This is a genomic window from Paenibacillus sp. LC231 (assembly GCF_001860525.1).
GTDB lineage: Bacteria > Bacillota > Bacilli > Paenibacillales > Paenibacillaceae > Paenibacillus_AQ.
Window position 1 is genome coordinate 115,343 of record NZ_JFOM01000005.1, and the last position, 57,671, is coordinate 173,013.

The 57,671-nt window shown below is 43.0% G+C and carries 58 protein-coding genes (2 of these 58 running past the window's edge); 33 read left to right on the top strand and 25 right to left on the bottom strand.

Annotated elements, in window-relative coordinates:
- From AK95_RS02100 to AK95_RS02120, 5 genes are all read left to right on the top strand, one after another.
- Nucleotides 1-291: the 3' portion of an iron-sulfur cluster biosynthesis family protein gene (locus tag AK95_RS02100; protein WP_071218254.1), read on the top strand. Its footprint begins 39 nt before the window's first position; 291 of the gene's 330 nt are visible here — the last part of the coding sequence; its start codon lies off the left edge, out of view; it ends in the stop codon at nucleotides 289-291.
- 44 nt (nucleotides 292-335) lie between these two features.
- Nucleotides 336-905 carry a beta-class carbonic anhydrase gene (locus AK95_RS02105; RefSeq protein WP_071218255.1) on the top strand — a complete coding sequence of 190 codons (570 nt, stop codon included), beginning with the start codon at nucleotides 336-338 and terminating at the stop codon, nucleotides 903-905.
- Nucleotides 906-1,109: 204 nt separating this feature from the next.
- Entirely contained in the window at nucleotides 1,110-1,688 is a 579-nt protein-coding gene (locus AK95_RS02110; RefSeq protein ID WP_071218256.1) for a PadR family transcriptional regulator, read from the top strand.
- Between the two features lie 56 nt (nucleotides 1,689-1,744).
- Complete coding sequence (locus AK95_RS02115) at nucleotides 1,745-2,185, top strand: hypothetical protein (RefSeq protein WP_071218257.1); 441 nt, start codon at nucleotides 1,745-1,747, stop codon at nucleotides 2,183-2,185.
- 3 nt (nucleotides 2,186-2,188) lie between these two features.
- Nucleotides 2,189-2,467: a YxcD family protein gene (locus tag AK95_RS02120; RefSeq protein ID WP_071218258.1), complete on the top strand. Its 279-nt coding sequence runs from the start codon at nucleotides 2,189-2,191 to the stop codon at nucleotides 2,465-2,467.
- A gap of 137 nt (nucleotides 2,468-2,604) precedes the next feature.
- Here the strand turns inward: AK95_RS02120 and AK95_RS02125 are convergent, their stop codons facing one another.
- Together AK95_RS02125 and AK95_RS02130 are read right to left on the bottom strand one after the other, a co-directional pair.
- The gene (locus tag AK95_RS02125) at nucleotides 2,605-2,907 is read right to left on the bottom strand and encodes a bacteriocin immunity protein (RefSeq protein ID WP_083397503.1); all 303 of its coding nucleotides are present in this window, start codon (nucleotides 2,905-2,907) and stop codon (nucleotides 2,605-2,607) included.
- On the bottom strand, nucleotides 2,894-3,496 hold the full coding sequence (locus tag AK95_RS02130) for a TetR/AcrR family transcriptional regulator (RefSeq protein WP_071218259.1): 603 nt from the start codon (nucleotides 3,494-3,496) through the stop codon (nucleotides 2,894-2,896). Before AK95_RS02130 ends, AK95_RS02125 begins: the two co-directional genes overlap by 14 nt.
- Before the next feature lie 168 nt (nucleotides 3,497-3,664).
- On the opposite strand from AK95_RS02130, the gene AK95_RS02135 reads away from it, so the two are divergent.
- The 3 genes from AK95_RS02135 to AK95_RS02145 all read left to right on the top strand — a co-directional run bounded on the left by AK95_RS02135 (nucleotide 3,665) and on the right by AK95_RS02145 (nucleotide 6,852).
- Entirely contained in the window at nucleotides 3,665-4,222 is a 558-nt protein-coding gene (locus AK95_RS02135; RefSeq protein WP_071218260.1) for a hypothetical protein, read from the top strand.
- Between the two features lie 130 nt (nucleotides 4,223-4,352).
- Nucleotides 4,353-6,191, top strand: coding sequence for a UbiD family decarboxylase (locus tag AK95_RS02140; protein ID WP_071218261.1), 1,839 nt, complete (start codon nucleotides 4,353-4,355; stop codon nucleotides 6,189-6,191).
- 118 nt (nucleotides 6,192-6,309) lie between these two features.
- Entirely contained in the window at nucleotides 6,310-6,852 is a 543-nt protein-coding gene (locus AK95_RS02145) for a GNAT family N-acetyltransferase (RefSeq protein ID WP_071218262.1), read from the top strand.
- Nucleotides 6,853-6,876: 24 nt separating this feature from the next.
- On the opposite strand, the gene AK95_RS02150 is transcribed toward AK95_RS02145, so the two are convergent.
- Nucleotides 6,877-7,674, bottom strand: a complete 798-nt coding sequence (locus AK95_RS02150; protein WP_071218263.1) for a formate/nitrite transporter family protein — start codon at nucleotides 7,672-7,674, stop codon at nucleotides 6,877-6,879.
- Between the two features lie 271 nt (nucleotides 7,675-7,945).
- On the opposite strand from AK95_RS02150, the gene AK95_RS02155 reads away from it, so the two are divergent.
- On the top strand, nucleotides 7,946-8,542 hold the full coding sequence (locus AK95_RS02155; protein ID WP_071218264.1) for a YjgB family protein: 597 nt from the start codon (nucleotides 7,946-7,948) through the stop codon (nucleotides 8,540-8,542).
- Nucleotides 8,543-8,642: 100 nt separating this feature from the next.
- Here AK95_RS02155 and AK95_RS02160 read toward each other — a convergent pair whose 3' ends face one another.
- The 4 genes from AK95_RS02160 to AK95_RS02175 all read right to left on the bottom strand — a co-directional run bounded on the left by AK95_RS02160 (nucleotide 8,643) and on the right by AK95_RS02175 (nucleotide 13,202).
- On the bottom strand, nucleotides 8,643-9,644 hold the full coding sequence (locus AK95_RS02160) for a phosphotransferase enzyme family protein (protein WP_071218265.1): 1,002 nt from the start codon (nucleotides 9,642-9,644) through the stop codon (nucleotides 8,643-8,645).
- A gap of 59 nt (nucleotides 9,645-9,703) precedes the next feature.
- On the bottom strand, nucleotides 9,704-10,486 hold the full coding sequence (locus AK95_RS02165; protein WP_071218420.1) for a DeoR/GlpR family DNA-binding transcription regulator: 783 nt from the start codon (nucleotides 10,484-10,486) through the stop codon (nucleotides 9,704-9,706).
- Nucleotides 10,487-10,675: 189 nt separating this feature from the next.
- Nucleotides 10,676-11,524, bottom strand: coding sequence for a formylglycine-generating enzyme family protein (locus AK95_RS02170; RefSeq protein ID WP_481855807.1), 849 nt, complete (start codon nucleotides 11,522-11,524; stop codon nucleotides 10,676-10,678).
- Nucleotides 11,525-11,741: 217 nt separating this feature from the next.
- Nucleotides 11,742-13,202 (bottom strand): sulfatase family protein, encoded by a 1,461-nt coding sequence (locus AK95_RS02175; RefSeq protein ID WP_071218421.1) that lies wholly within the window; start codon nucleotides 13,200-13,202, stop codon nucleotides 11,742-11,744.
- 256 nt (nucleotides 13,203-13,458) lie between these two features.
- On the opposite strand from AK95_RS02175, the gene AK95_RS02180 reads away from it, so the two are divergent.
- Nucleotides 13,459-14,262 (top strand): AraC family transcriptional regulator, encoded by an 804-nt coding sequence (locus AK95_RS02180; RefSeq protein WP_071218267.1) that lies wholly within the window; start codon nucleotides 13,459-13,461, stop codon nucleotides 14,260-14,262.
- A gap of 17 nt (nucleotides 14,263-14,279) precedes the next feature.
- Here AK95_RS02180 and AK95_RS02185 read toward each other — a convergent pair whose 3' ends face one another.
- The 9 genes from AK95_RS02185 to AK95_RS02225 form a co-directional block, all read right to left on the bottom strand.
- On the bottom strand, nucleotides 14,280-14,885 hold the full coding sequence (locus AK95_RS02185; RefSeq protein ID WP_071218268.1) for a class I SAM-dependent methyltransferase: 606 nt from the start codon (nucleotides 14,883-14,885) through the stop codon (nucleotides 14,280-14,282).
- A gap of 185 nt (nucleotides 14,886-15,070) precedes the next feature.
- On the bottom strand, nucleotides 15,071-15,853 hold the full coding sequence (locus tag AK95_RS02190) for a sulfite exporter TauE/SafE family protein (protein WP_071218269.1): 783 nt from the start codon (nucleotides 15,851-15,853) through the stop codon (nucleotides 15,071-15,073).
- Between the two features lie 153 nt (nucleotides 15,854-16,006).
- Entirely contained in the window at nucleotides 16,007-17,134 is a 1,128-nt protein-coding gene (locus tag AK95_RS02195; RefSeq protein ID WP_071218270.1) for an MBL fold metallo-hydrolase, read from the bottom strand.
- Nucleotides 17,135-17,230: 96 nt separating this feature from the next.
- Entirely contained in the window at nucleotides 17,231-17,815 is a 585-nt protein-coding gene (locus tag AK95_RS02200) for a sulfurtransferase TusA family protein (protein WP_071218271.1), read from the bottom strand.
- A 112-nt stretch (nucleotides 17,816-17,927) separates the two neighbouring features.
- On the bottom strand, nucleotides 17,928-18,224 hold the full coding sequence (locus tag AK95_RS02205) for a rhodanese-like domain-containing protein (protein WP_071218272.1): 297 nt from the start codon (nucleotides 18,222-18,224) through the stop codon (nucleotides 17,928-17,930).
- A gap of 31 nt (nucleotides 18,225-18,255) precedes the next feature.
- The gene (locus AK95_RS02210) at nucleotides 18,256-18,621 is read right to left on the bottom strand and encodes a rhodanese-like domain-containing protein (RefSeq protein ID WP_071218273.1); all 366 of its coding nucleotides are present in this window, start codon (nucleotides 18,619-18,621) and stop codon (nucleotides 18,256-18,258) included.
- A 45-nt stretch (nucleotides 18,622-18,666) separates the two neighbouring features.
- Entirely contained in the window at nucleotides 18,667-19,152 is a 486-nt protein-coding gene (locus AK95_RS02215) for a DsrE/DsrF/DrsH-like family protein (protein WP_071218274.1), read from the bottom strand.
- A gap of 85 nt (nucleotides 19,153-19,237) precedes the next feature.
- The gene (locus AK95_RS02220; protein WP_071218275.1) at nucleotides 19,238-19,465 is read right to left on the bottom strand and encodes a sulfurtransferase TusA family protein; all 228 of its coding nucleotides are present in this window, start codon (nucleotides 19,463-19,465) and stop codon (nucleotides 19,238-19,240) included.
- Nucleotides 19,466-19,491: 26 nt separating this feature from the next.
- Nucleotides 19,492-19,752 carry a metal-sensitive transcriptional regulator gene (locus AK95_RS02225; RefSeq protein ID WP_071218276.1) on the bottom strand — a complete coding sequence of 87 codons (261 nt, stop codon included), beginning with the start codon at nucleotides 19,750-19,752 and terminating at the stop codon, nucleotides 19,492-19,494.
- A gap of 240 nt (nucleotides 19,753-19,992) precedes the next feature.
- On the opposite strand from AK95_RS02225, the gene AK95_RS02230 reads away from it, so the two are divergent.
- Nucleotides 19,993-21,645, top strand: a complete 1,653-nt coding sequence (locus AK95_RS02230) for an FAD-dependent oxidoreductase (RefSeq protein WP_071218277.1) — start codon at nucleotides 19,993-19,995, stop codon at nucleotides 21,643-21,645.
- Between the two features lie 108 nt (nucleotides 21,646-21,753).
- On the opposite strand, the gene AK95_RS02235 is transcribed toward AK95_RS02230, so the two are convergent.
- The 9 genes from AK95_RS02235 to AK95_RS02270 all read right to left on the bottom strand — a co-directional run bounded on the left by AK95_RS02235 (nucleotide 21,754) and on the right by AK95_RS02270 (nucleotide 28,492).
- Entirely contained in the window at nucleotides 21,754-23,139 is a 1,386-nt protein-coding gene (locus AK95_RS02235) for an MATE family efflux transporter (RefSeq protein ID WP_071218278.1), read from the bottom strand.
- A gap of 428 nt (nucleotides 23,140-23,567) precedes the next feature.
- Nucleotides 23,568-23,960, bottom strand: coding sequence for a DUF302 domain-containing protein (locus AK95_RS02240; protein ID WP_071218279.1), 393 nt, complete (start codon nucleotides 23,958-23,960; stop codon nucleotides 23,568-23,570).
- Between the two features lie 70 nt (nucleotides 23,961-24,030).
- The gene (locus AK95_RS02245) at nucleotides 24,031-24,255 is read right to left on the bottom strand and encodes a hypothetical protein (protein WP_071218280.1); all 225 of its coding nucleotides are present in this window, start codon (nucleotides 24,253-24,255) and stop codon (nucleotides 24,031-24,033) included.
- A gap of 40 nt (nucleotides 24,256-24,295) precedes the next feature.
- On the bottom strand, nucleotides 24,296-24,430 hold the full coding sequence (locus AK95_RS35085; protein ID WP_268801952.1) for a hypothetical protein: 135 nt from the start codon (nucleotides 24,428-24,430) through the stop codon (nucleotides 24,296-24,298).
- A gap of 43 nt (nucleotides 24,431-24,473) precedes the next feature.
- The gene (locus AK95_RS35280) at nucleotides 24,474-24,596 is read right to left on the bottom strand and encodes a 3D domain-containing protein (RefSeq protein ID WP_074961793.1); all 123 of its coding nucleotides are present in this window, start codon (nucleotides 24,594-24,596) and stop codon (nucleotides 24,474-24,476) included.
- 1 nt (nucleotide 24,597) lies between these two features.
- On the bottom strand, nucleotides 24,598-24,963 hold the full coding sequence (locus AK95_RS02250; RefSeq protein WP_071218281.1) for a 3D domain-containing protein: 366 nt from the start codon (nucleotides 24,961-24,963) through the stop codon (nucleotides 24,598-24,600).
- A 98-nt stretch (nucleotides 24,964-25,061) separates the two neighbouring features.
- A complete protein-coding gene (locus tag AK95_RS02255) occupies nucleotides 25,062-25,436 on the bottom strand; it encodes a hypothetical protein (RefSeq protein WP_071218282.1) in 375 nt (124 codons plus the stop codon).
- Nucleotides 25,437-26,163: 727 nt separating this feature from the next.
- Nucleotides 26,164-27,168, bottom strand: coding sequence for a phage lytic cycle repressor MrpR family protein (locus AK95_RS02265; RefSeq protein ID WP_071218284.1), 1,005 nt, complete (start codon nucleotides 27,166-27,168; stop codon nucleotides 26,164-26,166).
- A gap of 31 nt (nucleotides 27,169-27,199) precedes the next feature.
- The gene (locus AK95_RS02270; protein ID WP_071218285.1) at nucleotides 27,200-28,492 is read right to left on the bottom strand and encodes a DNA sulfur modification protein DndB; all 1,293 of its coding nucleotides are present in this window, start codon (nucleotides 28,490-28,492) and stop codon (nucleotides 27,200-27,202) included.
- Between the two features lie 409 nt (nucleotides 28,493-28,901).
- Between AK95_RS02270 and AK95_RS02275 the strand changes: the two genes are divergently transcribed.
- The 22 genes from AK95_RS02275 to AK95_RS02375 form a co-directional block, all read left to right on the top strand.
- Complete coding sequence (locus AK95_RS02275) at nucleotides 28,902-31,511, top strand: RNA dependent RNA polymerase (protein WP_071218286.1); 2,610 nt, start codon at nucleotides 28,902-28,904, stop codon at nucleotides 31,509-31,511.
- Between the two features lie 241 nt (nucleotides 31,512-31,752).
- Nucleotides 31,753-32,025 carry an HU family DNA-binding protein gene (locus AK95_RS02280; protein ID WP_071218287.1) on the top strand — a complete coding sequence of 91 codons (273 nt, stop codon included), beginning with the start codon at nucleotides 31,753-31,755 and terminating at the stop codon, nucleotides 32,023-32,025.
- A 43-nt stretch (nucleotides 32,026-32,068) separates the two neighbouring features.
- Nucleotides 32,069-32,785 (top strand): hypothetical protein, encoded by a 717-nt coding sequence (locus tag AK95_RS02285; protein WP_083397505.1) that lies wholly within the window; start codon nucleotides 32,069-32,071, stop codon nucleotides 32,783-32,785.
- Between the two features lie 37 nt (nucleotides 32,786-32,822).
- Nucleotides 32,823-33,593, top strand: coding sequence for a hypothetical protein (locus tag AK95_RS02290; protein ID WP_071218288.1), 771 nt, complete (start codon nucleotides 32,823-32,825; stop codon nucleotides 33,591-33,593).
- 139 nt (nucleotides 33,594-33,732) lie between these two features.
- Complete coding sequence (locus AK95_RS02295) at nucleotides 33,733-34,200, top strand: hypothetical protein (protein ID WP_071218289.1); 468 nt, start codon at nucleotides 33,733-33,735, stop codon at nucleotides 34,198-34,200.
- A 48-nt stretch (nucleotides 34,201-34,248) separates the two neighbouring features.
- Nucleotides 34,249-40,701, top strand: coding sequence for a phage tail tape measure protein (locus tag AK95_RS02300; protein ID WP_071218290.1), 6,453 nt, complete (start codon nucleotides 34,249-34,251; stop codon nucleotides 40,699-40,701).
- 37 nt (nucleotides 40,702-40,738) lie between these two features.
- Nucleotides 40,739-44,266: a phage tail spike protein gene (locus tag AK95_RS02305; RefSeq protein ID WP_235612966.1), complete on the top strand. Its 3,528-nt coding sequence runs from the start codon at nucleotides 40,739-40,741 to the stop codon at nucleotides 44,264-44,266.
- A gap of 45 nt (nucleotides 44,267-44,311) precedes the next feature.
- Nucleotides 44,312-44,794, top strand: coding sequence for a PAAR domain-containing protein (locus AK95_RS34005; RefSeq protein ID WP_162487515.1), 483 nt, complete (start codon nucleotides 44,312-44,314; stop codon nucleotides 44,792-44,794).
- A gap of 29 nt (nucleotides 44,795-44,823) precedes the next feature.
- Nucleotides 44,824-45,435: a phage tail domain-containing protein gene (locus AK95_RS02310; RefSeq protein WP_071218292.1), complete on the top strand. Its 612-nt coding sequence runs from the start codon at nucleotides 44,824-44,826 to the stop codon at nucleotides 45,433-45,435.
- 15 nt (nucleotides 45,436-45,450) lie between these two features.
- Nucleotides 45,451-46,086: a hypothetical protein gene (locus AK95_RS02315; RefSeq protein ID WP_071218293.1), complete on the top strand. Its 636-nt coding sequence runs from the start codon at nucleotides 45,451-45,453 to the stop codon at nucleotides 46,084-46,086.
- Between the two features lie 11 nt (nucleotides 46,087-46,097).
- Entirely contained in the window at nucleotides 46,098-46,736 is a 639-nt protein-coding gene (locus tag AK95_RS02320) for a phage tail family protein (protein WP_071218294.1), read from the top strand.
- Between the two features lie 12 nt (nucleotides 46,737-46,748).
- Entirely contained in the window at nucleotides 46,749-47,903 is a 1,155-nt protein-coding gene (locus tag AK95_RS02325; RefSeq protein ID WP_071218295.1) for a hypothetical protein, read from the top strand.
- Nucleotides 47,904-47,923: 20 nt separating this feature from the next.
- Nucleotides 47,924-48,466 carry a hypothetical protein gene (locus tag AK95_RS02330; RefSeq protein ID WP_071218296.1) on the top strand — a complete coding sequence of 181 codons (543 nt, stop codon included), beginning with the start codon at nucleotides 47,924-47,926 and terminating at the stop codon, nucleotides 48,464-48,466.
- A gap of 82 nt (nucleotides 48,467-48,548) precedes the next feature.
- Entirely contained in the window at nucleotides 48,549-49,166 is a 618-nt protein-coding gene (locus AK95_RS02335) for a hypothetical protein (RefSeq protein WP_071218297.1), read from the top strand.
- Between the two features lie 13 nt (nucleotides 49,167-49,179).
- A complete protein-coding gene (locus AK95_RS02340) occupies nucleotides 49,180-49,527 on the top strand; it encodes a hypothetical protein (RefSeq protein WP_071218298.1) in 348 nt (115 codons plus the stop codon).
- Nucleotides 49,528-49,562: 35 nt separating this feature from the next.
- On the top strand, nucleotides 49,563-50,135 hold the full coding sequence (locus tag AK95_RS02345; RefSeq protein ID WP_071218299.1) for a hypothetical protein: 573 nt from the start codon (nucleotides 49,563-49,565) through the stop codon (nucleotides 50,133-50,135).
- Nucleotides 50,136-50,876, top strand: coding sequence for a hypothetical protein (locus AK95_RS02350; RefSeq protein ID WP_071218300.1), 741 nt, complete (start codon nucleotides 50,136-50,138; stop codon nucleotides 50,874-50,876).
- 3 nt (nucleotides 50,877-50,879) lie between these two features.
- The gene (locus AK95_RS02355; protein WP_071218301.1) at nucleotides 50,880-53,111 is read left to right on the top strand and encodes a discoidin domain-containing protein; all 2,232 of its coding nucleotides are present in this window, start codon (nucleotides 50,880-50,882) and stop codon (nucleotides 53,109-53,111) included.
- A 70-nt stretch (nucleotides 53,112-53,181) separates the two neighbouring features.
- Nucleotides 53,182-54,354 carry a discoidin domain-containing protein gene (locus tag AK95_RS02360; protein WP_071218302.1) on the top strand — a complete coding sequence of 391 codons (1,173 nt, stop codon included), beginning with the start codon at nucleotides 53,182-53,184 and terminating at the stop codon, nucleotides 54,352-54,354.
- Nucleotides 54,355-54,397: 43 nt separating this feature from the next.
- On the top strand, nucleotides 54,398-55,549 hold the full coding sequence (locus AK95_RS02365; protein ID WP_071218303.1) for a discoidin domain-containing protein: 1,152 nt from the start codon (nucleotides 54,398-54,400) through the stop codon (nucleotides 55,547-55,549).
- A 32-nt stretch (nucleotides 55,550-55,581) separates the two neighbouring features.
- Nucleotides 55,582-57,579, top strand: coding sequence for a hypothetical protein (locus AK95_RS02370; protein ID WP_071218304.1), 1,998 nt, complete (start codon nucleotides 55,582-55,584; stop codon nucleotides 57,577-57,579).
- A gap of 31 nt (nucleotides 57,580-57,610) precedes the next feature.
- A protein-coding gene (locus AK95_RS02375; RefSeq protein ID WP_071218305.1) for a DNRLRE domain-containing protein crosses the window boundary here: on the top strand, nucleotides 57,611-57,671 show its 5' end (the start). Its footprint extends 1,760 nt past the window's final position; only the first 61 of its 1,821 coding nucleotides appear in the window; it begins with the start codon at nucleotides 57,611-57,613; its stop codon lies off the right edge, out of view.

Below are 57,671 nucleotides of genomic sequence, written 5' to 3' on the forward strand. Positions count from 1 at the left end.
AAGGACAAGCTCGGGGACAAGCCGGGCGCAATCAGGCTGATCTATGACACGGAGGGATGCGGATGTGCCGTCAACGGCGTCCCAAGCCTGCGTATTGTAGATGAGCCGACGACGGAAGATATCGCTGTCGAGACAGGAAGCACGGTGCCGTTTATCGTAAACCGCAAGCAGGCCGTTTTTTTCGAAGAGAAGATGAGGCTGGGCGCCGATCCAGCCACTTACTCCTTCCGGCTGGACAGCAGCGGACAGAACTACGGCACCAATATCCAAGTATTAGATGCCAGAGCGTAACTACAACAATTAAATTATAGATAGATACAAAGGAGAGAAAATCGATGGAAAAACACCTTAACAGCATACTGGAACACAATCGCAGCTTTGTAGAGAATAAAGAGTACGAATCCTACCTGACAGGGCGTTTTCCTGAGAAGAAACTCGTCATTATTACTTGTATGGATACACGATTGGTTGAACTGCTCCCTAAAGCAATGAATTTCAAAAATGGCGATGTCAAAATCATTAAAAACGCCGGCGCCATCATTTCACAGCCCTTCGGAAGTGTTATGCGAAGCGTCATGGTAGCACTGTACGAACTGCACGCCGAAGAAGTCATCGTTGTGGGTCACTACGAATGCGGCATGGCTTCCTTGAACGCCGATGATATGATCCAGCATATGAGAGACCGCGGCATATCCGATGAAGTGTTATCCACACTGGAAAACTCCGGCATCCGGTTATCCAAATGGCTTCGCGGGTTCGATAACATTACGGACGGCGTAAAAAATACGGTGAGCCTGATCAAAAACCACCCGCTTCTTCCTCCAAACGTTCCCGTTCATGGCATGGTCATCGACCCTAACACCGGTGCGCTTGATCTGGTCGTAGAAGGATACGAGAACGAATAAATCAATCAAAGTCAAATGGAAGCACAAACGCGTACGCGTTTGTGCTTTTTTAGTCACAATTTTGCCAAAAGCAGAGAGAAAGCCCCCTCCCCCAGTTGTCAAACCATACAGTTTCAGTGTACACTTTTTATCAACCGGACCGATAGGCGGATGACCATCCACGCCTTAGCGTCCACGATATGCGTTTCAAAGGGAGTTATGTCCATGAATACGTTGTCATACGGCTTGTTAGGGTTACTAGCAAGAAGAGAATCATCAGGATACGATTTGATGCTTCGAATACAGCCCTTTTGGCAGGCCAAACACAGTCAAATCTATCCCCTGCTGTCCAGCATGGAGGAGAAACAGCTGTTGTCCTCGCATTGGGTTCAGCAAAGTGATAAACCGGACAAGAAAATTTATGCGATTACAGAAAAAGGCATGCAGAAGCTGCGTGAATGGATGTACCAACCGATCGCGCCTGCAGTCACCAAGGATGAACTTTCTCTTCGAACCTTTTGTCTGTGGCTGACGGAAATCGGCATCGCCGTCGATATTTTCGAGGACCGCAGAATCGGGTATCTGGAGAAAAAACGTTATTATGAGCAGATTTTAGAGGGAATTCCCGAGGACACCCGCGAGATCGGAAGCAAGGTATTCAGCAATTATGTGCTCGCTACCAAAGGGCTGATGATGGCTGAAACCGAGCTGAAATGGTGTGATTGGGTACTGGAATTACTGAGACAGCAGCAGCACACAGCAGCCTCAAAACATGGTCGCACAAATTTTGAAACCTTATCGTGACTCGTCCGTATTACTCTTTATTACTCTAAATTTACTGGGAGGTTCGACAGAACACGATGAAAAAAGTATTGACGATTCTTGTAGCGATTACACTGTTCTTTGTAGCGCTGACGCCTGATTCCGCAGATGCCAGAAGAGGTGGCGGAGGTTTCAAATCCGGGACCAAGTCATACAACAGCACTCCGAAAAAGGATACTAATAATGTTCAACAAACGAACAACCGTTCCAATACAGGGGCAGCCGCTAACACGAAAAAACCAGGATTTTTCAGCGGCGGCAGCTTGATGAAAGGACTTATGATCGGTGGTCTGGCTGGCTTGCTCTTCGGCAGCATGTTCGCCGGCATGGGCTTCATGGGCGAAATCATGGGATTGCTCATTAACCTGATCGCAATCTGGGCTTTGATTATGATCGTTATGGCTGTTGTACGCTCCGTAAAGAACCGTCGTAAACAAAACGATCCTCGCGACAACAACAATAACAACAATCGGTACTAATCCATGGTTCTAAGCATGGACGAAATCGTCAATGCGGTCTGCCTTCATCAGGCGGAACGCAGAGGCGTCAAACCAACGGATGTATCGCTTGAGCTTAGCTGGGACGAAGATACCGGATATACGGCTGAAGTATGGGTCGGCGGAAGAACGCAATATTTGATTGAGGCTAACCTCATCGAAGCTATTCTCCGCTACCTGTACTCCGAATACAATATCCGCGCTTACAGTGAGCAAGTACGACTTGAGCTGGAAGACGAGATTATCGCAATCGTTCAGCAATAATACCATCTATCGATAAAGGAGCCGCTTCGCTAACATGCGAAGCGGCTCCCTTTTTTTGATTGCCCAAGATAAGTTCGAACATATGATATTCCTACTCGCGTACAGCCGAGGCACCAAATGCACGATCATCAACGAGCTCATAGCACGATTGGTTTATAATTCAATGCCTTTTCAACGATTTCCTCAGGTGTCAGATCTTTTTCCGGCCAAAAAATCAAATTGCTAATGTCGGGGTGGGGAACATTCCGCTGCAGCAATTCGATCCATTCCCCCACCTCTTTCTCGCTGCCTTCCCCATTATACAGACTTGTCACCAGATCAACGATTTGCGCTTTCGTTAATCGTTCATGTACGGCTCCTTTCTTGTCATCGATCCAGCGCCGAATAAATTCCTTCTCAGACTTATTCAACCGCTCTCCCTCGCTCTCAATGGACTTCATGTTTTTGTCCGGCTAAACCGTAAAAGAAAAGCTCCATCAAGGTTTCCATGCTGCCGTTGACATGTTCCCGGTTCCCCGAATCCCAGCGTCGCCCCAGCTCATTCATGAACATCGAGAAGTACAGCATCGTAACCTCTTCGGTTTGATCCTTATGAATATAACCTTCTTGTTTCCCCAGAGCGACAAACTTCATAAAAAAATCTTTCACCTTCTCCTCGCTGTACTGCTGGATGGTCTGACTTATGCCGCGCTCCTCGGAGGTTTGGAAATTCCGAAACTCTTCCGATAAAAAGGTCAGATTTTTAGCCTCCAGCAGCATGATTTCTTGGGTCTTTTCCGCAAATGAACGCCCGGAATCCAGAATACGCTCATACACCGCCAACTGCTTGTCCGTCCAATCCATGATCATATCCATATAGAGCTGATCTTTGGTTCCAAAATAGTTATATATCGTTGCAGGTGACACGCCTGCCTGTTGGGCGATTTCGTTAACGCTAACCTTTTGGTAACCGTGCCTCGAAAAAAGCTGGAAAGCGACAGCGTAGATTTGTTCCATTTTTTTATGCTTTCTGCGTTCATACCCGTTCATGTGTTCTCCACCTCAAATGAAGTATAAACCAAGTTTTAGAGTGTTTCAACGTTTTCACTACAAAACAATTGACATTCACCTACTCTAAATTATACTCTTTTTATAGTACATCACTTTATTCACTACATAACTACAAATTAAATTACGAAGAAATGAGGACGGTATGAAATGAAAGCAATAAGGATTCCTTCGATTCTGCATGAGGTTTTCGGTGAACAGCAATCCATTGCCACGATTCTTGTCATCTTGGCGTTCGGCGGATGTCTGACCCTAGCGGTAAGCCTTGTTTTTCCGGATATCCTGCATTCTTTGCCTTTATGGCGAGGTATCCTTGCTTTATTGCTTATTTTTGATATTTTCTGCGGCTGTATCGCCAACTTCACCCGCTCGACCAGTAATTTCTATGCAGCCCGTAAAAAACAGCGGATTGTGTTCATCGCAATCCACGTTCATATTCTCCTGGTCGCCGTATTGCTGGATACCGACATGGTGTATGCGGTAGGGATATGGGCATATACCATCGCTGGAGCCGTGATCGTGAATACGCTGATCGGGAAATCATCGCAGCATTTTATAGGAGGCTTGCTCTTGTCGATTGGTATAGGAGGTACGTTCTTGCTGTCCAACATCCAGCCCTACATGTTATTGGCCGGCACCCTGTTTATGCTGAAAGTATTGTTCAGCTTTGCTGTCGATCATTATGGGGGAGCAGAACAACGGGCATGAATCCTGCCCCGCACTCAATCAAAATCCGTTTCCATTCTTCCAGTCTATATCGGGTGTCATTGACCTGTGCTCCGAGATTGTCGATAATAGTAGAATAAGTTCACTATCTTCAAGGGATTGGAGCTATGTAATGAAATATCATAATCTGGAAGAATGCATTATGGATCTGGAGAAACATGGGCATTTGGTTCGTATACATGAAAAGGTTGATCCTCATTTGGAAATGGCAGCCATACATATGAAGGTCTATGCTGCAGGCGGCCCGGCGCTGCTGTTTGAAAATGTAAAAGGTTCGAGGTTCCGCGCGGTCTCCAACCTGTTCGGGACGATCGAACGCAGTAAATTCATTTTTCGGGATACCTTTGCATCCACGCAAGACGTCATTGCGCTGCGCAACGATCCGATGAAGGCGCTCAAAAATCCGTTCAAATATATCGGGACAGGATTAGCAGCTAAAACCGCGTTACCTATCAAAAAAACGGGGGCTCTGCCACCGGGGTTTCAGGAAATCCAAATTTCTGATATGCCGCTAATTAAACACTGGAAAGATGATGGCGGTGCTTTTGTCACGCTGCCTCAAGTCTATTCGGAAGATCCGGAGAAGCCGGGCGTCATGAATTCCAATCTGGGCATGTACCGGGTGCAGCTGACAGGCAACGAATATGAAACGAACAAGGAAGTCGGCATCCATTATCAGATCCACCGGGGCATCGGGATCCATCAAGCGAAGGCTAATAAATTGGGGCAGCCGCTTAAAGTAAGCTGTTTCATCGGGGGTCCCCCGGCTCATACGATTTCAGCGGTTATGCCCCTGCCGGAAGGCATGAGCGAGCTAACCTTTGCCGGCTTGCTGTCCGGACGCCATTTCCGGTACAGCTATGTGGACGGATACTGCATTAGCCACGATGCGGATTTCGTCATTACAGGGGAAATCTATCCGGGTGAGACCAAGCCTGAGGGACCTTTTGGCGATCATCTGGGCTATTACAGCCTGGTCCATCCGTTTCCCGTCATGCGCGTGCACAAGGTTTACGCCAAACAGCAGGCAATCTATCCATTTACGGTAGTGGGAAGACCGCCGCAGGAAGATACGTCCTTCGGCGAACTGATTCATGAACTGACCGGCGGTGCCATCCGGCAAGAAATCCCGGGTGTCAAAGAGGTGCATGCGGTGGACGCTGCAGGGGTACACCCCTTGCTCTTTGCCATCGGCAGCGAACGTTATACCCCTTATCAACAAGTTAAACAACCAGCTGAGCTTCTCACGATTGCTAATCGGATACTGGGCACGGGCCAATTAAGCTTAGCCAAGTATTTATTCATCGCGGCTGAAGAGATGGAGCCTTTAAGCACACATCGCATCGAGGACTTCTTGACCTATATATTGGAGCGCATCGATCTGCAGCGGGACATCCATTTTCAGACCAATACCACGATCGATACACTCGATTATTCCGGGACCGGACTCAACACCGGCAGCAAGGTCGTATTCGCGGCGGTCGGGGATAAAAAAAGGGAATTGTGCAAAGAGGTGCCTGAAGCCCTAAAGGATCTCCCCGGATACTCGCCGGCAAAATGGATCATGCCCGGCATTGTTGCGATCCAGGGAGCCCCTTTTACGAGTTATGCCGAAGTGGAGCAGGAAATGGCGAGCCTAAGCGATGCAATCCGCGAGCGAGGTTCGCTCCCGTCTTGTCCGATGATCATTCTGTGCGATGACAGTGAATTCATGAGTGCGACAATGAATAATTTTCTGTGGGCAACCTTTACGCGCAGCAATCCTTCCCATGACATTCACGGTGTGAACAGCCGCTATGAGCACAAGCATTGGGGCTGTGATACGGTCATTATCGATGCCCGTACGAAGCCGCATCAGGCCCCGCCATTAATACCGGATGAAGAGGTCGAACGCAGCATCATGCGTTTATTTGCGGACGGAGGCAGTTTAAGTCGGATTCCGATACGATAAGTGCTGAGCAATCCTAAAGCGGACTACTAACATTTAAATGAATGCAATTTAAACGGGCTGGTCCTTTTAAGGCCAGCCCGTTGTTATAATATTTCATTTTCTACTTGGGAGGAAGAACATGTTTCCAATACTAGAGACCCAGCGATTAAGACTGCGGGAGATCCAGCATCAGGATGCCGGGGCTATCTACAACTGCTTCTCGAATGATGACGTGACTCGCTATTACGGACAAGACACACTGACCACCATCGATCAGGCTCTCCAATTCGTTGAGCTCTTCGCTAACAACTACAGGGAGAAACGCGGGATTCGATGGGGCATCGAAAGAAAAGATGCCCAGGGTCTCATCGGCACGATTGGGTATAACGTATGGTCCCCGAGGCATAAGAGGGCCGAGATCGGATATGAAATACATCCTGAATTCTGGGGGCAAGGTTATGCAAGCGAAGCCGCCTCTGCCGTTATCGCATATGGTTTTAAGGAGCTTGGTCTGACGCGCATCGGTGCCGTTGTTTTTATCGAGAACCAGGCTTCCCACGCCCTCCTGACCAAACTCGGTTTTGAAGCGGAAGGTATTCTTCGCCAATATATTTATCAAAATGGTCTGGCGCACGATACGCGGGTGTACTCATTATTAAAGAACCAGCTCCATTTGCGTTAGAGGCTGTGCATCAACCGCCGAGGTTTATTCACCCGGGGATTCCTTGGCATCCAGAAACGGTTTGTTCACAAAATAATACATAAAACCCATCAGCAGCACCCCGCCAATCAAATTGCCAATCGTTACCGGAATCAGGTTATGCAGTACGCCTTCCAATGAAATCGTGCCGGGATGATTCAGCACGAGCGCAATGGCAAAGGTGCACATATTGGCAACGCTGTGCTCGTATCCGGAAATGAAGAAGCAGAATACAAACAGCATCATGGCAAACATTTTGGCCCCGTCGCCCTTCAATGACATCGGGATAAAAAAGGCAAGGCACACGAGCCAGTTACAGAGAATAGCCCTGAAAAACAGCTGCACCGTCGGGGTGGTCATTTTGTGCTCAACCACATCAAGCAGAAAACCGTTCACGGATGAATCCATGAAAAGTCCGGTCAAAAATATCAGCAGCGCAAACGTGCACGCCCCCAAAATATTCCCCGCGTAGCTGAAGACCCACAGCTTGACGACCTCCAGCCACCTTAGTTTCTTGCGGAGAGCGGCGTACGTGTAGTAGAACGTATTCCCCGTAAACAAATCCCCTCCCCCATACGCGATTAGAATGATCGCCGCGCCAAACGTAATGGCTGCCATCGGGTAAGTCAGAGGGGAATGCTCCAGATAAAAGAAGTTGCCTGTCTTAAACGCAACAATGACGCCGAAGCCGATAAACATGCTGGCGAGCATGGAGCGGGCGATGTAACGAAGATGACTTTGTTTGAAAATTTTGTGTTTTTTGATAGCAAGCTGCTCCACCTTGAGTAATGATTCGGTTTCCATAATTCCTCCTGAAAAAGTCGGTTCTATATAGATTACACGATTTTTCCAATAATTCATATCACCTCATCCATCATTACCCCATTCTCCCCGATGAAACATACATGGTGGGCAGAACTCGATCCACTCCGTTGTATCAATTCTGATATTTCATCTTCATAGAATCGTAACCCAATGCCGCTTCGCTTCCACTATTATGGGAAGATAAGTTTGACACACTTGTTTGATGCACAGTGCATGTGGTAATTAGTTGTTACAAAGGAGAGGATGCAACATGAACTTGAAACATCCAGCAAAAAAAGCAATCGTCGCCTTGACCATGGCAGGCGTCTTCGGCGTAAGTGCAATCGGCGTAAATCATGCTGTTTTTCCGCTTCAGCAAGCAGAAGCCGCCCAGGCTGCAAATTCCGGCGATTATGCTGCAAAGCAAGCGCTCAAGACACTTAACAGCTTTTATAAACCCGCTTTAAAGGGGCAATTCCCTGGAGCCGTCAGCGGTTTAACGATTGGCAAAAGCACGAAGCAGGACGTGTACAAAGCCATTGGCGAGCCTTCCGTACCCGGCAAGCATGCCGATGCCTTCGAAATATACGGGGCAAACATGGGGAATCCAGGCTACGCCTTTTCCTATAAACTGAACAAAATCCGCGAGATGCGTTATTTTGGCACGAACGTGGAACGACAGACCAACATCGGCGGCATCACCATGAAAATGCTGAAGCAGAACTGGTTTGCACCGGATGCCACAACCACTTTCAAAACCGGAAAAATCAAACAAACCAAGCTCACTTACAACCGGGGAGAGTACAAATTGGAGTTCATCTTTAACAGCAGCACAGACCTGGACCATATTAATCTGCTGAATAAATAACCGTGATTGGAAACTCTTCACTTACCAATAGCATGTCCAGAATACATCGGAAAGGCCCGGTCTCTTAGAGAGCCGGGCTTTTCGGATTCACGAGAGATCTTCACAGCAAACACTGAAACAACATATCATCCAGCCATTCCTGGCAGTATTCCATCCGCTGAAATCCGGCAGCCAGCATATCCACTTGTTCCCTTAACACAGAAGACTCATCGGTCCCTTCCCGATAGCGGCTCAAAAAATGAAGAAACACATCCACCATACGCAAGCGCATGAGAACCGGAATCGCGCCAATCTCCTCGGCGCTCAGCCGTACGCGTTGGGCAAATCCTTCGCAAAACTGCCTTATGGCCTCCTTCTCGTCGGCCATTCCCATAAATCCCGATATGACGACCGCAGGCTCCATCGCTCTTACATCCTGTGTACAAAATTCAAAATCAAGCAGAGCGGTGACCGTATACGGACGGCCTACGTCTACCAGCAGGTTCGAAAAGTTCAGATCGCCATGAACCAGCTGCTGCGGCAGATTTTTAAGAGATTCTAGCCTGCTGCAAATATCAGCGTACGCTTCTTTTAGTATATGAAGTGCCTCTCCTTGATCCTTGAATGCCGGTGGCGGCTGATTGCAAAAATCAAGTATGAACGCCTCGTTGTACACAGGATAGGACTGAAGCAGCTCGTAATACGGCGGGTACACCGGCTTCATTCCGATTGAACATACCGCCAGAGCATTCACCAGCTCCCCTGTCTTCTCCCCGAAGGAATACGCTGCTTGAATGCTGCCTTCTTCCGGACGTACTCCCTCAATGTAGGCAAACAGGCAGGCGTAACGCTCACTCCCGTCTTGAACCCGAACCATCCTATCGCCAGACATGGATGAAATAGGAGCCGGTATCTTAAAGCTCAGCGGCACCCGCTGCAGCGAGTCCAGGACCGCAAACTCGAATTCGATTCTTGCCCTGTCTCGATGCGTATTGTAAATGCGCATGACCGAACGGCGTTGTTCATTATGAATAAAATGGGTCGTATTGTTCCAGCCCGTAGGACCTTTAGCCAGCCGACCGTTCCACTCCGGCCAGTTCGCTTGCAGAAGCTGCTGAATCATGATTTTACCTCGCTTACTTGTTAAATCTTATCTTATATAAAGTTATCTCGAATGGATCTTTATGTCTGTGCAACTTCTTCCGTTTTCGCCACAATGACCTTTACGCCCAGCTCCTGAATCCGGTCCATAACCCCCTGATCCGCCTTGTGATCGGTAATTAACACATCCAGATCTTCGACGGCGCCAGCTCTGGCAAAGCCATCCTGTCCAAGGATCCGATGCGTTGCCATGCCAATTCTGCGGCGGGATACGGCAGAGACCCCGCGTCCAAAAGCGGCAACTTCTGGAGTAGCCACGAATATTCCCTCATCAGATATACCGCCTCCGCTAACGAAACTGATATCAAATTTAAATTGACGAATAAATTCGTTAGCCAGCACGTCCGTGATATTTCCGGAAGGCTTCACCCGTCCGCCAATTAAATAAGTGTCAATCCATTCGCGCTCTCGCAGGGCATCCGCCACACGCATGCAGTTGGTCACGATTGTCAAGGGCATCTGCTCTGGAAGAAACTTCAGCAGTAAGTAGGTAAGCGAGCTGCTGCCAATGAATAACGTATCTCTTTCTCGGACGTATGAAACGGCTAATTGAGCAATGGCGTGCCCTTCCGGAGAGCCTTCACCATACCGCTGTTCCGGAGCCAAGGGCGGCTGCCTGACTTTCATGGAGGGGATGGCGCCTCCGTGCGTTTTCTGGAGTAAACCTTGCTCCTCCATGATTGTCAAATCCCGACGAATCGAATCAATCGATATTTCAAACCGCTCGGCCAAGTCCTTGGCAATCACCCGTTTATCTTGATGCAGCAAAGCAAGAATTTTCTGACGACGTTCCTCGGCAAACATTCCTGATTGATCTTGCACCATACACTTATCCTCCCGTTTATTCATTTTATTTCCACTTCACACCTCGATTATATTCATTTATATTCCGTTTTTCAAGTGATAATCTTCGGTTTTACTCATTTATATGCATCTTTGGGTGCGGATAATCCTGAATTTGCCTCATAATCATAATACAACATATCTCATGTTCTACTTTCTCTCCCTCACCACACGGAAACCACAATTGCCCGTCGAGCTGTCAGGCGTATTCCCGCTGCGTGCCGCGACTCGATAACGGTTGCAATAGGATCTGTGGCACAGGTACGAACCGCCGCGCATCGACCTTCTACCCGTAGACTCACCAAAGAACGGATTGATGGGCGAGGTCATTTGATGATAAGTCGGGCTGAACCAATCGCCGCACCATTCCCATACGTTGCCGGACATGTTATATAGTCCGTAACCATTCGGTTTATAGGCATCTACCGGCGCGGTACCGATATATCCATCGCTAGCGTTATTTTTAACTGGAAATTTCCCCTGCCATATGTTGCATTGATGCTCTCCGTCCAACTTCAGCAGATCTCCCCAAGGATAGGTCCTGCCCTCCAAACCACCGCGCGCCGCATACTCCCACTCCGCTTCTGTGGGAAGCCGCACACCGGCCCAATGGCAATAAACAACCGCATCGTTCCAGGATATATGTACCACCGGATGGTCCATTCGGTCTTCGATGCTCGAATCCGCTCCCTCGGGTGCAGCCCAGTATGCGCCTTCGACCACCAGCCACCAAGGCACTTCCTGCGGAACTTGTGCAACTCTTGCCTTGGTCTCCTCCGAAGCCAGCAGTTCGAATACAAACGACCATCCGAAGTGCTCCGCTTCCGTGACATAACCGGTAGCTTCCACGAACCGTTGAAACTGTTCATTCGTAACGGCATACGGTGAGATTTCAAATCCGGAAACGGTTACGCTGCGAGCCGGACCCTCGCCGTCACGCGGGAACCCTTCATGTGAATTCGTGCCCATCGTAAACGTCCCTCCAGGGATCGCGATCATGTTGGAATGGAGCTCAAGTTGAGACTGGTCATGATATTGGCCTTCACTTAGACTGTCTTGATGATCCTTCGGATCGGCTTCTCCCAACTGTACTTTCGCTCTCACGCCAGAGCAGCAAGAATGTTGTTCTCCCATGCTCGGTTCCTCCTATGCTAGATACAGAGAACAGGACAACCACTGCCGGAGCGGTTATCCTGCTTCACTTTAACTATATATTTTATACGAATTCCTGCGGATGGCGACGTATCAATTCCGGCACCGCTTCCCCTCGGCCTGTATTCTTCAAACGCTCGATATACCGGGGCAGATGACCTTTGGCATGGTAAGGTCCTCCCTCCTTCATGACCGTCCACAACGGGTCCACGTCATACGGCATCGTTGACATCATATGATCATGCCATTCATTCAGAAGGTATACAGCCTCCCTGCACAGATCCGGTCTTTCAGCTGCCCGATTGTACTGCTCGTGGACATCCTCGGCGATATGGAACAGCATTTCTTTGTCGAACAGATGATAGCCGTCATGATACGTTCGAATGTAGAGCCATTCTCCAAATCGCACGCTTCGCTGACAGACATGGGCGCATTGAGACACCACCAGATACTCCCTGCCGCCGCCTTTACCGGTCCGCAGGCTCTCCGCATAACTGATGCCATCCCAGCTGCGTACCGGTGCAACGTTCAAATATTCCGCCATCGTTGGCAAAAGATCCAGATGATAGTGGAGCTCGGGATCCGTTACCCCCTTCACGATGCCAGGCCCCCGAATGATCATCGGAATACGGCAAGTGCCCTGATCCGCTGTTCCGTGTTCTCCATAAATGCCAAGCTCCCCCATGTTCTCGCCATGATCCGCGGTAATGATGACAACCAAATCATCCATTACTCCCTTGTTCTCCAGCAATTCGAAGATCGCGCCGATATGCTCGTCCATATGGCGAATGCCGCAATCATAGCCATCCACCATCGTCCGCAGATCCTTCATCGTCCTGATCTCTCCGGGATGACGCGGATAATCGGGGGATACTTCACTATTATACATGTTAATTTCGTTCACCCCATGCGGTCCGACCTTCTTCTGGTGCTCATGAAGCACCTCTTCGGTAATCCAATCGGGAAGCGGCTCCTGCTCAAATGGATTTCCCAGCGACTGGGGTGCGCGATACGGTGTGTGCGGATCCCAGAAGTTCACATAGAGCATCCAGTTATCTTCATCGGCATTGCGATCCAGCCAATCCAGCACGACCGGAGATACTTCTTCCGCAGATTCCAACCCGCCCTTACCCGTATTATACATTTCATTGAAGCCCGCGTAGAAGGTCCATGCCGAATGACGTTCACCGAACGGACTGATCAAGGCGGTCTTCATGCCGGCCCTGCGGAATATAGCTGGAAAGCTCTCCGACCCCAGCTTGTCGCGGAAGTCACGGGTGATACCTTCATGGCGCACATCGGCAGCCGTGCCTCCATGACCGACAACACCGTTATGAATGCCGAACTTACCTGTCATTAATGCGGTTCTTGAAGGAAAACATGGAGCATCCGAGGTATAGTAATTGTCAAAACGCACGCCTTCCGCCGCAATTCGGTCAATATTCGGCGACGTATTCCGATGATAGCCATAACAGCCTAAATGATCCGGCCTGGTCGAATCCAAATCCAGCAATAATACTCTCATATCCTCATCGATTCCTTCCTTATCTGAATTCACTTGACATCTTTCAAGACTTCACCTGTCAGCGTTTACAATTTTTCTGCATTTGTTAGAAATTATAGGCCGCGATCCCTGCAGAGTCGATGTACATTTCGTCACTATGTTGTACGATTCTACTTCGATTTGAAATAACAGGATCACATAATTAAATCAATGAGTACTCAAATGAAGCAATATTGTGCTAGGCTATAGGTATAAAATCACTGCGGGGTGTTGTCCTATGATCCAATTGATGAGCGTGAATTTTGATGATTACATACCGAATTGGCGAACCCAGCTGGAGACGATTGAGTACAATGTCCTTGTTGTGGTTAGAGAAGGCAAGGTGAGATACGAAATCAACGGGGAAGACATCATTGCCGAGAAAGAAGACGTACTCTTTATTCCCCGGTCGACGAGCCGCAGCGGCAGCAACTGGAATGGCATTCCCCATCAGAAGCATACCATTCTCTTTACATTGGATTGTCAAGAATCCACAGGTATTCCATTTCTGGATGCGGGTCGATTCATGAAATTCAATCTCTCTCATATCCAATATGTCTACCGGCGCTGTGAGCGCCTGTATGAGGAAATGCGGGGTGGCAAAAGCTACCGTACCATGATCTGTCAGGGCATTATGCAGGAACTCATCGGCATGCTGGCCCGTGAGCTCGAGAAGAATGAGCTGGCACCCAGCAAACGAAACTACGCGGATACCATCAAATCGTATCTGCTGGAGCATTACCGCGAACCCATCGAAATCGATCGATTAGCAAAACTAATCCATCGCTCTCCGAGTTATGCAGCAGCCCTCTTCAAAGAGGTGTACGGTCTTTCACCGATTCGGTATATGCACCAGCTGCGCGTGCTGGAAGCTTGCAGTCTGCTGCTTCATTCGGACATGACCATCGCTCATATCGCCCACTATTTGGGTTATTATGACACGTCCTATTTTTATCGGATGTTTAAAAAACACACCGGCCTGTCGCCCTCCGACTATGTACAGCAAGACGATCGGTCCGATATTTCCATGCTGTTCACTTAATCCTCGCTCGTCTTCATTCATGTTCTTAACGGCTTCTGCCCAGCAAACTGAATGACATGGGACAAGCCTTGATGCCCCTGACCCTCATGACGAACGACCTCTCCCATAAAAAAGTGGACTATGCGCCAATCTGCAAAGGGCTCGAGGAAATCCTCAGGCACGTATAAAAATTGCTGATCCTGCGGTCCCCCGCTGCGATAAGGAATCTGGTACGGTGAATATACCTCAGTGAGGAAATATCCTCCGGGCTTCACCGCTGACTTCACGCCTTCTAAAGTCCTCGTTCTCAATGCCTTGGGAAAATGTCCAAACACGCAAATGATCTCATCCCATTGGTCCTGCTTCCACAGCGCATCTTGGAGATCCACAAGCTCCGTGCGAATCTGCACACCGCTTGCTTCCGCCAGTCGATTGGCTTTGTTCAGGCCGGATTCCGCGTAATCCCATACGGTAACGTTCATGCCTTCCCGGGCCAGGAACACCGCATTCCGTCCTTCTCCCTCTGCGATAGCCAGTGCGTCGCCCGTTAAGCCTAATTTCTTATGCATATCGGCAATAAATACATTCGGGTCCGTTCCAAACACGTATTCATCTCCCTGAAACCGCTCATTCCATGGATTCATCGTTTTAGCACCTCTTTCTTTAAAATCAACGCCATTCTATACACACTGAAGCTCATCCCCATCTTACCATTCCTGCCGCATCGATGTTAGCGTGACTTCCGAATGGTTCGGGGAAATAGCCTCTTTGTGCGTAATCTTCACTGAGCTCGGTCTGGAATAACCATAGTGATTTCCGGAGTCAGCCTTCATAGAATGTCCAGCCAAATTTTGATAGCCGTTGCCAGGATCAAAACTGCCAGCATGATCTGCAGGATCTTCGTGTTCATCTTCTTGCCCGCGACCGCTCCCAGTGGAGAAGCGATCAAACTGGCAGCAACCATAATAAGGGCCGGGATATAATCCACTTGTCCCGTCGTCAGCTTCCCTACCGTAGAACCGATGGATGAGATGAAGGTGATTGCGAGCGAGGACGCAATGGTCATTCGCGTCGGTATTTTCAATACAACCAGCATGATCGGAACGAGCAGGAACGCCCCGGCCGCCCCGACGATGCCGGCTCCGATTCCGACCACAAGAGCCAGCGAAGCGGCCAGCCATTTATTGAACTTGACCTGATCCAGCGGGATTTCGTCCACCCCTTTGTTCGGAATGAACATCATAATGGCCGCAATCAGCGCCAATATGCCGTAGATGAGATTGATGCCGCCTTCGCTCATCATCTTGGAGCCGAAACCGCCGATGAAGCTGCCCAGCAGTATGGCCGAACCCATATAGATAATGAGCATTTTGTTCAGATATCCGCCCTTGCGGTATGCCCACACGCCGCCGATCGTGGCGAAGAATACCTGTACGGCGCTTATGCCTGATACTTCATGCGCCGTGAAAGCCGCAAGGCCGAATAACGGCGGGATATACAGCAGCATCGGGTATTTAATGATCGAGCCTCCAATGCCAACCATTCCTGATATATAAGAGCCAATGAACCCGATTAAAAATATCGTAATGATGAAGGATATGCTTAGTTCCATCGTGCTGCCCCCTTATTTCTCTTTAGAAAAGGGAACCTGTCTGGTTCCCCTTGATCTCTTTTTCTCTTGTTTCATCCGATTATTAGCGATCCTTGAAATGAGCGCTGTAGAATTCATATTTCTACCTCTTAACATCAGATCGCCATTGTCAGATTAACGTACCGCGCAGCGGTTCGGCCCGATCTCCATCTCTCGCTGCTGCTCCGTATCCGGATTCATTTTCCCCATGTTCGTTTGGCGGATTTCCTGATAGCTGTTGGGCTGCGGCGGCAGATTTTGCGTGACCAACGTCCGGAACTCTGCCTCATCGGCGATGTTGAGTCCATGGTTTTCCCGGTAAAGCTCTCCCAGTTTCTTCGCGACGGTTCCGTCCTCGTTCAGTTCGTCCATGACCATGAAATGCGCCGGCAGCACGGTCAGATCTTCCGAAAGATGGGTGTAGCGGACATAGAGCGTTTCCCGCAAGTCGCCAACCCAATCCTCCGCCAGCCCCGCCAGATCCGGACGGCCGATGGAATCGATAAACAGAATATCGCCTGTCAGCAAATATTGATCATCAATTACAAACGAGGTGGACCCGATGGTATGGCCCGGAGAATGGAGCGCTTCAATGCGAATTGTGCTGCCGCCGATCGCCACTTCGCCTCCGTTCTTGAGCGGTTCGTACTTAAACGCCACCTCGCCGGCATCCTTTGGCGGAAGCCAGTATACGGCTCCTGTCTGCTTAGCAATCATTCGTCCTCCGGAAATATGGTCCGCATGGAGATGGGTATCAAACACATGCTTGATGTTTGCATTCAGGCTTTTTGCGAATTCAAGATATACCTCCGTCATACGGGTTGCGTCAAACAATGCCGCTTCACCATTCGATACCGCCATATAAGACAAGCAGCCTTTACCTATACGAACAAACTGATAAAGCGTGCCTCCATCTGCCAAACTGCCGATCTTCAGGGGAACAAGGTGTTCACTCCATGCCTTCATGCCGCCTTTCAAATACGCCACATGCCGGCCGTGCTCGGCCAGCATCTCAGCCACCATCACCGACGAGCCTTCCTTGGCGCATACGACGAGCACTTCTTGATCCTTCGGGATTCGATCCAAAATTTCTTCCACGCCGTCAATCAAATCAAAGTAGGGAATATTCAAATGCTGAATTCCTTCGCCTTCAATCTTCCAGTCCTCGTAATCCGATGGGTTCCGCACGTCCAATATGAACAGGCTCTCTTTGCGAATCGCCTTCATGGCCACTTCTTGCGCTTGCATTTCTCTTACTGTCATGTCGCCTTCCTCCTCATAATTTCAAATGGATCTGAAATGTTAAATTCCTTCCGGCTGCCTATTAAAAGCGCTCAGCATGTTTTTTCAACAGCCATCTTAAACTGCGTTATCGTTCAAGCCCACAGTTTCTCCACACCAGCCGCTCATGCCCGGTACGACGTTTCTAATGCCTGCAAAGCCGTTAGCTGAAAGCTTTTGCGCAGCCAGGTCGCTCCGCGTTCCGGTACGGCAGATGACATAGATTTCATCCTCTTTGTTCAGCTCAGCCATACGTTCATCCAGATCACCAAGAGGAATCGATACGGCATTTCGAATATGCTTGAAAGCAAACTCCGCCGCTTCCCTTACATCCAGAACGACGATTGACGCTCCGGACGCAAGTTTCTCCTCCAGCTGATCATTAGACGCTACATGCGGATAAGTTCGTTCTGCCGTTTCTTCTCCTGATGATTTGCGAAGGTAGTGCTTCAGCACATCCCCCTCTTCAATCGTTCCGAGATATTGATGCCCCGTGCTTTCCGCCCATGCCTGCATGTCGGCCTTGGAGCCTTTATCGGTTGCCTCTACCTCCAGTACATGTCCGGCTTCAAGATCCTTCATCGCTTTTTTCGTGCGGACGATGGGCATCGGGCAAGCCAGCCCCTTAGCATCCAGCCTCATATTCGATTCAATTGCTGCCATATTACATCGAACCTCCATTGTTTTGTTTTCGGACACACATACCACCAGGGGTATATTTCAGTTCAAAAAAAGGGGGTGCCTATCACACCCATTCTTTTTCAAATAGACACAGTTACTCTGTATTGCCCTCCCATGCGAGCATACCGCCCGTCATATTGACGACTTGATAGCCTTGACCTTCCAAATATTCGGCTGCACGGCCGCTGCGCCCCCCGGAACGGCATACCAAGACATACTCTTTCGACCGATCAAGATCCTGTTTGCGGAATTCAATCAAACCTAAAGGAATGTTGACGGCGCCCGGAATTTTACCTTCCGCCACTTCCTCCGCTTCTCGAACATCGATGATATTCATGTCAGCTCCGTCACTCAGCATATGCTCTACTTCTTTTGGAGAAATCTCTTTCATGTTGTTCAGTACTCCTTTTACTTTTTATAGTTTAAGACCAGCGATTCATGCCGCCCTTCACGTTAGTCACCATCTCAAAGCCTAATTTCTTTAATGTTTTGCTCGCTTTGTTGCTTCGCATGCCGCTTTGGCAGATCAATACCACTTCCATGTCTTTGGAGAGCGAATCGCTGCTCGACATGAGCCGGTCCAGCGGAATATTACGGAAACCCCGAATGTGATTCCCCTTGAACTCTCCCGGCGTCCGGACATCGATGAACTGCTTGTTTGTGTTTCTGTTTTTAAGCTCTTGCTTCAGCTGTGCCGAGGTAATCTGCCTGACTCCCTGAGCCGGGAGGATTCTCCAAACGACAAACAGAATGATAAGTGCAATGAACGATACATTGAGAATATCCATCTTTATTCCCTCTCTTTATAACAGCAGCCGTCGCCGCTGTTTTCCTTAAATGAACAAGTTAACATTGCCATCCTGAGCATCGCCCAAATACGCAGCAACCCCCGCATACTCAATGCCGTCAAGCAGTTCTTCTTGCTGCAGCCCTAGCAGATCCATCGTCATGGTGCATGCAACAAGCTTGATGTCCTGCTCCTGCGCCATCTCGATCAATTGCGGCAGCGGAACGGCGTTGTGTTTCTTGATCACATCCTTGATCATTTTTGGACCCATCCCGGCAAAATTCATCTTGGAAAGACCCATGTTATCGGATCCGCGAGGCATCATTTTCCCAAACATCTTCTCGATGAAACTTTTCTTCTTGGGCAGCATGACATCCTCGTCCTTACGCAGTGCGTTCAGTCCCCAGAAGGTATGGAATATCGTCACCTCATGGTCATAAGCGGCAGCTCCGTTCGCGATGATATAGGCGGCCATTGCTTTGTCATAATCGCCGCTAAATAATATAATCGTTGTTTTTTTTGTTTCCGTCACGTCGTGATCTCCCCTATAAAATTTGATATATAAATCTCAACGAATGCGTTTATACCCCCATAGGTATATTTTCGTTCAAAAAAAATTATCCCTTTCTAATCCAAAATTTCAATACGTCCCCATCCTCTGCCTGCTCCAGCATCTCGTTGCCCGACGACTTGGCCCATGCCGTCAAATCGCTCTTCGCGCCTCGATCCGTTGCATGAATCTCAAGCACTTGGCCTTGTTGCATCTCCTTCATCTGTTTCTTCGTTTTCACGATCGGCATGGGACATGCCAAGCCTTTCACATCCAATACTTTATCCGCGTTCATTAAAATTCCTCCTTAAAATGATACGTTTATCTGCTTTTCACTAGCAAATTGACCGCTTCAACCACAAGCTTCTCCGTGTCCTGCCCGGTCTCTTCAGCTTTCTGTACGCATTCCACAAGGTTGGAACTGACGACTACGCCGATCGTCCGATCTATTGCCGTCCGCGTTGCGGAGAGCTGGGTAATCACTTCCTTGCAATCCTTGTTCTCTTCCATCATTTTCAGAATGCCGCGCAGCTGACCTTCGATGCGTTTCACCCGATTTTTCATCTGATCATTGTAATCCATCTCGATCCCCTCCTGTCTCTGCACTTTTTAGGATGCATGATTAAAGCATACTGGCTCTGGCTTGCATGCCCTAAATATATACCCCCATAGGTATATTGTCAAATGGATAATTCTAACTTTATGTTTATCAGGACATGTCTGATAATTGTCACACTCTTCCGTGCTGCTATATGTTATGATACCCTATAGGGTATATAGTAATCCATTTATCATATACACCAAATCAGGGAGGAATATTCGATGGGCAAAAAAATTCTCATTGTCGGCGGCGTAGCGGGAGGAGCCTCGGCAGCTGCCAGACTGCGGAGATTAGATGAGGACTCTGCCATTGTTTTAGTGGAGCGCGGTGAATATATTTCGTTTGCCAACTGCGGTCTGCCCTATTATATAGGAGAAACGATAACCGACCGCGATAAGCTCATGGTGCAGACCGTACCCGGCCTTAGCCGCCGCTACGAGCTGGATATTCGGAATCATAGCGAAGTTACGTCCATACTGCGCGATGAAAAAATGGTTATGATTAAAAACCTTATTACCGGAGAAACCTACACCGAGAGTTATGATTATCTGATCCTGTCACCTGGCGCGAAGCCGATTACGCCGGATATTCGCGGTCTGACCGGATCCCCAAACGTCTTCACTTTGCGCAATATCCCCGATACGGACCGGATTAAGCAGTACGTGGATGAAGTCCATCCGAAGGAAGCCGTTATTGTCGGGGGTGGATTTATCGGGCTGGAAATGGCCGAGAATCTGGCGGATCGAGGCGTTCAAGTGACAGTCATCGAAATGGCCAACCAGGTGATGGCTCCGCTCGACTACGAAATGGCCGCAATCGTCCAATCGCATCTTAAGGAAAAAGGAGTCCGTCTGATTCTTGAGGATGGCGTAAAAGAGTTTCATAAGGGCGGCCAACAAATCGAGCTTTCCAGCGGCAAACGAATATCAACCGAGATGACTTTGCTTTCTATAGGCGTTCAGCCGGAGAGCTTGCTGGCGTCAGCTGCCGGACTTCCCGTCAATGATCGCGGCGGGATTCAAGTTAACGAATATATGCAGACCGCTGACCCGAGCATTTATGCCATCGGCGATGCGATTGAGGTAAAGGATTATGTCCTTCAGAGCCAGGCCTTTATCCCGCTCGCCGGTCCTGCCAACCGGCAGGGGCGCCTGGTTGCAGACCACATCTATGGTAAAACCAATGGTTACAAAGGCACGCTCGGCTCGTCAATCGCCAAGGTCTTTGATCTAACGGTTGCTGCAACAGGCGTTAACGAAAAGCGCCTCAAGCAGATGAACAACCCTTATCAAGCCATCCATATTCACCCCTCGTCTCATGCCGGATACTACCCCGGGGCGTATCCCATTTCCTTGAAGCTGTTATTCCATCCGGAAACAGGTCAAATCTATGGGGCACAAGCGATTGGAGCAGATGGCGTGGATAAGCGAATCGATGTCATTGCTACAGCAATCAAGGGAGATCTCAATGTATGGGACCTGGCGGAGCTGGAGCTTTCCTACGCGCCCCCTTATTCCTCCGCCAAAGACCCGGTTAACTATGCCGGATATGTTGCCGCCAACATCTTGGACGGTTTGGTTGAAACGGTGCAGTGGCATGAGATCGACGACCTGGTCGGAAACGGTGCAACCTTGATCGACGTTCGCGAGCCTAAGGAAAGGGAAACGGGTTATATCCCAGGTTCCGTCAACATTCCACTTAACGATCTGCGCAGCCGACTGAAGGAATTGCCGGAGAATGAAATGCTGTACGTGACTTGCCAAGTTGGGCTGCGCGGATATTTGGCTGCCCGTATTTTGGCCCAGCATGGCTTCCGGGTTAAGAATCTCGACGGCGGCTGGAAAACATACGCAGCGGTTTACAAGCCATCATAATCGTTCCTAACTATATCCGTCTGAAATAGATGGAACATGCTGCTTGCAGTAAAAACATGCAAAAAAGCCCCGGAAACACGGGGCTTTTCTTATACAATAGATAATGGCTTAAATCAGCTTGTGCGCATACCATTTCTTGCCGCGGAAGCGCCATAGGAAAATCGCTCCCCGCACTCCCCATTCACAATTCATGGCCAGCCATACGCCAAGGATACTCCAGCCCAGAACGATCCCCATAATGTAACCGAGGATCACCCGGAACAGCCACATGGTCAGCATCGAAGTGATTGAGGTAAAACGCGAGTCGCCTGCCGCACGCAGCGCCGAAGGCAGAATAAAGCTTATCGACCACAACGGAACCTGCACGAGCGTGTTGATCAACAGCACCACGAACAGATCGTTCACGATTTCCGGAGGCGGGTTGAACAGCCCTACCAACGGCCGGTAGAGCGGCATCAATATCAGTCCCATCAGGGCCAGCGAGATTGCACCAAGCCATAGAAAGGATTTGATGAACTTGCGGGCATCCGCTATATTGCCGCGACCGATGCATTGACCGACAACGGTCACAATCGTTAAGGACAACGCGCTGGCTGGAATTTGAAATACGGCGGCAAGCGAAGACCCGATCGCGTTCGTTGCTATGGCATACGTACCCAAGCTGACGATAAACACTTGGGTTAACAGCTTTCCCCCGTTAAAAAACATCTGTTCGGCTGCAAACGGAAGCCCGATAAACATAATTTTGCGCAGCATGGATATCGGGAAATGAAACAGATCTCGCAGGCGGATATGCAGCGTGGCATCCACTCTGAACAGATAGTAGAGCGCGCAGGCCGCACCGGCAAAGCGGGCGATGTTAATCGCCAGCGTCATGCCCATAACGCCCATATTCAGCAGGGTGATGAACACGATGTTGAGCAGAACGTAGAGCAGGTTCATGATTAACGACAATGCCAGTGAAGCCCGGGTCTTGCCGATCCCCCGCAGCGCGCCGCAAACCGCCTGCACGATGGCAATTCCGATGAAGGAAGTACTGCTACCGATCAGATACACTCGCGCACTCTCCAGCACCTCGGGTGACGCTGAGCCGAACAGCAGATTCAGCACCGGCTGGTGAAGCCCAATGATCAGCAGCGCGATTGCTAAAGCGATCATCGCCACGGATGTAACAGTAGCCGCTGAAGCCCGGGATACCATCATGGCATTGCCGCTTCCCTTATATTGTGCAACGACGACGGTGCCCCCGGTTGCTACCGCCACGAACACATTGATCAGGAAAATATTCAGGGAGTCCACCATGTTCACGGCGCTGACCGCCGATACGCCCGACGAACTGATCATGGCGGTGTTGACCAAATTCAAACCGATGATGAATGCCTGATCAATCAATATCGGAAAAAATAAAGCAAAAATCTGCCGGTAGTCCATCGACTCCCCGGATAAATGGTGTTGAAGCACACCGTTCATTTGGGTTCGTAATCGAACCAACATCTGTCATCACATTCTTTTCGTTGTAATATAAAAGAAAAAAGCTCTTCAAACGAAGAGCTTCAGACTTACGGTATTCAGAAATGGCTGCCGCAACCGTCGCTTGGGAGAGCTCACTCCCTCGCCAAGGGGACAATACGGATTAATTCATTTGATCCCGGATAAACCCCGTCTTTGATTGGAGGATATCACCAGACCCGAGTTCTGTCAATGAATGCAGGCCACAGGAAATGACCGTATACTGCTGATAAACGGAGCAACATGTGAGCCTGCAGGTTGTAACCCTTTATATAGGAGGAGAAGAGGCTTCACCTTCTGTCAGAGCCTTTAGAAGGTGGCCTCTTCTGTAAAATGTTATGAATGTAATCAACTTGATCGTTCAGAGCCCAAACGTGTCGGCGTCCTTTTTCACTGACGCCAAATGTGAGAATTTATTTGCTGTTATTGATACTAGCGATAAGCCGTTTCTCCACATCCTGGGCAATGCCCCGCAGGGATTCAAAGGATTCATTCTCCACCATGCCAATAAGCGCCGTGGGCCTCGGGAGTCCGATCTTCGTTCCCTCTTCAAACTCATAAACGGCGATTTTACAAAACAGGAAATACCCGGCCAAGTCATTCTCGCTCAACACTTTTTTCGCCTCAACCGGATTGCATACCTCCAGTATTTCGTACTTCTGATCAAACTCGATGCCCTTCTCATTCAATTTGTCCTGAACGCTGAATCGCCACAGCACACCGAACTTCTCTTCGGCCAACGCTTGTTCCAATGCAGCAATGGCATCGTCTACTGACTTAACCGTTTCTACCGTATAGTGAAACATGTTTATCCCTCCAGAATGGTAAGATTTGAGGTACGGCTGGGTTACGGTCGTTCATTACTTTGTTATAAAATCATATATAGAGTTGCGATTTACAAACCAAAAAGACAGCTTCATTCTCCTTTCCATCTTCATCCATTATGTATGCTTCACCATTGTGGAAAAGGGTATTCGAAAAATTCCGTTCAATTTTATACATTTTGCCTTCTTTCACATGACACCCCTGATCCAAAAATCTATTTTCATGGACAAGAATATACCTTGCTTTATCGATATCCAACGTTTCTTTAAGTAACATTTTATAATACCTCTATCATTATTTTTATTTCATTAACACATTAGATATAATGCTCATCGATTTTCTTCTCAATGTCATCCAGAAAATCTTGAAGTTTGTCCCTTAGCTCTAATTTCTCGCTAAACATGAGATCCTCTTGTTCATATAAATCCAGTAATTCTCTAAAAACTATCATGTTGACTTTACACATATGATAATCACACTCTTTCTAATTTTAGTTACTGTATAATCCAAACTTTAACATTCTTACGTCTTCCGAATTGCTTTGCCTGGTTTAGATCGTTAATAAATACATCGATTATATGACCTTTGATCGCAGAACCTGTATCTTCTACCACCACCTCACCCTACACCGTCAATGTAAACTTTTGTTCCAAAAGGAAGCACTTTCGGATCAGCTGCGATCGTCCAGTTCTCCTTGGTTTGCTTTCCGGAAACCGTAACACCATAATCGGGATCACCCGGATTTTTCCCTGTTGATTCAGGTCCATTGGTATACGCAGTTAAAGTAAACAGTATATACTGTTCCGTACTATTAATGTTCTCTTTGATCGATTCATCAATTAATTCACTCGATTTATTATTTTTACTTTTATATTCATAGCTATCAATAAACCGTACCTCCTCTTGACTATTTGAGCGTTGATCCTCTATCAACGAAATGGCAAATATAGTGCACATTACTAGTGATATAATGGTTAATCGCATACTCATTCTCCTTTATGTATTTTTAAGCCACTCCAAATAGCTTGATTCTTAAAACCACCATTCGTATTTCTTCGATGCTTAATGAAGGCCCGTATAGATCATATGATCATAATAAATTTCATAAATCTCATATGTGGCTGGGTATTATGTATCTTATAAATGAGTATGGGGTCTTTGACTTTTAACTTAACTAATTTCACATCGGTAAGTGGTTCTTGAAATAATCTTTCCAATGCTGATTTCTGATTCATTTGCCAATCTCTTATAAAATCATCCAGTGTATACAGCCGATTGGTTATGATCTCTCTGCGTTTATTGTTGACATACCTATTAATCACCTTACCCTCTTCACCTTCACAATCTTTAACCAGCTTTATTCTTTCATCCTCAAGAAGAAACAAGAAATTAATCATTGATATTAGCTCTATAGCAGCCGGACTTATTCGTAATTTCATAAACAAATCATCATTCATATATATATTCTCCTTCGATCATCATGTTGTCATAGTAATTCTCTGATAAGTTCAATTAAAGTGATTGGTAAATTAAGACAACATCATTACATTGCCCTTGAAATATGCTTTGCTTAGCATGAATTGGAAATAAAAATAATAATTCGTATCGTTTATTGTCGATTCACTTTATATTTACGAACGTCTGTTCCTGTTTTTTCAATTATACGATGAATCACCTTACGAAACAAGATAATTTTCCCAAGAGTTTTTTTTATATATTACCTTTATTAATCATTTCATATAGTTAAGCATATGCTGTTTTAGAATCTTTAGTTTTGACGTTGCTATCGTAACGAAAATTTTACAACTCTGATAAAATATTATACGTGCTTCATAATCGATCACTATCTTTTTTGAGATTAGCCATTCTACCGCGATCTGTAACAAGAAATCCGGTTTCCTGCGATATTAATTCTACAATCTGATCATTCGTCGTACAATATACAAACTGTCCGTTATCTGTATGTAAGACGGTTCGAATCTCTCCACTGATTTTTTCCGGTTCCGTAAAATTAATATCTTCGATGCTCAGCCACTGCTCTTGATCATGGAGCACCTTACCCTCTCTTCGAATTACGTCATTGCGAGCAAACAATGACTCCTTCATTATAGTATCAATGAAACACGGGAGAAAAATGATTCTATTGGGGTTGATGAACATAAAAAAAGAATAAGCTCTTTGCACTTATTCTTCACCATAGACTTCTATTATTTTATCGATATTCAAAAAGTCATTTCGTATTCTTGATGCATTATAGTCGCTACTTTTTTTGATTTTGGAGATATTAAATCGATCGCATACGATATCAAACGTTTCTTTATCAAACTTTCCTGTTCTTATTCTCAATTGGTTGGCCATGTACACCATGCCAGAATTACGTATATTAATAGCCGTTAGGAAGGGCTGTTGATACCATTCTCCGATTTTTTTCAATCTTCTCAGAATTAAATGCGAATCAGCCTTACCATTAGCCTTTGTATTTAATATAGCACTCCGAAATACGTATTCATTACTCACTAATTTGGAAGTTGGCGCTTTAATATTCGCTGCTGGATTTCCGTTATTTTTATAATATATCTCCTCTTCAAAAGCTCTATTTAACATTAAAATAAGTTCCTGTGATACCTCTAATTTCCGTTCAGAATACCGATCTATATCTGTATTATTTCTCAATAACACTTTAGAATCCTCATTGCTAATATCATGAATGGTCAGATTAAGTACTTCACTATACCCCTTCCCTAATATTCCTTCGAATATCGTTTGAATAATCGCAGAATCCTGAAAGTTGACTAACCCCCCTGTTATGTCATCAATTTCTTCCTTGGAAAAAATCAATTTATTCGTTTTATCCACAAACTTCGAATAATATTCTTGCCCAAAAATAGTATCTAACGGATTTAAATTATTGGCTCTTAATTCCTCCTCTATCGCCCAGCGAATATAGTTTTGAATAATGGAAGCGGACGACAAAACAGAATTCATGGTTTTCGGATTCAAATAACTAATCAAGCTCTCGATTTCATAGATATTAAAATCATAAAGATCTTTCTCGAATTGCTCCTCCAGCATCTTGGCTCTGTTCAAAACTCTCGAGAAGGTGGATAAAGTGTTTGATCTTAATCCTTTAAGAAACATTTGCTTCTGTTCTTCGTTATAGAAGCCGCTTTCGTATATTTTATTAGACACTTCGTCACCCTCTTATCAACAATTAATAAAATTAACTGAAATAGTGAATCATCGCGTTGCGATTTCTATTATTGTTTATACCTCTTCGATCTTCGAGAATCTCAAGCAGCTCACGATTGTGGAAATCAATTTTATCTATTCTGGCTTTTATTTTATTCAGGTCGGTTTGTTGATCTTTAAAATCTTTTGCAATCCGGATATATGCGGCAAACATCAACGGATGATTAATATAGTCTTTTCGGTATTCATTCGGATTCATTATAAACTCCTGAGCGAATAAACCGGTTAGATAATTAAAGAAATCCACTAAATAGCTGGAAACCTCCTTCGCCTCCAAGGTTGTTTTGGGGTCAAAAACTTTATCAATGGCATACGACAAAATATCAAACGTTGTCAGCTGCCCAGCAACCTCGCTTATCTTGGAGCTAGAGGCAATCTTTCCTTTCAAGTCTGTCTTTTTCTGAAGGTCCCTGACCACAATGTCAGAATATTTCTGAGACTTGAGTTCCTTTAATCGTTGGGGCTTCACTACGTTAATGGTGTTGATTTGACCAAAATATTTTTTAGCCGAGTCTGTATCATAACTTCGAACAGATAAAATCATTTCTAAACCAAGATCCGGATTTATGGCTACAGCTCGCACTCCACCCTGAAGTCTGTGGAACCCATCCAGAATTGAGATTGTCGCTCTGCTGTTTATGGTTAGCGTTTTGGTTTTTTCATTATAATGTAGAGGTTCGACGTCCGTTGAATACACATTTAATGTTAACATGTCCGACAAATATGTTTCTCGTAACATATGATCCGAGATGTCTTCGACGCTTTTCTTGTTAATATCCGGAACAGGTACTACACCGTTCTTCGTTCTCTTGAATTTTGGACTTCTCTGAGTTTCATAATCATAGGTAATCAATTGGGAATGATACATTTGGACGAGATAAGACATTTTTATTTTTGTAATATAATTCTCCAAATCGATCATAGTTACATCTGCCAATTGAATCGGCAGCTGCAAAAGATGAAATCTATTTGAAGTGCCTAGGTTTTTTTGGGATAGCTCGATCTCACGATCCGAGTAATATTCATACGGGGATATTGACTGAATGCCAGTAATGGTGTATACAGCTAAACATATTAGACACAAGAGAGGAGAATCTAATGAAGCTATCCGATCATCGCCGCGGGCTATGGAGTTAATCGTACCGTTTGGAATATTGTATTTTTTTAATTCCCAATTTATTTGTTCCAGCACTTTTCTTTTATGCTTTATTTCATCAATTACATTTTTCAATTCTTCTTCCAGTTTTTTCCGATCCCTATACAAACCTATTCACCTCACAAGATCTTGACCGATATTTCCCTATCTCCGCTATTATACACAAAAAATAAAAATAATACATAAAGTAGATTAATACTTATCGTTGAATTTCCATGTATGGATATGGGGTTAGTTGATTTGATCACCTGGTTGAACTCTGCATCAAATATTCTATATCCATGGGTCAAGAAATTGTCAAGCAAATGTGCCTTCTGGGATGTAATATTCGTTTCCTTCCACACCTCAAGCTTTTGATCAGGGAAAAAAACAACAAGCTTCTGTAACTGTATCTACGTTTCATCTGTTCACAACCTAAATTATAAATATATGGATCATTCCGAAGATATATTAACATAAATATAATAACGATGATATAATAAATTTTGAATACATAGATCTAGGGGGAGAATATTTGATGGATACACAAGTTTTTATTTATAGTGTGGACACTAGTTCGTTTTATACAGACCAGGAATTCAAAATACATCGTAGACTTAACAAACGTTATCGATTAAGGAAAATACTCATTAGGATGAAGTCACAATGCACCGAAGAAAGCGAGTATCACAATAAAGTTACACTTCTTCTATCGAAAGTAACCACAAAGATCAATCAACTTAAAGAACTATTAAAAAGTCTCATGACAAGTCATCAAGAAATAAGGCAGCTAAGGCCCGAAGTATTGACTAACAAAAAAAACATAATCTCTGTATTTGAGTCGACTTTAACTCGCACTTTAACAATGCAACAAAACTTGCTTTCAGAAGATATCATGGTTGTCCAAACTTATTATTTTGAAATTTTAAGAAGTCTAATTTACGAGGGCTATATGTATAACGGCCATAAATACATATGCTTCACAGCTAGTGCAGGACAAATACGTACGAAGAAAACACTCTTCATTAAGGAATCTATATATAATCAATACCGTGAGTCTTTAATGTGTGGGTTAACTACAGATAAAATAAACCTCCAGGGTGGCGTTAATATCAATAAATACTTAGCGTATCTGGCGCTGTGTAACAGCGCAACAGATGAATGGCATGATTTTGACATAAACAAGGCCATCGTAGTTGATGACATGGAAACAACACTCCGGAGCACAGTTGATTTTATTGATGACCAAACGTATGAAATCACAAGACAAGAGATGGATATCCCCATTGAGCATACGGACGGCTGTGGTATGATCCTGCCCAAAATCAGCAAAAAAAGCATGATGATCAGACTGCCATGGGTAAAAGGCCTCCTGGTCCCTTTCCCTTTCGATAAATTTGTTCGCGAAGCCAATAAAAAAGGAGAAAAGTGCGGGATTGTGACCGATATCTACGGGAAACAATACGATATTTTAAAAGACGATATTCACATTATTTTTACAAGAAGCCAGTTCAAAATGTGGAAATATTATACATCATGGGATGAGTACAAACATCATTATCTTCAGCATCATTGTCATGCCAGTAAATGTAACGAGGAAGAGGAACAGATTGTAAACGGTAAATCCAATTATCAAATATTGCAGACCCTCACTGACTTTTCAGATGATGAATTGATGGAATTGAGCAGCAGAACCAGAGAGAAAATTATGAATATCGGCTCGGATCGAAAGACCATGCTGAAGATTCTGGGTGTTACCGGTGCTAACCAGAACAAAAATTACTTCCAGCAAGCCTTGGAGATTTACCCCGAACTTCTGAACGACACCTATAGTCGAGAAATATTGAAACAGGTCAAGAAGAGTATCGTCAAAAATGCACGAGCCGGCAAAATGGACATCAGTGGAAAGTATACTTTTATTAGCCCAGACCTCTATGCCTTTTGCGAATATTTATTTCTGGGCGACAAGAATCCAAAAGGCTTATTAGATGATGGCGAGGTCTTCTGTTCTCTTTACGATGACGAAGAAACTCTGGATTGCTTAAGAAGCCCTCACCTATATCGAGAGCATGCTATCAGAAAAAACATCAACAATAAAGAGCTTCGACGTTGGTTCACTACCAATAACCTATATACAAGCTGTCATGATTCCATCAGTAAGTTGCTGATGTTTGATGTTGATGGTGACAAAAGCCTCGTGTGTAACGATAAAACCTTGGTTAAAGTTGCCCAGCGTAATATGAACGATATCTATCCTTTATACTATAGAATGGCTAATGCGAGTGCAGAAATCATCAACAATCAGAATATCTACCGCGGCCTTACAGATGCTTATTCTGGAGGAAACATCGGAGTTATAAGTAATGATATATCTAAAATTTGGAACAGTGAAACTATCAATCTTGATGTAATCAAACTATTATGTATGGAGAATAATTTTACAATCGATTATGCAAAGACACTCTACAAACCTGAAAGACCGAAAATCAAAAAAGAGTTAATTACGGCTTACACTGCATCAAAGGTCCCTCATTTCTTCAGGTTTGCCAAAGATAAATTGCCCGATCATGTTGAAGGCGTAAACAAAAGCACAATGAACAGGCTGGCTGAGTATATCCCTAATCCAAGACTCCAATTCAAAGCACTCAATCTAGGCAGTTTCGATTATAGAATGCTGCTACATAATAAAGATCAATCCATTCCTTTAAATGAAGAAATCATTAGAAAATACACGGAACTGGACTTGCAAAAAAGATTCATGGAACTGGGCACCCTGGATCATTATGACTCTGCTGAAAATCTGTATGTCTATTTAGATATTCGAGAGCAACTTCTGGCGCTAAACAATAACCCAATGGAACTGGTCAATATACTTGTTGAGTATTTATACCGGCATAAGAAGAGCAGCTATAAAACTACGTTGTGGTCAAGTTTTGGGGACATTCTTGTTCAAAATTTGAAAAACAATATGATCACTACATATAATGATGAATCCATACTTTGCGATAGCTGTGGTATAAGAATAAAATCAACCCATCACCGAAAGACCTACTGCGATGCCTGTTCATTGGAGAAGGAAAAGGAACGTAAAAGAATAGCATGGCACAAACATAAAAATAAATATAATAACACTAGCGAAATAAAATAATATCAACAAACCCGTATGGACATTGGCTTATTGAACCGTGCATCTCCGAAAAATAAATTTTGGAAATTGTAATGTTCCCCCGTACTACAAGGGATTTAACGATTTGTCCTCATTTTCCTAATCGTATTTAAGGGAGAGCAGGTGAATTACTGAATTCGATTTGATTCTGATTTCAGTTCACTCGCTTTCCCTTTATTCATATGTTCCATATCATCGTTTACGAAAGGAGGCTGAGCCTAATTTGAACAAAAAGGATCTGATTCAAGCCGTAGCGTCCCATACCGAATATCCGAAAAAAGACATTGAAGGCATCGTAAATGGTGTCTTTAATGAGATTACGAATGCTCTGTACTATGGTGAGGAAGTAAATATTTCTTCATTTGGAAAGTTCATTGTAAAAACAAGGACCACCCGAAAAGTCCGTAATCCACAGACTGGAGAAATCATGGACATTCCAGCTGCCAACGTCCCTGTATTTAGACCAGCTCAAAAACTGAAAAGCGCTGTTCTATAGTGATTATTTTTTACAATAAAATAAATATATACTTCGAGGAATTATGATTATCGATCGCTTAAGAGCATTTCTTGGTAAACCTCATCTGTTCAATGCTGATATTCCTGTTTACTCCCCTACCCTTTCAGAAATAGCAGACATCGGAGAAATTGAATATTCCATACATATGACCCTCTGTTCATTCAATACCCGAACCATTCTGGTTAACTTATTTGGTCTTTCTGAAACGGATATCATCAGGCTTATGGATGAAGATCCTTACGACTTGCTTACAAGCCATCCTTCGATTCCTAAGTACATATCGAAAGCCTACTCCTTCTTTGTCAAAGATAACGTTTCTTATCATCCGGTTGCTAAAACCTTTAATATAGGTGACAAAGTTCTGGTTAACTCAGACAATTACATGGAAATGTACAACGTTATTAAAGAACTGAATGGTTTAAAGGATTCGAAAGAATCCCCTGCAAAGTTCAAGAATAATAAGGCTAAAGAATTATTTGAGAAAATGAATGCCCTTAAAACAAAAAACGCTAAAAATACGGGGTTGGATATCAAAGATATCCTCTCCATTATTTGCTGCGCAGAAGGTAACGGCATTCATGTATTCAATGCATCCAATCTCACCGTCTATCAGATGTATGAGCATTTTGAACGAATTAACTTAAAGGAAAACCATAACAGGCTGCTTCCCGTCTGGGCTAACGGCTATCTCAAGGAAAACTCCCAGCTACCTGAATGGTTAGTAAGAACAAAATTCTAATAAAAAATCTATTTATGATCCTTAGGAGGAAATAACTATGCTAAATCTTGGTAAATACGGTTCCCGTGATATTCTTAAACTTCAAATCTTCGATTACACTACAAAAAAGCCGATTATGACGTTTGACTACGCAAATACAGCTTCCCAAGAAATGACCTCTTCTCGAGTTTATGCGATGGGTGCCGGCGCACGTCGTATCGCCTGGGATGGTGAGAAAACGGCAAAATTAACCATGGAAACCCAACTCTTCTCCATGCAGCATCTTGCGATGCTGGCAGGCGAGGAAATCCGTAAAGGTAAACAAAACATCTACAAAACAGAAGTGATTACCGTTCAAGACAATGGTACTGGTACAAAACAAGTGACGCTATCCAAGCCACCGGTTGGAACCGTTAATGAAGTCAGCGTCCATCCATATATCAATGGAATTAGCACGGATGCTGCCCAAACGATTGCTTCGATCACCGGGAATGTCGTAGAACTCGATGCTTCTGCAACCGTAGCTGTTGGTGATGAAGTTGAGGTTTACTACCAATTTGAAGCAGCAGAGGCGAATACGCTCTCCTTTACTGCTACTGGATTCCCTAAATACGTCTATATGATTGGAGATACTTCCTACACCGACGAAGTAACCGGTGAAATTGTTGGTGCACAAATCGTATATCACAAGGCTAAAATTGATCCGAACTTTACAATCAGTATGTCGGCAACAGGCGATCCTAGCTCTCTGAGCCTGGTATTCGACCTCTTCCCTAAGAAAATTGAAGATGTGGATACCATCATTGATATGGTTATTTACGAAGACTAATCCGTTACTGGAAGAGACAGGGCTTACGCCTTGTCTCTTCCCTATTTATAAGACATTTCATAGAGTCTTCTTCGAACAAGAACACTGTACCAAGTGTCTTAACAGACACCAAAAATGAACCTTAAGGGAGAATCATAACATGACAGCAAAAAAGCCAACTAAAAAACTAACGGCACAGGCGTTAAAGAAACTTGAGGGCGAGTTGAACACGAATAAAACCATCTCTATTCTGAATGACACGTACGAGGTCAATATTCAGCAGGTTTTTCGTGAATCTCATGTAGAAGCTTTAGTCATCCAGTATCTCGCTCTTTTGCAAGAGTTGAAAAACCGATCGGATTTGAATGACATGCTTATTGCAGGAACGATCGGATTATTGAACAGTCTCATTATCAAGGAATTCACCAACATTCCTTATCCACAATGCAAATCGATAGAAGATCACATCAAGGTCTCACACGTTCTACTCGATACCGGGATCATGAATGAAGTATTCGACTCCTTTATTCCAGAGGAGCTACGGAAGATAGAAGATAAATTCAAATCAACAAACCAGAACCTAGGAGAACTTCTTGGCGAGTTAGCCCTAGCCTCCTCCCTGGAATAAACGACATTCAATTCTGATTCTTAATTTGAAGGAAGTGAGATTAGCATTATGGCCGATGATTTGAAAATTTTTATTTCAGCACGCCTGGATATGAACCAGTCAATAAAAGATATTAACAAGCAAATCTTAGCGCTATCCACCAATCTAAATTTAAGGAAATTGCATCTCAACATAGCTGTCGATGGCGCTATTGTAAAAACATTAAAAAGTATTACGACTGCAACTGACAAGCTTAACGCACTACTGTCGCAGAACAAAGCAATCACAAACAATGTATCTTCATACAAGCGCCTCAATACGGTTATAGGCAGTATCAATAGAAATATGCAATCTCATAGTGATCTAAAGCTTAAATCAAAAATGGCAAGTGAAGCTAATAAAATCGCTGTGCGATCCGAAACATTACAATACGAGGAGCAAAAACGTGCACTCCAGGAACTCAATCATCAAACGAAAAATATAACAACTACTCGAAATGCCTTAGCCAATACATCTGCTAATCACGATTCAGATCCCGGTCTCTCTTCAGCCAATGACCAAAACAGTCAAGGTGGAGTAGTCCAAAACACAGGGACAACGCTGGTCAGAAGAATGGAAAACTGGAATATAGCGATGGAAGCTCTTAGAGTTCCCTTGCAACTGTTACAAAACGGCACCCAGTACGTTAATGAATTGGATACCGCCATGTCGAATCTAACCAGAGCTACGAATGCTTCATCCATTGAAATTCAAAATTTCCTTGGAGATGCGAATGCCGTGGCGAACGAAATCGGCGGTCTAACTGTAAATGTCATCAATTCAGCCACGGAATGGGCGAATCTAGGTTATACCATTAATCAATCAAAAGCACTTGCTAAGCAAACATTGGTATTGCAAAATGTAGGAGACTTTGACTCAGTTGAACAGGCTTCCAAAGCTCTTTTATCCACCATCAAAAGTTTTGGGATTGAGGTGGATAATGAAGGAAAGAACGTAGCGAATATCGTTGATATCTATAATGAAGTAGGTAATAGATTTGGCATCACCTCTCAAGGTATCAGTGAAGCCATGAACAGCTCAGCTGCGAGTCTGAACGCGGCCGGTAACACGATAGAAGAATCCGTTGCCATGATAACAGCCGCTAACACTTCTATTCAGGATCCGGGGAAGATTGGCGAAGGGTTGGATACCATCTCGCAACGTTTACGAGGAATTGGCGAAGTCGGTGAAGGACTGACGGAAATCCTCCCTTCGATCGAATCGAAGTTTTCTTCAATGGGCCTCACACTAAAAAAAAGCGACAACACCTATAAAAGTACATATGAGATTTTTCAGGAACTATCTTCGGTTTGGAATCAACTCTCCTCTGCTGAGCAGTTAGATATCACGCAACTTATTGGTGGAGATCAGCAAACTGTGGCTGCAAGCATCCTTTCCAATTGGCAAAATGCACAAGGAGCCTTACAAGCTGGACTTCAATCCTTTGGCAGCGCTGCCCGTGAAAATGAAATTTATCTGGACTCGTTACAAGGTCGAATTGCTGCCTTCACGAATGCCGCCAACTCATTCTGGAGCAACAGTTTGTCTTCAGACTTCCTGAAAGGCATTGTCGATGCCGGAACCGGATTAATTAAATTCCTTGATAACCTGGGTAATACGACCGTATTGGTCACTGGACTCCTACTAACCTTCAGGCATAAAGCCATCGGAGATTTAATCTCGGGTGCTGGACAAACTGTTCTGGCCCTATTCGGAGTACGCAAAGCGATTGAGACCACCGGAGTTGCTGCCAATACAACTGCCGTAGCTCTTACAGGAATGCAGAGAGCACTCGGAATCTTTGGTATATTGATGACAGTGGGTTCACTCATTTATTCAGTATTTAATCAAATTAGCAGTAGTGCTTCCAAAAGTTCCGAGGAATTTGAAAATCTTAAACAAAGCATTGAAAATTCCGTTCAAAATATAGTGGAGCTTCAGGGTTTAAACGAACAATATAAAGAGGGTAACAAATCGCAAGAAGAGCTGCTGTCTATTCGCCAGCAGATGGCGGGAATAATGCCCGAAATCGTATCTTATTATACCTCTGAAGGCGAGGCAGTGTATAGAACAGCCCAAGAAATTGATGATTTAATTGAAAAAGAACGTAAATTGAACGCCGAGAGAAAGCAAAATCTTGTCGATAGTAGTTTTGAGTCACTAAATGAACCAATTGATAATATAGAAAGTAGCCGAAAAAAAATCCAAAAAGCTGAACCGAAGTTCAACGAATTTTCAGCTCAGGCTGAAGCTCTCCCTATAATATTATCATTTAGACTTAAAGAATTGGATGACTCAAGTGATTATGACATTCAATTGGCAGAACTTAAAGATAGAGTTCAATCAATATTCTCAAAGCATGATTCCATCCCAGATCCAGGTTGGGTAGAAAATATTTTAAGAGAAGATAAAATTGATGAGACTTTAACAAGAGTAAGAACCTCTCTCAAAACCACATCAGCTATAATAACTTCTGAAAACCAAAATATTGAATCAGAGTTAGAAAATTTTAAGACAATATTTAACGCAGCTAACGAAGTGTCACTTTACATCTTAGGGAATAGTGATAAATCGACTAAGTTGTTCATGAATAAATTCTCCGATGCTTTCCTGGCTAAAAACGCAAATTCAATTAATAAAGATAATTTTGAAAAAATAATACTACAATATGAGAATCTATCTAAAGAGCTTGCTAAAGAAATAGACACAAACAAAATCGATTTATCCAAAGTGTTTGAGACAGGTAATTTTTCTAAACTTGCTCCCCTACTCAATAATGTTGCTGGCGAATTGATAGATGTTTCGCAATTATTGGATCAATTCAAAAGCCAAACTAATAATTCTTCAGTTGCGGTTGATAAGTTTTCAGCTTCGATGGAAGAAATCAATCAAAAATATGAATCAACATCAGATAAAGTATCAGTTTACAATAAGTTATTGGCAGATAATTCATCTGAGACAGGGTTAAATGCCAAAGAAGTAGAGGAATTAATTAAGAAGGACAAGTCGTTAATTGATCTCTTTGAAATTGAAAATGGGCATATTAAACTGAATACCAAACTAGTTATTGAAAAGAGAAATACTGAAATTCAAGCCTTCAAAGAAATTGCTGCGGCTCGTAAACAAGACCTCGCTGATCAAAATAGTGTGTTGATGGATAAACTGAAAAGTTGGGGAGTTGAGTTCTCAGCACTAGATACGCTTGCTGGATTGGAAGAGGCAAGAGCAACCATAAATGATCATAAACCTTCGAATTGGCAAGACATAAGTCCAGATAGTCTAGGTAGAGACGATAGCGTTGAAGATCTGAACAATTACAATAAAAAACAGAGAACGAAAGCTCTTGATTTTGTAGAGCAATATTATCTTCTATCCAAGGAATTGGGAATATTATCGAGCTCACTAGATAATGTTGGGACATCAACCGAAAAAACAAATAAAAGTACGAATGAGTCAAATAATACATTCAAAGAAACAAAAACCCTACTCGAAACAACCAATGTAAAGATACAAAAAATACAGAGCAGCATAAATCTGCTGCAATCCGAACGAAGTAAGTACAATAAAGGATCAAAAGAATATCGAAAGTCATTAATGGAAGAAATCTCACTGTTGGAAAGACAAAAAGAGATCATTGATGAGTCGATTGTTAGTGCTCAAAAATCAGAAAAATCAACTAAGAACACTAAATCTTCCACAAAAACTAATTCTTTAACACAAACGGAATATTATGATCAAATTAATAAGTATGCTGAACAATATCTCGTAAATCCTAATCTGATAGCAGCAATTATAAAAACTGAAAGCTCATTTAATCCAACTGCCAGATCAGCAGCTGGTGCACAAGGATTAATGCAGCTTATGCCAGCCACTGCAAAATCCCTCGGTGTTAATAACAGCTATGATCCTGCACAAAACATAGAAGGCGGCACAAGGCATTTTGCTCGACTTTTGAACAAATACAAAGGCGATGTTGAGCTAGCTCTATATGCGTACAATGCTGGAGAAGGAAACGTTGATAAGTGGATAAAGAACGGACAAATCAACAACATCCCTTTCAAAGAAACTAAAGCCTATGCTCCTAAGGTACTGAAAGCATTTAATGAATATAACACCAATACTAATCATGTTACTGCAACCCAAAACTCTTCGGACGATGTGTCTGAACTTCAAGCCAAATCTAAAGAGAAAGATTCCGAAATCTATAAATTGAGAGTGGAGTTCATTCAAAGTACAATTGTAGAATCAGACAACCAATTAGAAAAGATCGATAATAATATCGCTAAGTCTAAAAATAAACAATCCACACATGATAACCTCTCAGCAGAATGGCGAAAAGAAGAAATGTCCCAAATAAGCTATATGGAACAAAGACAGAAGGGATTATTTAATCAAAATGAGAAGACCTCCAGACTAGTAAAACAAAAGAAGATTACAGGCGGAGAATTCCAACAACAAATCGATCAAAACAATCTCGAGATAGAAAAAATTGAAACGGAGATTCAAGAAAAACGTTACGCCGTTCTAGTCAGCAGCCTTGATCAATATGAGCAAAAGCGCAAACAAGCCTCACTAAAGATCGAGGCATCTGAAACGAAGAGTTCCTTGTTAGACTCCGCATCTCCTGCATATCGCAAAGAACTTGAAGATCAACTAACGTTGAAGCAAGAAATTAACAATCAAAATGAAGCCGAGATCCAAACCATTAATGAAAAGTTACAAAACACAAAGCTTCTCCCCAAAGATGTCGCTGCTCTTAAAGAAAGATTGGAATTGCTTGAAGGACACAAACTTTCGGTCCAAGTCGAGATAGATGACATTAAAGGTGATATCATAGAAAGCCAGCTTGAAGAATATTCCGATAAAATTAGGTATAAAGATGCTGATATCAAGATCATTCAGGATAACCTTCGTAATTTAGAAAAAGGCACCCCAGAATATACGCAAGAATTAATGAAACAAATCCCGCTCATACAAGACAAAATCAGGCTGAATCAAGCCGAGATTGCCTATCTGGAAGCTCAAACGAAAAGAACGGATATTAGCATTGCTAAGCGAAAAAAATATAACCAATTGTTAGTAGAGGCTAAAGAGAATAATCGTTCACTGATGCAAGACGAAAGATCGATCCGAATGGAAATTGCCGATGGAATCATCGAGGATTATAAGAAGGCCATCAATAAGCAAAAAGAGCTTGAACTTTCCGCTATTGACGAAAAGATGAAGGCTGAGGACGAACGTCATAAAGAAGCGATTAAACATCTTGATGATGAATATAAAACGTTTGAAAAATATATTAATGCCCAGTTGAAGGCTATGGATCGACAGAACGCCTCGGACGATTACGATAAGGAATTAGCCAAGAAACTCAAAGAAAGACAAGAAATTATCGATAAAATCAACGTTCTGCAGCTCGACAATTCAATGGAAGCTAAGGCGAAACGTAAGGATTTACAGGGGCAACTGGATGCCAAAAATGAGGAAATCGACGAATTTAAATTACAACGGGATCGGGAAACGTCAAAGCAAACCCTCCAGGATTTGTTGGATGATCGCAGGGAATATCTGGATCAGGTGCGGACCCATGAAGACGATCAATACGAAGAATCACGTGAGAAAAACGAACAAGAGAAAAAAGATATTGAACGGAAATATAATTCCATGCTTAACGATGAGAAGAATTTTTACCGGATTAAGCAAGGACTTCTTAGTGAAGACAAAGCTGTTGTCAAAGCAACGACAGAGGAAATAAAGCTATTTTACACGCATTTATATGCTGAACTCGAGCAAGCCTTGATTAACCATAAAACCATCACGCAGCAAGAATATAACAACATAAGAGATAGCTTCAACCAAAGTAACGGTAATCTCGATCATTACGGTAATAACGGTGGCACTACAGGCGGTACCAATGGAAATGCAGCCGATTCTACAATCACACCAGACGTAGCTAAAGCTTGGTCAAATTATCTTGGCAACAAAAAACTGGCTGAAGAACATCAGAGAGAAAGAATGAAGTATAAAAAAGGTTCCCCCGACTATGAAAAAATATCCAATCGGATTAAAGAGTTAAGTGAGGAGAACCAAAAGTACCGGAACACTTATAAATTTAAAGACGGTTCTTATGAAGAATTAAAGGGATTTACCGGCTCATCAATATTCAATGCAGCTTCTGGCGGCATGACCCCTGCCTGGGGCTCGGAAGGTAAATTCCTGCTTGCACATGAAAAAGAACTGATATTGAATAAATCAGATACTTCCAATCTTCTTAAAATTGTGGACTTCACTAGAAAAATTATAGACTCCATAAAAGGAAATTTTAATCATGATGCTATCAAATCAACTTCCACCTCTACCCAAACAGACAACAGCATCAGAATTGATCATGTATCCATTCATGCAGACCAGCAGGATACAGGTAAAAGTCTTCTAGAAAAGTTTGAAACTGCACTCAGCACAAAACTTAAACACAGAACGATCTAGTATCACATAGCTTCTCCCCTCTTCTCCAAAGAAAGGAGTGTGTTCCTTGTTAGGCGAAATAGATTATAATTTAAAACCAGTCAAACCTCAATATTTCATTGCCAAACCCAATCGCGAGATTATAAGCAAGTTGAGTGAAGCATACAATGTAAGCCGGACCAATAAATTAAATGATGTTGATGAGCTCTATCTGACTATCCCATATCGATTAGATGTTAACCATAAACTTATCAAAAATAAAAATATTAATAATCTTAAGGAAAGATACTTATTAAAAGTGGTTACAGATCATCACATCGATTGGTTCATAATAAAAGAGATAAATGAAAACTCCAGCGATTCAGAAAATTCAAAAACCATACGCTGCCTATCCTTAGCACATGAGTTAACGGATAAGGCCATTCGAATGTATTTAGGCGAGTCTTATCACGCCAGGCAAGTGTTGAACGATCTGACAGCTAACACGACCTGGACACCTGCTTATATCGATGCCGATTTCGAATTGACCTACAGAACTTTTGATTTCCCCTCCACTAATGTGCTTGATGCCATCTTTTCTGTTGCTGAAACTTATAACGCAATCGTGCATTTTGATACAGATAAACGGGAACTGAGCCTAACAAAGCCTGAATTAACAGGGTTAAATCGAGGGTTAACCTTTTCTTATGGCAAGTACTTAAACAGCTTAGGCAAGACTGTACAAACTGATGAGATGGTTACCCGCTTAACTGCAAATGGCAGTGATGGATTAGGTATTCAGAAAGTTAATCCTACCGGTCAGAATTATATCGAGAACTTCGGTTATTTTATATACCCGTTCCAAAGAGATGCTCACCGTAATGTTCTAATCTCCAGTCATCATATGAGTGATTCGTTATGTCATGCCCTGCTCGATCATCAAGAACTCGTTGAAGCTAATTCGGGATTGTTCAACACCCATTACACGGAACGCCAAAAACTTCAGAATCAATTAATTCAGCTAGAAGGTGATCTTGATCGTCTAAAGCGAGATGAAGCTAACGTAACCAGCACCATGATTTCGCTTCAATTCGATGGTAAGATGTTTTTCGAGAAGTATGGACATCAAGGTTCGAGTCAGAGATCCTTTGCCATTGATCAAAACTATGCTTATGCAGTCATGATCAAAGTGGATAACACAGCCAGTGTGTCCGTAAGTCTTGATGGACAAGCTAGGTCTACAATTTCTAATCAGTGGGTGCTTCTCGGGAAGATTAAAGATCAATCGAGTGCGCAAGTAGCAATTAACGGTGGGAGTACAGGTGTTTTTATACAGTTAGTTAACATCAGTCTTGGAGAATTCAATACAAACAATAATGATGCTGCTATAGTTGATCGATACAGCCTGGATCATAAAGAAAATCAGGTGAAACTAAAGGAGCTTGAGATTAGTTCTATTACCGCAACAATCCAACAGATTAACGATGAAATCGATATTCTTCAAACGAGGCTTACTGCCGAGAATAATTTTACTCCGGAACAGCTTCAAGAGCTGAATTATTATGTTATTGAGCGAGAGTTTAACGATGATACCTACGTAGATGAACAAGACCTATATCAAGCAGCGTTAGAAAAGTTCAAAGAGCTACAGCAGCCTCAATTATCCATAGATATCGATATCGTCAATTTTCTCGAAATTGTGGAAGAACAACGAAATTGGAATAAACTTCAGCTTGGCGACTTCGTCAACATTAAATATGAACCTACGGATACTTATGTAACAGCCAGAATAACTGAGATTGCTTACAACCATGAGAATTACAACATTAATCTGACTCTTTCCAATGCTAAAAGTGTAAATGATGAGTCCACCCGTATCGAGAAATTCCTAAATGATGCCAAAAATACGGCTGTTGTAGTCGATCTCAATAAGACCAAATGGGGCAAGGCAGTCGTTGATACCTCAGAGATGAGCAAACTGTTTGATAACTTTTGGAACAAAGTGACGAACGACATTAATATGGCATCGAATGAGTTCGTTACGATTGACCGAAAAGGCATTACGATCATTGATCCCAATGACCCTCTTCGATTTCTCAGAGCTACACATGGCGTTCTTGGTTTAACCCGTTCTGGTGGACTTCGTTATGAAACGGCGATAACAGCTGACGGTTTGATTGCCGAGATGGTGCTTGGTAAAATCATCCTGGGTCAGCGCGTAGTCATTGGCGATACAACTGGCGTATTCACAATCGAAGGCTCCAGGCTCATGATCGATGACCGTTGCGGCCGTGAAGTAGTTAAGCTTGGTTTGCTGTCAGAACAGCCGGACAAATTTGGTTTCTACCTGAACCGCTATGGATCCACCAATTGCAGTGATACAAACAAAGTCAATCGAGTATCCATGACTGCCGACGAAGGGTTTATTATCGAACGATTCCGAAATGGAATTGCAGAGAAAACTTTTGGCACTACTCTTGACGGCGACTTGTTTATAAAAGCCGGCGTCAATGATCAAGTGTTCACGATTGATAAGAATGGATTAGCGTTAGGCCATAGTATTTGGTCCAATGCTCCTTTCCGCGCGGATTACAACGGAAATGTATGGATGTATAAATTGTATGCCGAAGATGCTGAAATTACAAAAAGCATTTTTAAAGATGGCCATATTGAAGGTTCATCTCTGACATTAAGGGATCGTAGTGGCGGAGTCATAAAAATGTTCCCGGAGCACGGTCTCTGGTTCGGAAGCGATGAATTTGATGATGCACCTGCCAGTATAAGCATGGATGGTACTGCGAAGTTTAAAAAAGGCCAATTTATTGGCCCCAATGGAGATATACTCATTGATGCTGAAGCTGGTTACATTGACATGGATAACCTCGATATTATCAACATTGGCAAACTCGTTGCAGAAACTTTACAGGTTAATACCATTCTTGCAGACCAGTCTTATATTAATGATCTAACTGTAAATAAAGTGAAAACCCTTCCTAAAGATGCGAATATTGGAGAGTATGTTGATTATATCGAGATCGAGGATAACTATATCCGTTTTATTACTGCTAAAGTGGATCAGCGTGAACATGCAAAAGATTCTCGAGGCCGAGAACTATATTGGCAAGACAACGAGAAAAAGATACTAACTACAGAAGTAACAGCCATTAAAGCTTATGCCTATAGTTTTAGACCAGAAGACATAAAGGTAAAGCAAGAGATCAGTTTCACCGGCAGTGGTAACGATGCTGAACCTATTCGAAAGCTGGGTACTGGAGACGGTGGAGCCAATGACCGAGCCAAAATGGTTGAAACGAAGTATCGAGGCGGATTTAAACAAGAATATAAAGCGAGTAATAACAGCAGGTTAAGAAGCATCGACTTGTCTGACAACGGTATTAAGATTATCTCGGAAGAAAATCCGGTAACGGTAGAATCTAAAGATGTGACGCTGGAAGTTAAGGCAGGCACGGCGAAAATCGTTCACTCTTCAGGTTCTTTCATTGAAATAGCTCCTAACGGAGCCATTAACATAAAATCAACAGAAGCCATGAATTTTGAGGCCGGTGGAAATATGAAGTTTACTGCTCCGAGAATTGATTTGAACTAGTTCAAATCAATTCTTTTTACTTATAACAGTAATGAGGTGATTAAAATGCCTGGTGTTGCAATACATGGATCCCTAATTAGAGAAGCAACAAAAAGTAGCCATGTTAAATATAACATCGAATATTGGATAGAACCGTGGTGTAACGAGCGGGCAGAAGATGGTAGTTGTAGAGATCCTAGAGGTGGATATTGGGAAGATGGGGGTTTAGGAGATACCAACGCGAGAATAAATGGATCCGTATCTGTTTCTAATAGAACTGTTAGAACTGGCGGTGCCTATATTGCAACTGTAGGAGATAACACAAACGAAAATTGGTTCGCTAGTCCTCCCGTTCCTACCAGTAACAGTCAAACTAGGTATACTGCGATAACACCAACTTCTGGAAATGATGTAGGTAGGATTAATCAATCTGGTGGAACAGTGTTTATCGGGGGGAAGGCCGTTGCCAAAATCGGTTCCCAAGTGACAACCTGTCTTGGAGAATTAACCACTATAACAACCGGCAGCTCAAATGTATTTACAAGTTGACATAAGTTGTATAAAAGGAGGTGATACATATGACTATACGCGATGCACTCTACTTTTCTTTTGCAGGTAAAAAATCTGTGGATTATGGAATTGTCAATGTAACGATGAGTTCAGGGATGTACGAGGAATCTCTGGCACCATCTAGATCCATTCAGGAAGTATCCATTAAGGGGCGTGACCGCCCCTATTTTCAAGGAACCAAAAAAGATCCTCTTAAATTTAACGTCTCTTTCGCGTTTGAAGATACCTGGGATACTCAAAAAATCAGGGAAGTGACAAGGTGGCTGACCGAACACGATTATTATCAAGAACTATACTTCACGAATGATATCGGGCGAGATCCAGAAAGAATCTTCTATGCCTTATTCGTTGATGACCCTGTACTTGTACATAACGGAATTCGTGAAGGTTATGTCAATTTGACTGTTCGATGCGACTGTCCCTACTCTTATTCTCCGATGTTTACTTCCCGTTTATATAAATGGGATCAACATAAATTTAATACCGACATAGACGACTTCAACGCAGGTGTGAAAACCTCTACGATCGTAGATATTGATGGGCAACTTATTTTGAATCCGCACCGTCCCAAATGGAGCGACTATGCTCCCTCTACGCAATGGTCTGGACTAAATCCTTAAAGAAAGGAGTTTATCATGGCAACGACAACTATTAAATTAGGTTTAACCAAGCCTGAATACACGGATGAAATTGAACATACGATACAGGCGCTGGCACACAATTTTCAAAAGTTAGATGATGATTCCAAAACCTATGTAGATGCCCCCCCTACTTCTGGCGTTTGGCCATCCAAACATATTTTACATGCGAATCAGCTCTCTATAGGTGGTTACCTAGGATGGGTTAATATACGATCGGGTACAGCAGCTCCCATCTGGAAAAGCTTAAATTCCTACAGTAATGGTGCTGTTATTGTCCCTAACAAGGATAACGGGCATTTTTATACCTGCATCCAATCAGGATACTCGGGTTTGACTGAACCGATCTTCCCTGTGTCAAATGGTGGCGAAGTTCAAGATACTCGTGGAGCTAATCAATGGAATCCTAATCACTACTACAGTGTAAATGATATCTCATTCCCAACCACAGATAATGGGCGTTTCTATGTCTGTATCCAAGCTGGCGAGTCCGGTGACGTGGAACCAAATTGGGTAATCGTAGATGGCGCAACAACCTATGACAAAAATGCGGTTTGGGCAAGCTACCGTATCGCCAAATGGAGGGAAAGCGGAACAGCCGTACTGTATCGCCCCTTTGGGAAGATTGACTAAGGGGTGATGACATGGCAAATTGGCTTGCTTTAATTAATCTTAAAGGGGACTATACCTCCCCAGTACTTGATCTTCCTTTACGTGCGGATGGAGTTATCAGCAAAGTGCTTTGGCAATCCGAACAACCTGTTGGCAGCCAGATAACTGTCCAGACTCGGGTCAATTTATATGGCCATGACTGGAGCGATTGGAAAACATGCGTGAACGGTGGCCCCTTCCCCGATTTAAACGATGACAGTCACTTAGATAACCCGCAATACATGTTTCGAATCTTATTCAAGGCTAACTCGTACCAATTTAAGCCACGCTTTAAATCCATTCAATTTGAGTTCGAACCGGTTCTTGTATTTGACAACAAAGGTGACTTGGATTGCAAACCGGAAGTTTGGATAACGAAGTATGAGAACGGAGACTTCTCTATACAGAATCTTTCGCATAACCTTGAAGAATTCAAATTCACTGAATTAATTGATGGCGAAACGCTCTATGTAAACAATGATTCGGAAGACATTGAAACTACACTTCCCGTTACCTATCGCTATCGTAATTTTAATGATCATTATCTTCGTTTTCCCATCGGTAAAAATGTACTTCGGGTTAATGGCAAGGCGGATATCAGATTCAGGTATCAATTCAAGACACTTCAGTAAGGAGGTGATATTTTGCCTGACCTAATCACTCAATTACAATATAACGATCCTCTAACAATTATCGCAAGAAAAGGCACTTTGGATGATCCTTACATTGATAGGGCCGATTCCCTTCCGGTCATTAATGGTCTTATTACTCTCTTAGAGCTTCCCTCTCTCCAAGACCGGGTCAATATTGCCGGAATGATAGAAATTGACCAGGAAATTTTTGAACAACGTAAGACAATTGAAAGCCATGAGTTCTTAGTGAATTACGCAAACGGAACAGTTCAGGTCCATCCTTCTTTGGAAGGAAGAACTCTACTGTGCCGTTTCAAAGGCCGAGGATTGATTATGTATCCGGCCAGTAGAATTTATGCTCTAGTACGCCGTCATCCCGATGTTGTCGTTACACTGCAAGATTATATTACAGAAATCGAGCAGAAGCTGGCCGAGAATCAGTCGCTTATTGGCAAAGTTGAACAGCTCATTACTGAAACCAGATTAGTCATTGATGAATCACGAAAATCAACGGATAATGCAAACCGCGCCGCAGATGAAGCAGATCGTGCCAGGGATCAGGCCATGGATGCTTATCAGACAACAAGATTAGTGTTCAAGTCTACTGTAGCTGATATGAAGGAGTTACATTCAACTTACCCTTATCCTTCGGTTGGATGGACCGTTCAAACCTATAGTGATGGCGTTCGATATCGATATGACGGAATCCAATGGGTTCCTATTGATATTTTCGGTGCTAATATACAGCCTGTTAATGAGTTTAGAGATGGTCTCATGTCGGTTGCCGAACACCTTAAACTAAAATCCTTCCCCTACGAGCTCAAAGAAAGAGTTATTGTCTTCTGCCTGCCCTCTTACATTTTTCAAGGGGTTCAGGAAGTCATCGTCCCATTCCCTTTTGATGGCGAGATTACTTCCGTTCATGCCATTTGTAAAGTGCATGGCGACACGGAAACGGAAATCAGCATCGAGAAAAGCAGAAATATTATCGACTGGACCAACATCTTAAGCAGCAACATACATTTCAGGGCATTAAGCAATTTTGATGATAAATCGGTCTCTCTCGCCTCAAAACAGGTTGTACAAGGAGACATGTTCCGCGTGAACGTCTTGAATCAGGGTGTCAACATTCAAGGGATCACGATTGAATTAAAAATAAAATTATAAATGCAGAGGAGTTTTTCACAATGGCTCAACCCGTAATTTCATGGATGAATAGTACCCATACACAAAAAATAACAGCTCCATTTGACTTTGGCGTCATTGATGCTGGTGATCTGGGTCCAAAGTTTACATTTAACATATGGAATAATAAAGGCGAAGCAACCGATGTATCGAAAATGGAAGACTGCACAATCACAACCCGGGACATGTCCGGTGGCCTCGGTAATACCATCGGCAATGAAGTCGAGGTCGTTAAAAACAATTGGTTTCACGCTCAAGTAGATACATTAGGCGAAACTGATTTGGATCAGCCCACTTCCATTATCGGTAAAGATGCTGCCAAACCCATTGGTACTACAGGACAAACAACTAAAGACCATACCGGTGCTACATACCCTACTCCGTTCATTCCGGCAGCAAAAGAAATTCTTGGCGTAAATAACAACGGTGATCCAATCGATGCAGCAGGCAACTACGCAACAGTTACCCTTCGAGCAGCCGTTCCGCTTGACGCCAAAAGTGGCAAGCAGCAATTTAAAATCAGGGTTTCCTACCGGTATGTCTAAAACTCAACAGAAATGATTTCTGTGGACAGGTACAAATGTACCTGTCCCTTTTTATACTCACAATACAATGGAGGGTACATGCATGATTCTAGGCGATAGAAAATATAGTCACTCCCCTGTTCCAAGTCAGTCCTTTATTTGGATTGCAGATTATTACGACAATTCATACTCTTCAGAATTTGACTTTGATACCAAGAAAACAAACAGCTTTTATGATATTGAAAGAGATAAATTAATGCAATTTGGGCTCATTGGTGAAGGATCTCAGGTGTTTTTTGACGTCGCTAACGGGGTTTTCAACATTAATGGACACCAAATTATGATCTCCTATGCAATGGAGACCACAGAGTATCCATTAACAGGCAGAACGTTTCTGTACAACGATATTATCACCTACAAAGAAGCGGTATCAGATGCAGATCTATTCACCCGAAAAGCCGTAAACGGTAGGTTCAATCATACCATTACGTCATATAACATCGGATACAAAAAGAAAATGGAACTCGAAGAAGTTGTCATTTGCTTTCAAAATATATTAACCATTCCTTTTAATGAGGCATTGTATCTCCAGATCAAAATATCAGCCAATCAGGATCTAAGCGGATCCTTAATCATCCGGAGAGATGGCCTAATCGTCGATACGATACCCGCTCCTCTAATCAAGGATATGGCCGGCATTATCAATTGGGAAATTAAATAACGAGGTGAAAATAATGCATTCATTTTATACTGACGATTACAAACGTGTGTGGGGCAATCAGACAATCAACGGCGACGTCGAGATTATCATGGGTACAAATGACGAACTAAATATTTTTACGGACACCGAATCTTATACGCTTACACTTCCCCCAGGTAAATACCATACTGAATATACAACCAATGTTTCAGAACTGATTAACGAACTCAATCATCAAATCTCTATAAGTCCCCTCCCTATCCAGGCATTATTAGGCGGATATCATAAAGATCAAAAGTATAATATTGTCGTTCTGCAGATGACCAATGGCAAAGAGATCGTGGATCTTACTGGCTCCTTCTTTGACAGCTTTTTTGCTTGATATAACCAAATCACATATGAAAGTGGTGAGAAAACATGGCTACTCAAGAAATTGGCATAACGCTAGATTTCCCCAAGGGTTCTTTTGACAATCTTATATTCACGAATAATACCTTGCAGTTAATTGAAGAAACCAAGGATGACGCCGGGAATGGGGTCTATCGGGATTCGGGAAGCTGGGTATCCGAAGTTATATTTATTAAGGACAAGGTCACCTCATTTAAACGCATATCCCGAAATGTAGCTATCAAAGGCAGCGGCTCATACAAAATCTACACCTCCTCCTCCCCTGACCAATTGAATTGGACGCCTTGGACAGAGATTAATTATACAGACGGAAGCATTTCCACCCCTGCAGATCAATACGCCAAAGTTAAAATTGAAGTGTTTGCTCATAAAACCAACGCCACATTTACCGTTGATGATTTCAATATTCCAGATAAATACTCAAATCCTTTTCTAAATAGTTCTGACGGAGTTTTGGAACTAAAGAACCTGTACCGTCTTGTTGGAGAAAAAGAAATAAATTGGAATGATACTGGAAAACTATTCATCACGAAAATTAACAAATCATATTTTAAAGCAATCAATAAAATTGAGGTGGTATAGATGCCAGCACCAGCAACGACAGGGCAATTAAGAACGAAAGTTCAAGATATGCAGATTGGCGATTTCATTAAGTGTCACTACAATGCTCATAATACTGCTAATACTCCAGCTGGTCATTTTTTTGCATTTGCTCAAGATACAGCTGGTACTGAATTGCCAATAGACGGGGTATCAGCGGTTACGCAACAGGGTTTTTTTTATCTCGTAAAAGTTGACTTAGGATTTCTAATTGCTGATAGAGTAGTAAGAAATACTATCACATGGGATACCCTGAATACTTCAAAGTATATTCAAGGAAGGCCCCAAGAGAGAGATGGGACAGGATACGACTTCGGATTTGATTGTACTGTACGTTCAGTTACAGGTGGAGTGGCTTATGCCGACGCGAATGGAAAATCCTCACTTACCGACATGGGCCTTGGTGGCTGGCCAACAAATAATGAATGGGAGAAATATATAGTGAGCTTCCCTGCCAGTAAAATTCAAACTGGCAAGGTCTTAGACGATGTTTTTCATTGGAAAAACACTTCATCTTGGTGTCAGGAAACGGTGGTTAACGGACTTGCACACCATACGGGAGCAGCTACTATTGGAAACAGTAGTCATCGAATATGGAGAAGCCCTGCCATCGGGTTGACAGGTGCCTTTAGAAATGAAGCTAACTATGGGAACTTCTCAGCAAGCACAATCGCAACGAGCCTCATTGGTTTCCGTCCAGTATTTGAATATAAGGAGGTGTGATGAATGGCGACTATAGGGCAACCATTAACTGCTCCTGAGAGTGGTTGGAAGAGGCTAAATGCTGATCATCCACTAGTGTTTTACACTGGAGCATGGACAACGCAATCTAATGCTGCATTCTCTGGCGGGATTAATAAATACTCAAATAGTGTAGGTAATACGATATCTTTTACTTTTAGAGGAACAAAATTTAGGTATATTGGGCAATACAACGGTACTTCTAAAACGCCAGCATCTATATCAATAGACGGTGTGACAGAGCAAATCCGCTTTATGTCTAATACGTTGGTAAATTCGGTACTAGTTTATGAGAAGACTGGATTGGTCGAAGGTAACCATGCAGTCGTTATCACTATAAATGCAGCAAATGAGTATCAATCAATACAAGGCATAGACATCGATTCAACAGGCCGATTACTACATCCATATGAAGTTACTGAGATTAAAGACCTTGTGGTAGGAAAACGTATCCGTTGTAATTATTCTGCGCTTACTGGTTTTACAGGTAACTTCATGGGTCTAGGGCAAGAAATGGCTGACTTCATCCCAGTTGCTGGTACAGCTAACCCGAACGGTGACTTCTATTTTATTATGGTCGAAGATTTCAATAAAAAGAAGATTTTAGTGGCTGATAGAAATATTCAACACACTATCTCTTGGGATACAATCAATAGTGATGGCATTATTAGCGGAGTGAAGTTTGCAACTAAGCCTTTTAGTACGTTGTCTGGGTATGAGACTGATGAGGTAAAAATAACTGATAATGGATATGTTACTGGCGCATATGGAGATTATCAGGGCTGGAAAGTGTTTGATGGGAAAAATGGAAATGGAGATAAATGGGCAAGGACAGTAGCAGCAAGCAACCCAGCCGAATTAACTATTCAATTTAAAAAAAGTAAGCAAACAATTAATGCTTTTACAATCACTCCACCACCACCTAATTCTGCGTCATCCTCAGAACATCCTAAACATTTTAAAATCCTAGTCTCTGATAATGGGGCTAGCTGGGTTGATGTATTTGAACACACAACAGGGATTGGTGGATCGAGAACAAGATTTAGTTTCAACAACCAGCGAGCATATTATTATTATCGCTTCATTGTCCTTTCTGCAAATGGTGGAAGTCAAATACAAATTGGAGAAATTGAATTTGAAAGCGAAAGTAACCAGAGTAATTTTGAAGCAAAGATTCGCCTTCTTTCAGGTGGTGTTGAAAGTGTAGATAAAGATAATGATTGGGATAGATACATTGTTAACTCTACACTTAATGGAACAATCGTACCTGGTGATAACGCTGTGTGGAATTGGAGCGGTAATTCTTTCGCTTGGACTAGCACCACGTTAAAAGGAAATAGTGCTAACAGAGCCGTCAGAGGCAACACCGCTTTGGCAACATGGACTTCTTCAACTACAAACCTTTCGAATGGTGGAGGTTTCCGACCAGTTCTCGAAATAATAATGCTACCGCTGGTTAAGTCGTTAATTTTATCAAATGGTGAGTACAAAACACTGAAAAATTCCTACACAGTAACTGAGAGAACTGCAACCCCGATAAATATTATAATGACATCGAATAGTACCCCATCACCGTATGTTGTAAGTGCTTCAAGTTCTGACCCTAATTATCCTGCATACTTGGCATTCGATGGAGTAAATGCTACCGTAACAGACTGCTGGGTATGTCCGTCTAATTCTGGTTGGCTTAAAATCGGCTTGGGAACCCAGATAGCAGTTGGAAATTATGAGATAGAAAAGGGATATAGATTCGCAGCTGATGCCCCAAAAGAATGGACTTTTGAAGGTAGTAATAATGATGTAGACTGGACCATACTAGACACCCAAACAAATCAAATCAATTGGACTAATGGCGAAAAAAGATCCTATATGATTGCAAATCCAATGAGTTTCAGGTACTACAGGGTGAATGTAGTTACCAGTGAAAACAGTGCCTACCTAACCATAGGTGCACTAAACCTATTGGAGTATGGGACCGTAACTAAGACAGTAAACGCTTTATACTGGGAAACTGTATCGACAACGCTGCCTGATTCGGATACTTTTATTAGCACAGGCATGAATGACATTTCAGCCCTTAATAGAAAACTTACAACAGCTACTATTCCAATGAATGATAATACTGCTTCGGGACAGGCGCTTGGTAGCGGTAAGATGTTTAAGGAACGGATTGATCTAAATAAGTATATCGATATCAAAAAGATTAATGTGAAGTAGAGTACGCCCTGCCCTACTTCTATTTTGTTTTGATAAAAGTACGATTTTATTAAGAATGGATGGTGAAAAAATGGCTTATTTATCAAAGGAGAATGCGATACCTGCTATGACCAGCGATACGACACCATCTGGCATCGCTAGTGCAAGCAGTATGTTTAACTCAAGGATTTTTGCATATCTAGCCTTTAACAGAGTCCAAGAAACATCAGGGTGGACTTCGAATACAATAAACCCCAGTTGGATTCAATATGAGTTTCCAACCCCAAAATTGATCAGACGATACTCTATGAAGAGCGATGGATATCCTAATCGAATGGCTAAAGACTGGACTTTGCTAGGGTCAAATAACGGAGTTAATTGGGTGACTCTTGATACAAGAGTAAACCAAACAGCATGGGGCAGTTCTGCTGTACGATATTTTGATTTCAATAATAACGTTGACTACAAAATTTATAGAATCAATATTACCGCTAATAATGGTGATACGGGGGCGATTTCACTCGATGAGATTGAGATGTTTGAATACATTTATGAACATAAAGTCTTATTTTTAAATGATGGGAAGATTAAATATTTCTCTCAACCTTATTATTCAGAGAATTTGATTCCAAAGATGACTAGTTCTAACGCACCAAGCGGTATTGTTTCAGCCAGTAATGAAACTTCTTCGAACTATGCTGCTTGGTTAGCATTTAATGAAGCTGACAATAATTGTTGGCAATCCACAACCGAGCAGTGCTGGATTAGTTATAAGTTTGTTAAACCGACCGTTGTATCTTCCTATAAACTAAAGAGTTGGTCAAGTGTTTATGGGGCTTATATGCCAAAAAGCTGGTCTTTTGAGGGTTCTAATGATGGTATCACTTGGACAATTTTAGATGAAAAAAAAGACGTTAATCCATGGACCGCACTCGAAGAAAGAGAGTTTGTCATAAAGAACAGGAAAGAGTATTTAGTATACAGGCTAAATATCAGCACCGCCTACAATCCAAGAGTGTTTCTGTGTCAATTTAAAATGCACTATTTAAATTTATCAACGCTTTATGAAATAGACAAGACCAATGCAACTGAAAATGATTTCATAACATACGGAGTAAATAAGGACACAATAACGGACGTTGCTTTTGATAAAAATAAAAGGACAATTTTTTCACACACCCCCTTAGGGAGTGGGAAGTCATTTGAGCATTCCATTGATCTATCGAAACGCATGATAATTAAGATAACAACTTCATATCAATAAATAGAATTGGGATTAGGAAAATGTCTAGATAGGAGGGTTTACGTTGGCTTATTTAAGTAATGAAAATGCAATACCGATAATGACAAGCAATACTACACCATTAGGGGTTATTAGTGCTAGTTCAGTTTATACGGCTGGCACCGAATGGAATGCATTCAGTAATAATGGGGGTGAATGGAGAACGGCGACAGGACAGATTCAGAGTTGGATAAGATATGACTTTCCAAGAAAAATTGCAATTGGTAAGTATACAATCGTACCTTCTGGGACTGCTAATATGACCACAAAGATGTGGTTATTCGAGGGTTCAAATGACGGGGTGAATTGGACTGTACTTGATAATCAGAACAATCATACTAGCTGGACAAACTCAAAGGATTTCATCATTCCAAACAAGGTAAGTTATTCTAAGTATAGAGTGAATATAGTAGAAAATAACGGTCATGCAGTTTGGGCAGCAATTAGACAGTTAATGATGTATGAATATGTTTTTGATGATAAATTCCTTATTTCGCCTGAGAATGGGAGATTTTTTAGTTTGAAAAATGCTAAATATACTTCAAACTTAATGCATACTATGACCTCGAATACGGCTCCTGCTGGGGAAATGACCGCATCAAGTAATTATGGTGGGTATGAACCGTTTAAAATATCCGATGGCAGCAAAGATTCTACCTGGCAATCCTCTAATTATGCATTACCCCAATGGGTTGGCTATGAGTTCACCGAAAAAAAAAAGATAAATCGATACTCTTTGACACCGAGATTTACCGAGAGAATGCCAGTTGACTGGACTTTTGAAGGATGGGATGGGAATACTTGGGTTATATTAGACACCAGAACAGGTGTAAGGGATTGGAGCCAAGGTGTTTCTCGATATTTTGAATTCAAAAATCATGAATTATATATAAAGTATAGGATTCATATTACCGCAAATAACGGTGTCGGCGTTTATACAGCAATTGCTGAAATGACGATGGAAAGTTTGATACCTGCTGTCTTACTGGAACTACCAAATGATGAACAGAGTTTTATTAATCACGGAATGATAAAAGGTGATGCAGTTGTTTTGAATGAGCAAATTAATAAGAGAGCAATTGTAGAAGAGGGTGCAACAACATTAGGGGCAGGTAAGGTTTTTCAGAGGACTATCGATACAACAGAGATACCAATTAAGAAAGTATCGATCACATAAAAAATGATCGTTTTAGAAAGGAGTGAAAATCTATGAGGTTTGAGTCGGTTATACCAGCAATGAGTTCTACTTCTCAAGATGGATATATCGTAACACCAAACGGTGGGGAACGGGGGTTTGACGGACGACCATTGCCCTTTCGCTCATCGATAATTCCAAGTTTGCCAGAATATGTAACGATTACCTTCCCAAGAAAGTTCCATATATCTAGGTATGAAATTATGTTAGGCAGTTACTATGCTACCACACCTGAGTATGATAATATGGCAAGTTGGGATCTGGAAGGGTTAGTAAATGGAGTATGGATTATACTTCACAGCGGAAGTCACCCTAATATTCCAGAAACTTTAATTTATGATTTCCCACGGACTGAAGTTGAAGGTATACGGATTAAATGTAAAACCAAACATGGTACTAATTCTTGGGGGTTTAACGAGATCACAGTATATCAATCCACTTATGAAGAAAGGGCTTTAGTCTTTCATGATGGGGTATACAAAACTTATCTGTCGGGTTCTTGGGAAAACTTGGGTGTGAATGTTAGTGATAGTGATTATCTTTTGAAAGGGATGAGTGACACTTCAATAATTCCTGAACCCACATGGTCAGCGTTAATGGGTGATGTAGAAATATGTTTGTGGACTGAGAACCCTCATAGAACTGAAGCTTTGTTCAGTATCGAAACCGAGCCATTCACACTCGCGGAGGAATGGGAGGATCAAACCATTAAATTAATTGAATACTCTGACGATCCCTATAGAACTGAGTCAACCATCTTTCTTGAGACAGATGAATTTGGCTTTCATGATGAATTTATAAAATCAATTGATGTCCTTTATTACACGGACGATCCGCGCAAAACAAGTGCTGAATTGGAACTTACGGCTAATTACAGTCCACTTGACGAAATAAAAGATGATTTCGACATCGTGACTTGGACTGAACAAGAAGATCTTGACGAACTCAACATCAACATGACGGCCTCTCCCCTCTCCCAACTCGTCATTCAAGATGAAGATTTTCAAATTTATGGAGATTTGCAAAGTATCATAGTTAATAAAATTTCAAAAGAAGGAACCATCAAGCTCCTGCTTTCCTTCGATGAAGGCCAAACATGGGAATATTTTAAGTTTAATGCTTGGAGGCCTACCGATATATCGAACATGGAGATGGTTCGAAAACATGCCATGAATATTGACTCACTGAGCCATATAACAGAAAAAGAGTTTGCAATCAAAGGAAATAAGATCAGGCTTGCCTACTATATCGATGACAATATCCACTGGAACCAACATACACAAGTCGATAACATCAAGATTGTCTCAAATGCTCCTGTAGATGATGCCAAGTTTTCTAATGCTGAATTTTACCTGCTAAATACTCTCGCTACTCTGCAGCTTACTGTTGGCGGTAACAAGCTGATGGGTCAGTTGGACGACCCTGACAAAGGTAAAGTTCAATATCGCGTCTTTCTGAATAACAAACCTTACTATCCGTCGAACGGTAATTTTACTCCTCTCTCCCCCGCTCCCATCGATATCAAGCTCAATATTTCCGAGAAGGAAATATTGTTTGGCCAAAACAACTCGCTAACCGTCGAATTCCAAGACGCCTGGGGTCAACAAGACACTTGGTCCACCACATTTTTCGGTACATACTCTGGTTTAATGTTTATGGATGAACAAGGTCAGTACTTCTCTGATTCTTTTGGTGGATTATTAAAACACTTGGATTTCGATATTGTCGTAGCCGGACAGACTACTGATTACCAAAAAGTCATCGTCAAAAATCAACTTGGGCAAGTTGTGCAGAACCTGATCCTTGAAGTTGTTAAGGACAAGCTTCCACCAGACGTGACCATTGAATTATCTTATACCGATCCGTTTATTGCCGAAGATTATCTGCTGTTTAATAAATTGATTCAACCAAACGATGAGATGGAGTTCTATGTTCGGATTGCAACAGCCATTACCGCACCACCCGCTCCTAATGGACAGTTCGAAATTCGGGCGAAAGTGGATCCCGTATAATCTCAATACAATGAGATAGGAAGTGAAGCATTTGTATGATGAACATGATGATCTCCATAGTGAGATTTATATAAGACAGCGTCTCGAAAACA

What these genes read in the sequence shown, in the direction of transcription:
- AK95_RS02105 (WP_071218255.1), top strand. Translation starts at nt 336, where the DNA reads ATGGAAAAACACCTTAACAGCATACTGGAACACAATCGCAGCTTTGTA.
- AK95_RS02110 (WP_071218256.1), top strand. Translation starts at nt 1,110, where the DNA reads ATGAATACGTTGTCATACGGCTTGTTAGGGTTACTAGCAAGAAGAGAA.
- AK95_RS02115 (WP_071218257.1), top strand. Translation starts at nt 1,745, where the DNA reads ATGAAAAAAGTATTGACGATTCTTGTAGCGATTACACTGTTCTTTGTA.
- AK95_RS02120 (WP_071218258.1), top strand. Translation starts at nt 2,189, where the DNA reads ATGGTTCTAAGCATGGACGAAATCGTCAATGCGGTCTGCCTTCATCAG.
- AK95_RS02125 (WP_083397503.1), bottom strand. Translation starts at nt 2,907, where the DNA reads ATGAAGTCCATTGAGAGCGAGGGAGAGCGGTTGAATAAGTCTGAGAAG.
- AK95_RS02130 (WP_071218259.1), bottom strand. Translation starts at nt 3,496, where the DNA reads ATGAACGGGTATGAACGCAGAAAGCATAAAAAAATGGAACAAATCTAC.
- AK95_RS02135 (WP_071218260.1), top strand. Translation starts at nt 3,665, where the DNA reads ATGAAAGCAATAAGGATTCCTTCGATTCTGCATGAGGTTTTCGGTGAA.
- AK95_RS02140 (WP_071218261.1), top strand. Translation starts at nt 4,353, where the DNA reads ATGAAATATCATAATCTGGAAGAATGCATTATGGATCTGGAGAAACAT.
- AK95_RS02145 (WP_071218262.1), top strand. Translation starts at nt 6,310, where the DNA reads ATGTTTCCAATACTAGAGACCCAGCGATTAAGACTGCGGGAGATCCAG.
- AK95_RS02150 (WP_071218263.1), bottom strand. Translation starts at nt 7,674, where the DNA reads ATGGAAACCGAATCATTACTCAAGGTGGAGCAGCTTGCTATCAAAAAA.
- AK95_RS02155 (WP_071218264.1), top strand. Translation starts at nt 7,946, where the DNA reads ATGAACTTGAAACATCCAGCAAAAAAAGCAATCGTCGCCTTGACCATG.
- AK95_RS02160 (WP_071218265.1), bottom strand. Translation starts at nt 9,644, where the DNA reads ATGATTCAGCAGCTTCTGCAAGCGAACTGGCCGGAGTGGAACGGTCGG.
- AK95_RS02165 (WP_071218420.1), bottom strand. Translation starts at nt 10,486, where the DNA reads ATGTTTGCCGAGGAACGTCGTCAGAAAATTCTTGCTTTGCTGCATCAA.
- AK95_RS02170 (WP_481855807.1), bottom strand. Translation starts at nt 11,524, where the DNA reads ATGATCGCGATCCCTGGAGGGACGTTTACGATGGGCACGAATTCACAT.
- AK95_RS02175 (WP_071218421.1), bottom strand. Translation starts at nt 13,202, where the DNA reads ATGAGAGTATTATTGCTGGATTTGGATTCGACCAGGCCGGATCATTTA.
- AK95_RS02180 (WP_071218267.1), top strand. Translation starts at nt 13,459, where the DNA reads ATGATCCAATTGATGAGCGTGAATTTTGATGATTACATACCGAATTGG.
- AK95_RS02185 (WP_071218268.1), bottom strand. Translation starts at nt 14,885, where the DNA reads ATGAATCCATGGAATGAGCGGTTTCAGGGAGATGAATACGTGTTTGGA.
- AK95_RS02190 (WP_071218269.1), bottom strand. Translation starts at nt 15,853, where the DNA reads ATGGAACTAAGCATATCCTTCATCATTACGATATTTTTAATCGGGTTC.
- AK95_RS02195 (WP_071218270.1), bottom strand. Translation starts at nt 17,134, where the DNA reads ATGACAGTAAGAGAAATGCAAGCGCAAGAAGTGGCCATGAAGGCGATT.
- AK95_RS02200 (WP_071218271.1), bottom strand. Translation starts at nt 17,815, where the DNA reads ATGGCAGCAATTGAATCGAATATGAGGCTGGATGCTAAGGGGCTGGCT.
- AK95_RS02205 (WP_071218272.1), bottom strand. Translation starts at nt 18,224, where the DNA reads ATGAAAGAGATTTCTCCAAAAGAAGTAGAGCATATGCTGAGTGACGGA.
- AK95_RS02210 (WP_071218273.1), bottom strand. Translation starts at nt 18,621, where the DNA reads ATGGATATTCTCAATGTATCGTTCATTGCACTTATCATTCTGTTTGTC.
- AK95_RS02220 (WP_071218275.1), bottom strand. Translation starts at nt 19,465, where the DNA reads ATGAACGCGGATAAAGTATTGGATGTGAAAGGCTTGGCATGTCCCATG.
- AK95_RS02225 (WP_071218276.1), bottom strand. Translation starts at nt 19,752, where the DNA reads ATGGATTACAATGATCAGATGAAAAATCGGGTGAAACGCATCGAAGGT.
- AK95_RS02230 (WP_071218277.1), top strand. Translation starts at nt 19,993, where the DNA reads ATGGGCAAAAAAATTCTCATTGTCGGCGGCGTAGCGGGAGGAGCCTCG.
- AK95_RS02235 (WP_071218278.1), bottom strand. Translation starts at nt 23,139, where the DNA reads ATGTTGGTTCGATTACGAACCCAAATGAACGGTGTGCTTCAACACCAT.
- AK95_RS02240 (WP_071218279.1), bottom strand. Translation starts at nt 23,960, where the DNA reads ATGTTTCACTATACGGTAGAAACGGTTAAGTCAGTAGACGATGCCATT.
- AK95_RS02245 (WP_071218280.1), bottom strand. Translation starts at nt 24,255, where the DNA reads ATGTTACTTAAAGAAACGTTGGATATCGATAAAGCAAGGTATATTCTT.
- AK95_RS35085 (WP_268801952.1), bottom strand. Translation starts at nt 24,430, where the DNA reads ATGATAGTTTTTAGAGAATTACTGGATTTATATGAACAAGAGGATCTC.
- AK95_RS02250 (WP_071218281.1), bottom strand. Translation starts at nt 24,963, where the DNA reads ATGCGATTAACCATTATATCACTAGTAATGTGCACTATATTTGCCATT.
- AK95_RS02255 (WP_071218282.1), bottom strand. Translation starts at nt 25,436, where the DNA reads ATGAATGATGATTTGTTTATGAAATTACGAATAAGTCCGGCTGCTATA.
- AK95_RS02275 (WP_071218286.1), top strand. Translation starts at nt 28,902, where the DNA reads ATGGATACACAAGTTTTTATTTATAGTGTGGACACTAGTTCGTTTTAT.
- AK95_RS02285 (WP_083397505.1), top strand. Translation starts at nt 32,069, where the DNA reads ATGATTATCGATCGCTTAAGAGCATTTCTTGGTAAACCTCATCTGTTC.
- AK95_RS02290 (WP_071218288.1), top strand. Translation starts at nt 32,823, where the DNA reads ATGCTAAATCTTGGTAAATACGGTTCCCGTGATATTCTTAAACTTCAA.
- AK95_RS02295 (WP_071218289.1), top strand. Translation starts at nt 33,733, where the DNA reads ATGACAGCAAAAAAGCCAACTAAAAAACTAACGGCACAGGCGTTAAAG.
- AK95_RS02300 (WP_071218290.1), top strand. Translation starts at nt 34,249, where the DNA reads ATGGCCGATGATTTGAAAATTTTTATTTCAGCACGCCTGGATATGAAC.
- AK95_RS34005 (WP_162487515.1), top strand. Translation starts at nt 44,312, where the DNA reads ATGCCTGGTGTTGCAATACATGGATCCCTAATTAGAGAAGCAACAAAA.
- AK95_RS02310 (WP_071218292.1), top strand. Translation starts at nt 44,824, where the DNA reads ATGACTATACGCGATGCACTCTACTTTTCTTTTGCAGGTAAAAAATCT.
- AK95_RS02315 (WP_071218293.1), top strand. Translation starts at nt 45,451, where the DNA reads ATGGCAACGACAACTATTAAATTAGGTTTAACCAAGCCTGAATACACG.
- AK95_RS02320 (WP_071218294.1), top strand. Translation starts at nt 46,098, where the DNA reads ATGGCAAATTGGCTTGCTTTAATTAATCTTAAAGGGGACTATACCTCC.
- AK95_RS02330 (WP_071218296.1), top strand. Translation starts at nt 47,924, where the DNA reads ATGGCTCAACCCGTAATTTCATGGATGAATAGTACCCATACACAAAAA.
- AK95_RS02335 (WP_071218297.1), top strand. Translation starts at nt 48,549, where the DNA reads ATGATTCTAGGCGATAGAAAATATAGTCACTCCCCTGTTCCAAGTCAG.
- AK95_RS02340 (WP_071218298.1), top strand. Translation starts at nt 49,180, where the DNA reads ATGCATTCATTTTATACTGACGATTACAAACGTGTGTGGGGCAATCAG.
- AK95_RS02345 (WP_071218299.1), top strand. Translation starts at nt 49,563, where the DNA reads ATGGCTACTCAAGAAATTGGCATAACGCTAGATTTCCCCAAGGGTTCT.
- AK95_RS02350 (WP_071218300.1), top strand. Translation starts at nt 50,136, where the DNA reads ATGCCAGCACCAGCAACGACAGGGCAATTAAGAACGAAAGTTCAAGAT.
- AK95_RS02355 (WP_071218301.1), top strand. Translation starts at nt 50,880, where the DNA reads ATGGCGACTATAGGGCAACCATTAACTGCTCCTGAGAGTGGTTGGAAG.
- AK95_RS02360 (WP_071218302.1), top strand. Translation starts at nt 53,182, where the DNA reads ATGGCTTATTTATCAAAGGAGAATGCGATACCTGCTATGACCAGCGAT.
- AK95_RS02370 (WP_071218304.1), top strand. Translation starts at nt 55,582, where the DNA reads ATGAGGTTTGAGTCGGTTATACCAGCAATGAGTTCTACTTCTCAAGAT.